Origin of the sequence: Pseudomonas sp. NFACC08-1 (genome assembly GCF_900106735.1) — a bacterium.
Taxonomy (GTDB): Bacteria; Pseudomonadota; Gammaproteobacteria; order Pseudomonadales; family Pseudomonadaceae; genus Aquipseudomonas; species Aquipseudomonas fluorescens_Q.
In genome coordinates, this window is sequence record NZ_FNNL01000007.1 from 1 (window position 1) to 57,403 (window position 57,403).

Consider the following 57,403-nt stretch of genomic DNA (forward strand, 5'->3'; position numbering starts at 1 on the left):
CCCCTCTCAAGCTCACTCAATCAACCTGATCCACCGTGTCGCCGGGTTTTAGGGCCGCTTCGCGCCCCAGCGGGAGCAAGCTCCCTCGCCACGGGGGGGGCCAGCCTTACAACTCGATCTTGACGGCCTGCGAAGCCCGGGTCGCCTTGGCGCGGGCGGCTTCGATGGATTCGTCGCGGGCCAGGGCCACGCCCAGGCGGCGCTGGCCGTTGACTTCCGGCTTGCCGAACAGGCGCACGGCGGTGTCCGGCTCGCTCAGGGCGGCGCCGAGGTTGGCGAAAGCGGTCTGGGTCGACTGGCCTTCCACCAGGATCACCGCCGAAGCCGATGGGCCGAACTGGCGGATCAACGGAATCGGCAGGCCGAGAATGGCGCGGGCGTGCAGGGCGAATTGCGACAAGTCCTGGGAAATCAGCGTCACCAGGCCAGTGTCGTGCGGACGTGGCGAGACTTCGCTGAACCACACCTGATCACCCTTGATGAACAGCTCGACGCCAAACAGGCCGCGACCACCCAGGGCCTCGGTCACTGCCTTGGCGACGCGCTCGGATTCAGCCAGGGCCACCGGGCTCATGGCTTGCGGCTGCCAGGATTCCTGGTAGTCGCCTTTCTCCTGACGGTGACCGACCGGTGCACAGAACGTGGTACCGCCGACATGGCGCACGGTCAGCAAGGTGATTTCGTAGTCGAAGTCGATGAAGCCTTCGATGATTACCCGGCCTTTGCCGGCACGGCCGCCTTCCTGGGCATAGTCCCAGGCTTTCTGCACGTCGTCGGCACTGCGCAGCAGACTCTGCCCCTTGCCCGACGAACTCATCACCGGCTTGACCACACACGGGAAGCCCAGGGTTTCGACGGCCTTGCGATAGTCTTCCACGGTGTCGGCGAAGAAATACGGCGAGGTCGGCAGGCCCAGTTCTTCGGCGGCCAGGCGCCGGATGCCTTCACGGTTCATGGTCAACTGCGCGGCGCGGGCGGTGGGGATCACGGTGAAGCCTTCGGCTTCCAGTTCCACCAGGGTGGCAGTGGCGATGGCTTCGATTTCCGGCACGATGAAATGCGGCTTCTCGGCCTCGATCACCGCACGCAGGGCGGCGCCGTCGAGCATGTTGATCACATGGCTGCGGTGGGCCACTTGCATGGCCGGCGCGTTGGCGTAGCGATCCACGGCGATCACTTCAACGCCCAGGCGCTGCAGCTCGATTACCACTTCCTTGCCCAGCTCACCGCTGCCACACAACAAAACGCGGGTCGCGGTGGGCGACAAGGGAGTTCCGATACGGGTCATCTGAAGGTCCTCAAACAGGAGCGGTCGTCGAGGGTTGCACGCCGGGCGAGCTTCCCGTGGGGAGAAAACGCGGCATTTTACATGAACTGCGGGTTTTGGCTTCAGGTGGCGACGGTTTGCTTGCGCAAACGCCAGGCCATGATCAGCCAGACAGCCGTGACCCCGGCGAATTTCGAGAGCAGGGCGGTGATCACCACGGCAGGCGTCAGAGCGTCGATCAGGCCGAAGAAAATGAACGTGTCCAGCGGAATGCTCAGGGCCGAACTGATCCATAGCCGATCATGCAATGGGCGTTTGGTGATCGTGAACACCAGCCAGTCGATGCACTCGGACACGGCAAACGCCGTGGCACTGGCCAGGGCGATGGTCGGATCCGACGTGACATAGGACAACACCAGAGCCACCAGCATCGCCGCGATAGCACCATGGCCGAAACGGGTCTGCACCATGTCCCGCAGGATAAACACCAGCCCGCCCCAGGCCGACCAGATGATGTCCAGGTGCGGCGCGGCGGAAAACGCGAAGTTGATCAGCACGACGCTGGCGATGTAGGCGATCAGGAAGAGCATGGGGGTACCTGGTGAAATGTCGTGCCAAATATTGAAGGATAGCGATATTCCCCCTGGCGAGGGAGCTTGCTCCCGCTGGGGCGCGAAGCGGCCCCAAACCAGGCAACCCGGTGGATCAGGTTAATTGAGTGGTCTTTGAGAGGGGGGGCTGCTGCGCAGCCCAGCGGGAGCAAGCTCCCTCGCCACGGAGTTCTGTGTCGCTCAATGGGTAGTTTAGCCGCCGCCAATAGCTCATTCCTCTTCACTCCCCTCCGCCTTCCAATACCCTACAGCCTTCACGAAATCCTGATCCAACCCTTTCTCGTCCAGCAACACCTTGCGAATCTGCCGCGACACCTTGCTCTCGGTGGCGACCCAGGCGTAGAGCTTGCCACCGGGCATATCCAACTGCTGCACGGTGGTCAGCAGGTTATCCTGGCGACCTTCGCGCAGCACCCAGATCACATGCACCTGCGCCGGGCTCTGGAGAACCTGCTGCTCGGCGCCGTTTTCCACTTCCACCACCACCAGGGCACGCCGGTTCGGCGCCAGGCCTTCGAGGCGGCGGGCGATGGCGGGGAGGGCGGTTTCGTCGCCGATCAGCAGGTAGCTGTCGAAGATGTCCGGCACGATCATCGAACCCCGTGGCCCACCGATGTCGAGGTACTGCCCCGGCGTTGCCTGGGACGCCCAGGTCGAGGCAGGGCCGTCGCCGTGGAGCACGAAATCGATATCCATCTCCAGGGTGTCCAGGTCATAGCGGCGCGGGGTGTAGTCGCGCATTTGCGGCAGCGCGCCCTGGGCCTTGCCGGCGCTGAGGTTGAGGCTTTCCAGCGCCGCCCGTTCCTCAGCGTTCTGCGGGAAAAACAGCTTGACGTGATCATCCGTGCCCAGGCTGACGAACCCGGCCAGTTCCGGTCCGCCGACGGTGATACGGCGCATGCGCGGGGTCAGGTCCTGCACCCGCAAGACTTCCAGGCGACGGCGTTTGACCTCGTGATTGACACGGTGAATGGTGTTTGGATCGACTGCAGTCATGGCGTTGACTCCGAAACGGGTGGACGGTCGAGGCCGTCGATGATGGCTTTGGCGGTGTCGTTGAGCAAGTCGCTTACCCGCTTGATCTCCTCCGGGGTCCAATGCCCGGGGTGCTTGTGCAGCGCATGCCGCAGGTTATACACCGCTTCATGGATTTGTGCGGGGCGGTCCTGTCCGCGCAGGGCGCGTTTGCTGGCTTCAATACGCATCCTTACCTCATCCAGCGCCACGGCTTGCTCCTCAAGGGATAGACGTCCGGCGTCGGTCACTCTGTAGCATTTTTTCCCGTCCTCGACGCCGCAGGTCACCATTGTGCTCATTTCCAGGAAGGTCAGGGTCGGGTAGATCACCCCGGGGCTGGGGCTGTAGGCGCCGTCGAACATATTTTCGATCCGACGGATCAGGTCATAGCCATGGCAAGGCTGTTCGGCAATCAGCGCCAGCAACAGCAGCTTCAGATCGCCGGAGGCGAAGACCCGTGGACCCCGGCTGCCACGCTCACGGACTGCCGTGGGTTGTTCAAGTCCATCGTTCTTGGGAAGGGAATAAGTGACTGTCATATGCGCGCTCTCCATTCTGCATAAGATAAAACTTAGATATATCTTTATTTAAAGATATATCTTTGATAAGTTTCTGGAACTAAGATGTATTTTTATTCGCAAGGTCTTACTTGGGTTCGGAAAAAACCTTACATGAAAGCTCTAGACCCGGGGTGACAAGCATACGGGCTGCATACATTTGTAATGATTGAGTAGCGTGTAGGCTGGCAATGTGGGTTGTTTCTGACAGCCAAACTTCAACTTTATAAGAAATGGCTTCTTTTTCTTCGTGCTATATGCACGAAGTACTACATGCTTATGGGAAAGTGCCTGCTTATTTTTGATTAAAGAGAGCCGATCATGCCCCGGCGTTGAAGGGGGCAGGCCAAGCGGTTATTGGCCTGCAACTTTCAACCCTTCTCTTTATGTCAAGAACAGGTGTTAACAACATGCTCAAACAATTCGTATCCGGTACTGCTCTGGTCGCTGCTGCCCTGGGTTCTTCGGCGGCGTTCGCCGCTGATGATGCGCGCTCCTCGATCCATATCACCGCGAACATCCCGACCCTGCAGTTCCATGTGCAGCCACGTGACCCGAACTTCGGTAAAGATGAAGTCATGAGCTACAACCTCGTCGCCGGCACATTGACTTCCCTGCGCCAGACCTTCGACGTGAAGAACACCAACGGTTCGGTCCATGCCTACATCGAGGGTGGCCCGGCGGCGCTGTACAACGGCCGTGACGCCATCGCCCTGACCACCAAGTTCAACGGCGTCACCCTGTCCGCCACCCCTCAGGAAGTGGTGGATGATGCAACCTCCACTCCAGGCACCCAGGCTGACATGACCATCGTCGCGGACAAGCCCCTGGATACCCAGAACGGCCTGTACACCGCCGACATGACCGTGATCTTCGACGCCGTGCCACGCCCGTGATGCCGCTCGATGCCCGTTGAGGTTCACCTCATTGCACGGGCATTGCCGCAGGCCGTCCGGCGCTCCCCTGCCGGGCGGCCCGCACCCGAAACGCCCTGATCGTTCGTTGATTATGAGAATCCGTTGATGTTTCCGATGACACCCATCGCGGGTGCCCTCGCGCTGTTTCTGTGCGCGAGTGCATTGGCTGCGCCGACTGCCCCCGGTACCACACCCAAGAGCCTGCTAGCCCAGGCCAAGGGTTTGCCGGCTGAGTTTGAATCGCACTTTTTCGATGTGCCTTTGGCGGTTCGTGTTGAACTCAATCAACAGTACCTCGGTGAAGCCATGGTGGTCTTGACGCGGGATGATCGTATTACCCTGCTCGAATTCACCGACACGCAGGACAGCTCGATAAAAGCTGCCGAGCGCGATCAATGGGAGCAGCATCTCAAGCAGGGACAAAGGCTGGGCGCTTGTGAAAGCCGCTGCCCGTCCGGGCTGCTGGCTGTGCATTACAGTCTGGAAAATTCATTGGTGTCGATCCTGACCAGGGACGTGGAGCGAGCCAACGAAACCAAGCGTTACCACGATCAGCCGGAAGGCGGCAGCCTCGGCCTGATCTTCAACAACCAACTGAATATCAATGGTGGCCAGGAACAGGACACTGGCGGGCGTTATGGCCTCAACGCCAGTTCCAGCGTGGGCAACTGGAGCCAGTCACTGGACCTCCAGCTTTCGCGTCTTGGCGGCCCGGACGACAAGCTGTACCACGCCGTCCACGAGCTTTACACCCAACGAGAGATGGAAGGGAATTTTTTCCGCCTGGGTTATTTCACGCCCAGTTCCGATGGCTTGAACCGTCAGATCCGTTCGTTCGGGGCCAACCCCGACACGGCGCTCGGCGTCATGTACGGCAGCTCCGACAGCCTGGTGGTGGAAAACCCCAAGCCCAGCGTCTACCCCATCTATGTCACCGCCAGCCGCCAGGCGTCGGTGGAGATTTATCGCAACGGGCTGCTGATCAATTCTCAGGCGGTCAGTGCCGGCTTGCAGAGCCTGGACACCCGGCCCTTGCCCGGCGGCATCTATGAAGTGGAAGTGCGCCTGATCGAGGACGGGCAAACCACCGCCACCAGCCAGGAGCTGGTCTACAAACCCAATAACTGGAGCAATTCCGAGGATCGCTGGCGCTACAACCTGTTCGCCGGACGCGAAACCAGGCTCTGGAGCAACTGGGAAGACCAGCCCTCGGGTTTCACCACGGCGGGTGTGGGCCTCAACTACCTGCTGCATCCCCGGGTGATCCTGGGCGCCTCCACGCGTCAGGTGCAGGACAAACTGCAAGTGGGCACCTCGGTGGACTGGACGCTGGCCAGCAACACCAACCTGTACGCCAACGTCTATCAGACCCAGCAGTACGGCACCGGCATGGACGTGCAAGGCCTGTACAGTTATGGCCATGGCAGCGTCGTGGCGAGCCACAACCGCAGCTGGCTGGACACCCGCAACACCTATGAAACCCGGCCGGACGGCACCCGCATCCGCCAACGCAACGTGTTCGTCGGCCAAACCAGCAACTCCTCGCTGTCGGTCAACCATCGCTTGAGCAACAAGACCTCCATCAATGGACGGCTGGCCTACAGCGAAGGCAATGTCCAAGGCACCGGCCTGGACCTGGGCTGGACCCAGCGCGGCAAGCTGGGCGGCAGCGATGCCAACTGGCGGCTGTCGGTGTTCGACCGCCCCGGTACGTCGAGCACCGCCGACCGGCGCAACCGCGGCGTCGACCTGAGCATCAGTGTCGCGTTGGGTGGGCCGGGCGAGTACTGGTCGGGCAGCATCGGCACCCGCACATCGCGGGACGGCGACCGCGACCACAATGCCTCTGTGACCTATCGCCGGGACCTGCAGGACCACGTCTTGCAAAGTGTCTCCGCCACGGCAATGGCCGACACCTATGGCGTGGGGCTGTCCGGCATCGGCAGTTTCATGACCGATTCGCTGTATGGCGACGGTTTCGTCCAGCGTTCGTCCTATAACGACAACCTCACCGGCGGCTTGAACCTGAGCAGCACCGTCGCCGTGGGCAGCCAGAAAGCCGCCTTCACCGGCCTGCCCCAAGGGCGCGGCGCGGGCCTGATCGTCGACGTGGAAACCGACCTGGACGATGTCGCCCTGCGTGCCGACGATTTGACCGGTGGCAGCACGGCGTTACGCCCGGGGCGCAACTTCATCCCCATCACCGCCTACAAGAACAGCATGGTGACCTTCGACTTCGAGGGCGTGCATCCGCCGGCGGCCAATATCGAGCCTGCGCGGACCCGTTATCACCTGAACAAAGGCGGCGTGGACTACCGCAAGGTCCAGGTGATGAAAACCGTGACCGTACTCGGGCGCCTGGTGGACGAACAGGGCGAGCCGCTTCGGGGCCACCACGTGATCAACCACGCCAGCCGCGGCGTCAGCGAGGCGGACGGGTTTTTCTCCATGGAAATGAACGCCAGCTCACCCACCCTGGAAGTGCGCTACGGCAGTGAATTGTTCTGCCGGTTCCGCCTCGACCCGGACAACGCCAACCGCGAAGGCGATGTGTTGATGATCGGTGATTTGCGCTGCACGCCGGACACCCTGGCAGATAACTCGTTGGGCGAGACCGGCAAGGACCGGCAGCGCTCCTGATTCCTGATGTGTCGCGGGGAGCAAGGTGTGCGCCCCGCGTGAAGGTTCTTTCTCCAACTTGCAGGGATTCGCTTTGATGTATGAGGTTGTATAGATGAAACCTTTATCGGTGGCCGTGCGCAGCGTGGCTTCGGTGCTGTTGTTTGCCTCGCTTCTTGCTGGCTCACCAACGGCCAGTGCATTGACGCAGGATATCAGTGCGATTTTCAGGCCTGACCCTGCGAAGCCCCAAGAAAATGTATTTCTCAACACCACTCCGGTCAGTGGTTACTGTGCAAGTCATCCGTCGGAGTGCAAGGCTACAAAGACCTTCAGCATTCGATTACCCATGACTTTCAATTCGGCCGGTCCCATTCAGGCCAATCATGGAAGTGCTCGTCAGGGTGCAATGTTTAAAGTACCTGCCAACTGGCGTACGGCACGGGTGACCCATGCGAGTACCGGTGAAACCGAAACCGTTGAAGTACGCTTTTCCGGTCTCGGCTCGAAATACCGAATCCCTGCTGGCGTGGTCAATGTGGTAGGTGGGGGCGTAGACGTCCTCACCGCTCATCAAAGACTCTGGGGCGGTGTTTCGCATACTTGGGTATATGCTCCTGCGCCCTGTCGATACAGTGGTGTAGGTTTTTACACCGCTACGGATTACGAGTTTTTCTGGAAGACTCCAGTAGAAGATGTGTGCGCCAAAACATCCCGTTACCTGATCCCCAGCATGAGTTATACCCACCTGGATTTTGCCTACGAACTGCGCACACCCAACCCATTGAAGATGTCGTCCGGCCAATACACCGGGTCGCTGACCTATAGCGTTGGTCCGGGACAGGACATTGATATGGGCGATGTGGTGATCCCCAACGATTCGGCTCTCACGCTCAACTTCAAACTTGACGTCGAACACACCCTCAAGGTCGAAATACCCCCCGGCGGCAACCGCGTCGAATTGGTCCCCCAAGGCGGCTGGCAAGCCTGGTTGAACCAGGGGCAAAAACCGACCCGGCTGTTCCGTGACCAGCGCTTCCACATCTCAGCCTCCTCCCGTTTCAAGATGGGGCTCGAATGCCAATACGTCAGCGGCAATACCTGCGCGATCACCGAAACCGGCAGCGGTCATGCCGTGCCGGTGGACGTCAGCGTGACCCTGCCCGATGGCTTGACCGACGCCGCCGGACAACCGGTCAACCGTCGTCAGCTAAGGCTTGATGGCAGTGGTACCGAGCTGTTCCAGCCGGGCTTCTATGTCGATCGCCGCTCGGGAACCCTGCACTTCGAAGTTGGCCGTAGCCAGGTCGAAGCGATGCTGGACACCGGCGCCAAGGCGTATAGCGGCAACGTCACGGTGATTTGGGATTCGGAAGTCTGAACCCTGGGTTCGGTCAACGGCTGTTTTTCTCCGCCACGATTCGCTCTGCTACAGGAGGTTGCATAGATGAAGCTTTCGAGAAAACGGGCAAGCGGTATGGCTGCCGCGCTTGGGTTGGCCTGCGTGCCGGCTGTCCATGCCGCCACGGTGGACATCACCGCGCAATTCAGAGCGGACAGCGCAAAGCCTCACGAGAATAAGTTCGTCAATACCACTCGAAACAGCGGTTATTGCGAGCAATTCGTCGTGCTGTGCCAGTCGGCCGGGATATTCAGCCTGATATTGGGTACGGGCGCTTCAGGGGGGCCGATCCAGGCCAATCATGAAGATAGCCGGCAAGGTGCGATGCTCAAGGCACCGGCCAACTGGCGTACGGTACAGGTGACCCATTCAGGTACAGGCCATACCGAAACCCTCGAGTTTCGCGTTGTCGGCCTGGGCGGGGCGATCGGGCTGAGCCCCAGCCCCGCTGAGATTGTCGGTGGCGGCGTGAGTGACGAAACCGCCTACAACATGATCTTCGGCTCGACCTGGTGGCAAGCCCCGGCGCCCTGTGTGAGGCAGGGGGCGACCCTTTCCCACGCCTGGTTCTTCTGGAAGACACCGGTTGAGGACGCCTGCGCCAAACCGGCGCGCTATCTGATCCCTCAGTTCGAATACCAGGGCCTGAGCTTTGCCTACGAGTTGCGCACGCCCAATCCTTTGCAAATGACAGGCGGCCAGTACCGGGGCTCGCTGACGCTCGGCATCGGACCGGGCCAGGATTTTGACTTCGGTGACGTCGTGCGCCCCAATGATTCGGCGCTCACGCTCAATTTCACCCTGGATGTCGAGCATGTCCTCAAGGTTGAAATTCCACCGGGGGGAAACCGGGTGGAATTGGAGCCTCGAGAGGGCTGGAAGGCGTGGTTGAGCAACGGCAGCAAACCGACGGTGCTGTTTCGCGACCATCAGTTCCACATCTCGACGTCTTCGCCGTTCACGATGAAGCTCGAATGCCGCTACATGGCCGGCACCGAGTGCGGTGTAACGGCGCCGGGTTCCGCTATCTATTACCCGGTGGATGTCTATGTGACGCTGCCCGACGGCTTGACCAATCCTGACGGGACACCGGTCAACCGTCGAACGGTGCCTGTTGGAAGCTTTGGCAATCCCGTTCGATTTCTCCCGGTCAGGTACATCGATCGCAAGCCCGCAACCCTGCATTTCCAGATCCGCAGCGTCAGTGTCGCGGCGATGCTCGATCGCGCGCCTGACACTTATACCGGCGCCGTCACGGTGATCTGGGATTCAGAGGTTTGAAACGACGGCGTGTCGTCCGGCGGTGTTCGGCGAGCCCTATTCAGTCAGCAATGTGCAGTGAGTTGCGTTTAATACATGAGGTTAAGAGAAGTGATGAAGCATCTAGTGGCATGGGTTGGTTTTCTTCTGTTTTGCAGCATGGCCCAGGCCGGGCCGCAGATTGGTGTCGGGGTGGTCTACGACTATCTCGACGGCGACAAAAGCACCTACATGAAGCGGGTGTTCAACGGCGGGACGTCCACGGCGTTCGTCAAGGTCAACATCCTGGAGATCGTCTACAACGAGGACGGCAGCTACCAGGAATTGCCCCTGGAGAACCAGGCCGGCGCCACCTCCAAGGATGGCCTGATGGCCAGCCCGGCGCGGCTGATCGTGCCGGCCAACGGCATGCAGGGCACCCGGTTGCTGTTCATGGGCAACCGCGACAAGGAGCGCTATTTCCGGGTGCGTTTCGTGCCGGTGGTGCCGGAAGCCGAGGATGAATTTGCCGTCAGCGCCGAGGAACGCGAAGCGTACAAGAAGGAGCGCGTGGCGGCGGGAGTCAAGGTCCTGGCGGGCTACGGCACGGTGTTTTTCGTGCGGCCCAAGAACACCCGTTTCGAGACCGTGATCGATGACAGCGCCAATCGCTACCTGATGCGCAACAACGGCAACAGCGTCGTGGTGATCGATGAGTTCAAGGATTGCGACGCGAAGACGGATAGCGACTGCCGCCCGACGACCAAGCACCACGTCATGGCCGGGCGCACGTTTTCCTTCGACAAGGAGGCGGGGCGTGAGTACCGCTTCACGCTGATCGAGGGCAGCAAGAGCCAAGCCGTCGAGATCAAGGGTTGACGGTTGTCGTCGCCGAACCGTCGCAGACGCCACAGGTAATCAATATGTCCAAGACACTGCTAAGCCCTCTTGCGTTGACCGCGCTGATGCTGCCCTGGGTTTCGGCCTGGGGAGCGGTCGAGCGGGAAACCTTCGAACTCCACGTGACCATCCCGACGGTCGATTTTTTTGTGCTGCCCCTCGACCCGCAACTGGTCCAGCGTGAGCAACGCCTGCCTTTCAGCTCCATCACCGGCGAGCTCGGTTCGCTGCGGGCGACGTATGAGGTGAAGAACACCACGGGCGGCATCGGTGCGCGCCTGGCCGAGGAGGCCTATTTATCCAATGGCCGCGAGCGGATCGACTTGCGGGTGAAGTTCAACGAGGTCGAACTGACCCTGGACTCGACCCAGGTCGTGACGGCGCTCGAAGCCAGGCCCGGACGCCAGGTGCCCCTGGAAATCGCCGCGATCAAGCCCGGTGATGGATACAGGTCGGGTGATTACTACGGCACGGTGCATATGGTGTTCGATGCGGTTGCGCCCTGACTGGCTTTTGTGGCGAGGGAGCTTGCTCCCGCTCGGCTGCGCAGCAGCCGCAAAGATGGCAAGTCAGAGGTATCCAGTTGGTTGGAAAAGCGTGGGGCGGCTTCGCCACCCAGCGGGAGCAAGCTCCCTCGCCACAGGGAGTCCGCATGTCGTTTCATTACTCAGAAGAGGTATCAAACAATGTTAAAAAAAATAGTGCCCGTCACGGCCTCGGTTGTTGTAGCCCTGTGTTCTTCATGGGTGTCGGCGGCGGATGATGCCCGCGCATCTATCCACATCACAGCGAAAATCCCGAACAAGCAGTTCCATGTGCAGCCCCGCAACCCGGATTTCGGCAAGGATGAATACATGTACTACAACCCCATGACCTACAGATTTACGCCTTTGCGCCACATATATGATGTGAAGAACACCGACGGTTCCGTCCATGCCTATGTTGAGAATGGTAATAGCACAGGTGCCATCTATCTGAGCAACGGGGTGGATCATGTAAGCCTGAGGGCGGTGTTCAACGGTGTACCTCTGGACAACCTACCTCAGGAAGTCGTGGACGATGCCACGTCCACACCGGGCACCCAGGCGGAGATGCTAATCATGGTTGCGAACTCGCCTACTAGCCCACTCTCTCCCGGTATGTATAACGCTGACTTCACCGTGATCTTCGACGCGGTGCCTCGGGTCACCCGCTGATTTAGTGGCGAGGGGATTTATCTGAGGTGAAGGATTTCTCTCTGATGAAGGAATTTCTCTGTGGCGAGGGGATTTATCCCCGCTGGGCTGCGAAGCAGCCCTAAACCAGACAACTCGGTGGATCAGACAGATTAAGGTGACTGTGGGGCTGCTGCGCAGCCCAACGGGGATAAATCCCCTCGCCACAGGTATGTATTTCGTTTAATTACTCATAAGAAAATTCAGCATGTTTAAGAAAATAGTGTCCTTTACGGCCTTGGTTGTTGCAGCCCTGAGCCCTTCATGGGTGTTGGCGGCGGATGATGCTCGCGCAGCCATTCATATCACGGCGAATATTCCGAACAAGCAGTTTCATGTGATGCCACGGGATCCGGAGTTTGGTAAGAACGAAGTAATGCACCTAAACCTGGTGACCAGAATGTTGTCTCCGGTGCGCCAGATCTTCGATGTGAAGAATACCGACGGTTCGGTTCACGCCTACGTAGAAGGTTCCACCGACCTTATTGGCAAATATCCGATTCCTGCTTTCGTCATGTTCAACGACGTTTTGCTGAACCACTTGCCGAGGGAAGTGGTGGATGACGCCACGTCCACGCCCGGTACAACGGCTGAGATGTACATCTACGCACCGTTCCCGGTTACTCCCATGCAGTCAGGTTTGTACATCGGGCAATACACCGTGGTCTTCGACGCGGTCCCTCGGGTTAGCCTCTGATCTGTATTTTTGTTTCATTACTCATAAGAAAAATTCAGCATGTTTAAGAAGACAGTGTCCTTTACGGCCTTGGTCGTTGCAGCCTTGAACCCTTCATGGGTATTGGCGGCGGATGATGCTCGCGCAGCCATTCATATCACGGCGAATATTCCGAACAAGCAGTTTCATGTGATGCCACGGGATCCGGAGTTTGGTAAGAACGAGGTCATGCACCTCAATACTGTGACCAGAATGTTGTCTCCGGTGCGCCAGATCTTTGATGTAAAGAATACCGACGGTTCGGTCCATGCCTACCTTGAAGGGGATTCCTGGCTGCACGGTGACAAGTATCCGATTGTCACTGTTGTAATGTTCAACAATGTTCACGTGCAAGAAACACCGCAGGAAGTGGTGGATGACGCCACGTCCACGCCCGGTACGACGGCTGAGATGCGCATCTTCGCGCCGTTCCCGATTAGTCCCATGCAGTCAGGTTTGTACACCGGCCAATTCACCGTGGTCTTCGACGCGGTCCCTCGGGTCACCCAGTAACTCACCGTGCCACGGGGAGTCTCCACTTCGTTTCATTAATCAGAAGGAAAAAGTATGTTAAACAAAATCGTGTCCGTAACAGCCCTTGTTGTTGCAGCCCTGAGCCCTTCGTTGGTATTGGCCGCTGATGATGCCCGCGCACCGATCCATATCACCGCAAATATTCCGAACAAGCAATTTCATGTGCAGCCACGCAATCCGGATTTTGGTAAAGATGAGTACATGTATTACAACACTGTAAACTACGACTTGAGCACCATACGCCAGACCTTTGATGTGAAGAATACCGATGGCTCGATTCATGCCTACATTGAGGGGGGCTCTTTTTTGTCTAATGGTCGCTTGCGCATACCTCTGCGCGTCTTTTTCAACGACGTATTCTTGAACGAGGTGCCTCGAGAAGTAGTAGACGACGCCACATCCACGCCTGGGACCCAGGTGGAGATGTTCATCCATGCGAGTCATTCGCCTATCGATCGCATTCCTGGCCTGTATACCGCGAACTTCACTGTCATCTTCGATGCGGTACCCCGTGTAACTCTGTGATTTTTTGTGTGGCGAGGGAGCTTGCTCCCGCTGGGCTGCGAAGCGGCCCCCCTGAAGGGCCTCGTAATCACTCTGATCCACCGCGTCGTCAGGTTTCAGGGCCGCTGCGCGCCCCAGCGGGAGCAAGCTCCCTCGCCACAGGGGTTATGGTTGGCTTGCCACCAACGGCTTGCACTGGGTATGACTGCCCGGCTGCAAGTACGGCGAGAGAAACGGCGCCATACCCTTGAGCACCTGCACCGGCAAGGCCGAGGTGAATTTGAAGTTCTGTGCCGAGGCGCCCGGGACATAGGCGGTGAGTGTGCCGAAATGGCTGTCGCCGATGTAGAAGACGAAGGTGGCGGTGCGGTTGATCGATTTGGAACTGATCACCCGCCCACCCGAGCCGATGGCTTCGATGCGGTTGTCGCCGGTGCCGGTCTTGCCGCCCATGGCCAGCGGTGTGCCGTCGGCCAGTTTGAAACTGCCGGCCACGCGTTTCGCGGTGCCGGCATCCACCACCTGGGACAGCGCGCCGCGCAGGGCCCGGGCCACTTCCACCGGCATCACGCGCTTGCCGTTATCCGGGTTGCTCACCAGCCGTGTCTCGTAGGGCGTGTTGACGGCAAAGTCCAGGCTGTCGACGCGCAGCGCCGGTTGGCGGATGCCGTCGTTGAGAATGGTGCCTACCAGCTCGGCAAGGGCGGCAGGGCGGTCGCCGGAGCTGCCGATGGCGGTGGCCAGCGACGGCACCAGGTGATCGAACGGGTAGCCGACTTTCTGCCAGCGCTGGTGAATATCCAGGAAGGCTTCGATCTCCAGCATGGTGCGGATGCGGCTGTCGCGGGCGCTCTTGTGCCGGCTCTTGAACAGCCAACTGTAGACTTCCTGGCGCTCGAACTCACTGGCCTTGACGATCTGGCTGAACTTGGCGTCGGGGTTATTCAGCAGGTAGCCCATCAACCATAAATCCAGTGGATGGACCTTGGCGATGAAACCCTGGTCCGGCAGGTCATAGGCGCCGGGGCCGTAGCTCTGGTAGAGCCGTTCCAGGCGTTCGTCGGTGAGCTTCTCGGGGTTCTTGACCGACTTGAGGTGCGAGCGCACGAACAGGTTGAAGCTTTCCTGGCTGTCGCCGGGAAAGAAGTAGCGGTGCACCGCCGCCAGGCGGATCGCCGTGGGACGCATTCCGTCGAGGAAGGTTTCCAGGCGTTGGCTGGTGTCCTTTTTCTGATACTTCTTCCAGAACCTGAGCAGGAACGAAGTGCCTTCGCGGTCGGCGAACTGGGCCAGGTATTCCTGGCGGCGCGGGTCCTTGTCGTCCTTGAGCAGCTCGGAACTGTTATTGGGGCCGGCATAGGTGGCGTAGCGCACCAGGTCGCGCATCAGGCGAATGAACGGCAGGTTGATCGACTCGCGCAGGGCGTCGCGCAGGGTCGGGTTGCGGCCGTTGTCCTCGTTGCGGAAGTTGTGGAAGGTGTGCAGGCCGCCACCGGTGAAAAACGCCTCGCCGGGGCTGGCGGAATAGGTGCGGTCCAGGGCCGCCTCCAGCATCTTCGGCAGGCTGCGGTCGGTGTTCTGGATCAAATAGTCGACGGCCCAGCGCGAGAGGCGATCCTGTTCGGCGATATCGGCCTTCTTCAACGCCGCCGGGGTCTGCTCGGCATACCGCTCGTGCAGCTCGGCGATGATCTGCAGGTACGTGGTGAGGACTCGCAACTTGGCGGTGGAGCCCAGTTCCAGTTTGCTGCCTTCATTGATGTCGAAGGGTTGGTCGGTGCTGTCGGTTTGCACCCGTACCCGCGAGCCGTCGGGGGTCAGTTCCAGCAGGGTGAAGCTGTAGCGCACCTGGGTGGTGCTGGTGGGGGTCAGCAAGCGTTCGCCCATCAGGCCGATCTCGGCAGCGAACGCCGGGTCGGCCAAGCGCTTGAGGTACTCGGTGGCCTGGGCCTGCAAGTCGCTTTGCAAGGTGCTGGTGGCGGAGAGGTCCAGGCGATCGAGGTCGTACAGCGGGCGATTGAGCAGCGTGGCGAGGCGACTGCGGGCGGCGCTGATGCCTTTGTTGGTTTCGTTGGGTTGCACGGTCGGGTCCTGGACCCAGTCGCGATAACTGACCTGGCTCGCCAGGGCCGCCTCCGACAGTGCCGCATCGATCACGCCGTTCTGCGCCAACAGCCGGATATGGCTGTCGGTCAGGCGCGCCAGCTCTTCGTGCCCCTTGGACAGGTAATGGGACGGGCGGCGCTGGGCGATCATCAATGACAGCATTTCCCGCAGGGCCAGGCCTTTTTCCGCCAGACTCTTGGGGTCGTTGGCGGCACTGGACAGGCGTTCATTGGCCCGCTTGAAATCGGCGCCGTACCAAACCCGCAAGCCCTCCGCCATGCCGTGGACTTCACCGTGCCCCGGCACGGCCGAGAGCGGTACGCTGTTGAGGTAGTCGCGGATGATCCGCTGCCGCGCCTCAAGGGTTTGCGGGCCGGCCTGATAGGCCCGCACGCTGGCGGAAATCATCTGGCGGATTTTCTCCCCGCCCGACACGGTTAGGCCCTCGGGGGAGTGACGGTATTTTTCCAGCTGCGTCGCCAACGTGCTGCCGCCGGCGGATTGTCCCGGCAAGCTCAACAGCTTGGCCATTTGCGACCAGGCCGCCATGGCGAAACGCGGCCAGTCTACCGCCGGGTTGGCCAAGGGCTGCTTGGGGTCGAGCAGGAAACGGTTCTCGATGAACAACAGACTTTGCACCACTACCGGTGGGATCGCATCGAAATTGGCGTACAACTGCTGCGGATACTTGAACTGATACACCGGCGCGGCGCGGCAGTCAGTGATGGTCAGCCCGGCCTGGATCTTTTCGGCGTAGGGCACGAACAGGCCTTTTTCGACGTAATCCATCAAGGCCGGTGAGAAACGGGCCTGGGCCTGGATAACGTAGTCGCGCTTGAGCAACCGCGGTAAAAACTCCCCCAGCGAGCTGTAGCCCAACCGCCGATCGAACGGGCCGGCACCCGGGTAGATGATGGCATCGCTGGGCCCTGGTTGCACCGAATAGCTCAGCGACGCGGCGTACTTGCTGATTTCCCGGGCCTGGAAGCGCGAGGTGCGCATTTCCTTGGCCACCGCCAGGCCGACCACCACGACGATAATCAGCAACAACAACCAGAACGCCCGCCAGCCATGCCGGGCGCGGCGTTTTTTTTGAGGTAAAGGCGCTTCTTCCATACGTTCAGTCGGGACCACAGGTTCATTCGAATCGGTTTGCCACAAAGCGCCCATAGTCGACTGATCCATTCACGCAGATTGATCGGACTTGCTTGAAGCTTAGACGGTGGTTGGCGTGGGGGGAGGGGAAATTGTGGGTGGCGGTCTGTCATGGCCAGTGGCATTCCTTTGTGGCAACGACTTTGTGACCAGGAGAGATTTATCTGTGGGTGAGGAGGTAATTATCTGTGGGTGAGGAGGTATTTATCTGTGGGTGAGGAGGTATTTATCTGTGGCGAGGGGATTTATCCCCGCTGGGCTGCGAAGCAGCCCCAATGCAGACAACACGATTATCCAGGCATATCGGGGTTGCAGTTGGGGGCTGCTGTGCAGCCCAGCGGGGATAAATCCCCTCGCCACAGATAAATGTCTTGTCACAGATACATTCCTGTCACAGACACATCCCCTGTCACAGATACATTCCTGCCACAGACACATCCCCTGTCACAGATAAATGTCCTAGCCACAAGTACTACGACCACTTCGGAATATTCGCTCGACCTTCTCAGCGTCGATCAACCAACAGCATGGCTACGCTGCATCCAAACCCTCATAAAGGAAGTAAGGAATGCATCCACGCCCCAATTCACATCGCCTGCGTCGAGGACGTTATTCGGAGCAGGGACGCGCCTATCTGGTGACAGCCGTTACTCATCAGCGCCGTCCTGTTTTTTCCAACTGGAAGGTTGGAAGATTGTTGGTTACAGAATTCAAATACGCCCATGATTCTGGCCTGGTGAACTCTTTAGCCTGGGTGGTGATGCCGGATCATTTTCACTGGTTGCTGCAACTCCACGACGGCCATCTGAGTCGTGTCATCGGTGCCACCAAAGCTCGATGCACCCATCGCGTCAATAACATGAGTAAAACCTCTGGCCCGCTTTGGCAAAGCGGCTTCCATGATCGCGCGATTCGTGACAATGAAGAGCTGCGGCCCTTCGCCGACTACATCATTGATAATCCGCTACGGGCTGGGCTGGTGGAATGTATTGGCGATTACCCTCTCTGGGATACTGCATGGCCTTGAAGCGCCTCATGCTCCCTGTCTGGACCGAGGAACACGGATTCCCTGTGGTGAGGAGAATTATCTGATAAAGATTTAATCTGCGATGGGGGAGATTATCTGTGATGGTGAGGTTATCTGTGATGGTGAGGTTATCTGTGATGGTGAGGTTATCTGTGATGGTGAGGTTATCTGTGATGGTGAGGTTATTGTGGCGAGGGGATTTATCCCCGCTGGGCTGCGAAGCAGCCCCAATGCAGACAACTGGATCTTTCAGACATACCTGGATGCCGTAGGGGGCTGCTGCGCAGCCCAGCGGGGATAAATCCCCTCGCCACAGGTGTATCCCTTGCCACAGGTGTATCCCTTGCCACAAGTGAACCCCTTGTCACAGGGGAATCCTCACTACAGGGCTGCGATGCCTGAAAGCCTTGTGCCAGAGCCATCGCCCCGCGCCCAGACATGACGCTGCACCCTCCCTGTGCAATACTCGGCGGCGCTTTCGGAAAGGTCTGTCGTCCAGATAATGCATCTCCATAAACCCGGTTTCTACTGAGGTTTCTCCCTGAATTTCCCCGGTTTTACAGTGAATCTCTCTATCCCTGGCTTTTTATACTGCACGGCCCGCTGATCCTGAGGGCGTTGTTCTACAGGACGGTCTGTCCACGAAACAGACCGGTTTCGGCAAAGTGGCAGGCTTATCGACCTGCGGCTTTGGAGACTCGGTGGTCAATCCAATAACAAGACGAGGTTGTATCCCTATGGCTGTCGGCAATCATCTGCCCCATGGCGAGACCGCTCAGGGTGGTCCGCTCAAACGTGAGCTCGGTGAGCGGCACATCCGCCTGATGGCGCTTGGCGCCTGCATCGGTGTCGGGCTGTTCCTCGGCTCGGCCAAGGCCATTGAAATGGCCGGCCCGGCGATCATGCTGTCCTACATCATTGGCGGCCTGGCGATCCTGGTGATCATGCGCGCCCTCGGCGAGATGGCCGTGCACAACCCGGTCGCCGGCTCGTTCAGCCGCTATGCCCAGGACTACCTCGGCCCGCTAGCCGGCTTCCTGACCGGTTGGAACTACTGGTTCCTGTGGCTGGTGACCTGTGTGGCGGAGATCACCGCGGTGGCGGTGTACATGGGCATCTGGTTCCCCGACGTGCCCCGCTGGATCTGGGCCCTGGCCGCCTTGGTCAGCATGGGCTCGATCAACCTGATCGCGGTCAAGGCCTTCGGTGAGTTCGAATTCTGGTTCGCCCTGATCAAGATCGTCACCATCATCGCCATGGTCATCGGCGGCGTCGGCATCATCGCCTTCGGGTTCGGCAACGACGGCGTGGCCTTGGGCATTTCCAACCTCTGGACCCACGGCGGTTTCATGCCCAACGGCGTGCAGGGTGTGCTGATGTCCCTGCAGATGGTGATGTTCGCCTACCTGGGCGTGGAGATGATCGGCCTGACCGCCGGCGAAGCGAAGAACCCACAGAAAACCATCCCCAACGCCATCGGCTCGGTGTTCTGGCGGATCCTGCTGTTCTACGTCGGCGCGCTGTTCGTGATCCTGTCGATCTACCCGTGGAACGAGATCGGCACCCAGGGCAGCCCGTTCGTGATGACCTTCGAGCGCCTGGGCATCAAGACTGCCGCCGGCATCATCAACTTCGTGGTGATCACCGCCGCGCTGTCGTCCTGTAACGGCGGCATCTTCAGCACCGGGCGGATGCTCTACAGCCTGGCGCAGAATGGCCAGGCCCCGGCCGGTTTTGCCACCACTTCGGCCAACGGCGTGCCGCGCCGCGCCTTGCTGTTGTCCATCGCCGCGTTGCTGCTGGGCGTGCTGCTCAATTACCTGGTGCCAGAGAAAGTCTTTGTCTGGGTGACCTCCATCGCCACCTTCGGCGCGATCTGGACCTGGGTGATGATCCTGCTGGCCCAGCTCAAATTCCGTAAAAGCCTGAGCGCTTCGGAACGTGCGGCGCTGAAATATCGCATGTGGCTGTACCCGGTCAGCTCATACCTGGCGCTGGCGTTCCTGGTGCTGGTGGTGGGCCTGATGGCGTACTTCCCGGACACTCGCGTGGCGCTGTATGTCGGCCCAGCGTTCCTGGTGTTGCTGACGGTGTTGTTTTACGCCTTCAAGTTGCAACCGACCGGTGATGGGCAGGGGGCGGTGCGTTCAGCTTCGTAAGTTGAGGGTGATGTAAAGAGAGCCTCGGTCAGATGACCGGGGCTTTTTTTTGGGGGTGACTGACCGTCCGTCGAAATCAGTGTTTGACCTGTAAGTTCTGACAGTAGATCGGTCCGGTACCATGGCATAGCTTTAAAGCCCGCCACTTGGGATATGGCAAGGCATCACGATGAAAGATTTTCCTGCTTTGCTGGTTATCGCGCTTGTTAATGGATTGATTCATTGGCAGGTGTTTTTTGTGTGCTACGGCGCTGCTGGACTACCCCAAGCGACCAGTAACCTCGCGGCGTTTTGTGTGGCTGCGGCGTTTTCGTTTTATTTGAATGCGCTTTACATCTTCGAGCCTGGGGAGTCATGGCGCGGGTATGTGTTGTTGAATGGCGTGATGGGCGCCTTGAGTTATGGTATCGGCTCGATCGGTGATGCCTGGAATTCTCCTGGGTGGACGACCCTGGTTTCATATTCATTGCTGAGTTTGTCGATGGGGTACGGCTTTTTCCGGTTTAAATGGCTTCATGGTCATCATCGGACATGAGCACGTCTCAGCAAGCCTTGCAGCCAACCGTTAAAAGTCCTGGGTCTGTGATTCCCTTCGTCGTCGATCTGGACGGAACGCTCCTCAAGTCCGATGTGCTTTTTGAATGCATGATGGCTTTCGTTCGTAGTCAACCGTGGCGATGCCTCAGCCTTTTGGGTTGGCTCGCTCAAGGCAAGGCGTACCTGAAGAAACAACTGGCTCAATCGACGTATATCGATGTCAGCCTGCTGCCTTACGACCCCGACGTGCTGGCCATGATTGAGGAGCAGCGCCGCCAGGGGCGCAAAATCGTGCTGGCCACTGCCAGCTATCACTCATTGGCGCGGCGGATCGGCGAGCATTTGCAGATGTTCGACGACATATTCGCGACCCGGCTGGAGTGCAATCTGTCAGGTCATCACAAGCGTGATTTATTGATCGAGCAGTTCGGTGAACGAGGATTCGATTACGTCGGCAATTCACTGGAAGATCTGAAAATCTGGCGTTCTGCCAGATATGCCTATGTTGTCAATGCCTCGGCGTCTGTCTTGCTCGGGGTCAAAAGTCTAGACAACATTGTGCAACCGATCCGTTCTGGTGTGACGGGGTTCGGCGCTTGGCGCAAGGCGTTGCGCATTCATCAGTGGGTAAAGAATGCGCTGATTTTCGTGCCTTTACTGGCCGCGCATCAGATCGCTAATCCGCTGTTGTTCTGGCATGGCCTGCTGGCATTTCTGTTCTTCGGGTTATGTGCATCCGGCGTCTATGTACTTAACGACTTGCTGGATCTGGAAGACGATCGCGGGCATCCAACCAAATGCACCAGGCCCTTTGCCAGCGGGCAGCTTTCGATTAAATCCGGCCTGATGGTTTGTCCTCTGCTGTTGATCGTATCCCTGGGGGGCGCCTGGTGGTGGCTGCCTCCGCAATTTGTCGTGGTGTTGGCGTTCTACTATGTTTTGACCCTGGCCTATTCGCTTAAGTTAAAGCGGGTCATGACACTGGACGTGGTCACGTTGGCGTTGCTCTACACGCTACGAATCATTGCGGGTGGCGCGGTATTCAATCTGGAACTGACGGCCTGGATGCTAGCGTTTTCCATGTTTATTTTCCTGAGCCTTGCGCTGGTCAAACGCTACACCGAACTGCTTGTTGTCTCGCGCAGTGGTCGTACCGATAAAACCAGTGGCCGGGATTACTACCCTGCCGATATGGCAATGCTGTCATCGTTAGGCGCGGCCTCAGGCTATCTCGCGGTGATGGTGCTGGCGCTCTACATCCGCGACGGCGCGACTGTCGCGCTATACGACCACCCTCAAATCATTTGGCTTGCCTGCCCCTTGTTGCTGTTCTGGATTACCCGAGTCTGGATCCTCACTCATCGCGGGTTGATGAAAGATGATCCGCTGGTATTTGCGCTCAAGGACCGATGGAGCTTGATCGTGGGCGCACTGTTTTGTCTTGTTTTCTGGAGTGCGACATGAACGACTGCCGTGATGCCGGAGGCCGGCTCATTGATATCTCGCAATCGTGCCAGCGATGAAACTCCTCTTGAATTCGTGGGGGCGATACCCCGCTGAACCGCAAGCCGCTCATCCTTGTGCCTGGCGAAATGATCTCGATGAACAGTGGCGGCGAGTGACCATTGCACATGGCTCGACATTACCGTTCGGCAATGGCCGCAGCTATGGCGACAGTTGCCTGGCCGGCAGCGATCATGTAGTCCACGTGCGTCCCTTGAACCGGTTCATCGAGGCCAATTGGCAAACGGGAGAAGTTTGCGCCGAGGCAGGTGTCACCCTGGGTGAAGTGCTGCAGCTGGCTGTTCCTCGCGGGTGGTTTTTGCAAGTTACGCCTGGAACCCGCCATGTGACGCTGGGCGGGGCGGTGGCTAACGATGTTCATGGCAAGAATCACCATTGCCGTGGGACGTTTGCCCATTCGGTTTTGCGCTTTGGCCTGCACAGGTCCGAGCAACCGGCGATGGTGTGTTCGCCAACGGAAAATCCCCAATGGTTTGCGGCCACAATCGGTGGATTGGGTCTGACGGGTATTATCAGTTGGGTCAGTATTCGCCTGCGCAGAATCCAGTCCAGTCGGATCGAAACGACTCGGGTGCGATTTGGTCGATTGAGCGAGTTCTTCGCCCTGTCGGCAGAACTCGATTCTTTGCATGAATACAGTGTGGCCTGGATTGATTGCCTGGCCACGGGACCTGCATCGGGACGTGGTGTCATTACCTTCGGTGCTCACTGCGAAAGTGGACCCCTCGAAGTCCCGACCGCTCGCGCCATGCATATGCCCGTCCGGCCGCCGGTATCCCTGGTCAACCCACTCATGGTGAGCGTGTTCAACCGTTGTTATTGGCACATGCAGCCGACGAGCAGGAAAACCCAGACGATTGCCTACAGCCCGTTTTTCTATCCGCTGGATGGTATCGAGCGCTGGAACCGAATCTATGGACGCAAGGGATTTCAACAGTTTCAGTGTGTATTGCCGCAAGCGGTAGCCGAAGACGCCCTGGCAGAGTTGCTCAACGTCATTGCCCGGAGCGGCATGGGTTCTTTCCTGGCAGTACTCAAGCGTTGTGGCGATATCACCTCTCCAGGATTGTTGTCCTTTCCGATGCCTGGAACGTCGCTGGCGTTGGATTTTCCTCAGAACCGCGCCTTGAGCACCACATTGCTGCCGCATCTGGACGCCATTGTTCATGAGGCCGATGGCCGCTTGTATCCGGCCAAGGATGCGCATATGAGCGCCAGCTTTTTTCAGCGAGCCTATCCCGCCTGGGAGCAATTGGAAGCCATGCGCGACCCGGCATTGATGTCCCGTTTCTGGCGGCGAGTCACTCAATGAAAAAAATACTGATTGTGGGAGCGACTTCAACCATCGCCAATGCCTGCGCCCGGCTCTGGGCAGGCGAGGGGAGCGAGTTTTTTCTGGTCGCCAGAGGTGAGCAAAAACTACAACAAACCTGTGCGGACCTGCGCGCACGAGGCGCGAGCGCGGCGGTGCCCTACATCATGGACGCCAATGACGACATTGCCCTGCATCGCGCCATGCTGGAGCGATGCCTGGAAACGCTGCACACGGTGGATATCTGCCTGATCGCCTACGGCACGTTGCCCGATCAATCCGCGTGCGAACGGGATGTCGAGATGGCAATGGCCGAGTTCGCCAATAACGGCAGCACGGTGATCGCATTATTGACGTTGGTGGCAAACCAGTTGGTCGCCCAGCGCAACGGCACGCTGGCGGTCATCTCTTCCGTCGCGGGGGACCGGGGGCGCCCCTCCAACTATGTGTATGGCTCGGCCAAAGCGGCTGTTTCCACGTTTTGCGAAGGGCTGCGGGCACGGCTGTTCAAGGCGGGCGCGCACGTTATCACCATCAAACCCGGTTTTATCGATACGCCGATGACCCAGGGTTTGGCATTGCCGGCATTTCTGGTTGCGCAGCCGGAGGTCGTCGCCCGGCGAATAGTCGCAGGCATCGAGCGCAAGGTGTCGGTCCTTTATGTGCCCGCTTTCTGGGCGCTGATCATGTGTTTGATACGGGCATTGCCGCAGTCACTGTTCAAAAGGCTAAACCTGTGAGCCAGGTCCCGATGCTCTCCGGGTGGCGTTATCGGGTCTTGATCGGTTCGGTGGTCTGTTCGGCCCTGGCGTACCTGGGTATTTCCCTCTGGGGCGGCTGGTCGGCGGTGAGCAGGGCGATCAGTCAGGTCGGGTGGTGGCATGGGACATCTATTGTCGCCTTGGTTCTGCTTGGCTATGGGCTGCGTTTCTGGCGTTGGCAGGTTTACCTCAATGCCCTGGGACATTCACTGCCCTGCTGGCCTAGCCTGAAAATCTACCTGGCGGGATTTGCCCTGACCACGACGCCAGGAAAGGCTGGTGAAGCGTTGCGTGGCGTTCTGCTAAGACGCTGCAATGTGCCTTACGCACACAGTTTTGCCGCGTTGCTCAGTGAGCGGCTTTCGGATCTGCTGGCGATGGTGGTTTTGGCGCTATTGGGCTTGAGTGTTCATCCTCAATGGTTGCCGTTGATCATCACCAGTCTGGTGCTGCTGGCGTGCGGCGTACTGCTGGTGGCCCATCCAGCGCTGGTCGGCAGCATCGAGCGGCGCATCGACCGGGAACGCAGCTGGATCTCCCGATGGTTGCACTATGTCATCCAAGTGTTGCACCAGACCCGCAATTGCCACACCCCACGCCGCCAGGTAGGCGCGACGCTGTTGAGCCTCATGGCCTGGGGGCTCGAAGTGTTGGCGTTCTACTGGATCTTGAAGGCCATGGAAGCGGACGTATCCCTGACCTCTGCCATGTTCATTTATGCCGTTTCCATGCTGGCGGGTGCGCTGAGTTTCATGCCCGGCGGGTTGGGCGGTGCCGAAGCGGTAATGGTGGCTTTGCTGGCGTCTGGCGGCGTTGCCATGCCGAGTGCGATAGCGGCGACGGTTTTGTTGCGGTTGGTGACGTTGTGGCTGGCGGTGGGGTTGGGGGCTGCAATCTTGATCGGTCGAGAAAAATCATGAATTGGACACTGAAATCGAGGTCAGAAATGAGCGTTGGGCAGAGCACCAAAAAATGGCCGGCTTATCTTCCCCTGGCAGGGGCAGTGCTCTTCGGTTGCTATTTGCGGTTGCATAATATTGATGTTAATGGTCTTTGGGTAGATGAAGCATTCAGCGTAGCGACCAGTGATCCGAATAATAGCTTTATAGACGTTTATAAAAGAACATTGATAGATGTACATCCACCTTTCTATCAGGTGCTTTTATGGTTGTTTTATAAGGTTTTTGGCTACACTGAAATGAGTGGGAGATATCTGTCGGTTTTTATTGGTGTTCTATTGATTCCAAGTGTTTTTTGTCTCGGATGGCAGATGATCAATAGGCGCACAGGGCTGATTTGTTCATGGTTAGTGGCTGTAAATTTTTATTTTATCACTTACTCTCAAGAAACCAGGTCGTATGCGTTGCTGGTTCTTTTGGCTGTGCTTTCATTTGTATTTTTTATTTCGCTCTTGCGCAGTCCTACGAGCTTGAATGTTGTGTTATATGCGTTGGTCATGGCAATGCTGGTGAATACTCACTACTTTGGGCTTTTGCCGGTAGGCGCCCAGGTTGGGTTGTTTTTTCTGATTTATGGTCGAAAAGCTTTTCAAGTGAAAATGATGTTGAAATTTTTAACGGTGGGAGCGATTGTTTTCCTGACGCTACTTCCGAGTGCTGGATACATCGAGAATAATCTTGGGCGGCAGGGGTTTTGGATACCTGCACCGCAGGACTCATTTTTTATTCAGTTGTTCACGTTGTATTTTGGAAATGCATCACTTTCCATCATTGCCGCGATTTTAATGGCGTTGGGGCTTGTGAAGCTAGTGAGAGATACAGAGAGGAAAGAAGCTTTATGGGTATTAGTTTTATGGGTGGGTGTTTGCGTGATGGTTCCCTATGTGCGCTCGATTTACATTCAGCCTGTATTGACAATGCGCAATCTTATTGTTGTTTTGCCTGCGCTTTTGATCATGACAGGATATGGTCTCAGTCTTGTCCGCGATAAAGTGTTTTTTTATAGTGTGATCATTGCCTTTTTTTGTTTTTCAATGACACCATTGTATACCGCGGATAAACCTGTTCATAGCTTTGAAAATCAACTGCCCCCAAAAAGCCTGATGCGAGATGTTCTAAGGATGATGGTTGATCGATGCGCAGGTCGTTCAATTTACTCGGGAGTATCTGTGGAGGCTCAAGGGTATGCCAAGATTCTTGATTTGCCATTAAAAATAAATAGTGTTCGTGTGATGGAGAGGGATATTGAGTCTGCTGAAGAACCACTGGGAATTTGTTTTTTTAATACGAGCGGCATATTTGAGGCTGATGTGGAGTATATGAAAAAACATCATTTTAAATTGGTCAGGAAAGAGATAGTCGGTAACTCATCATTAACTGAGTATCAGTTTGATCCAAAATGAATGGCGGTTGCAGCAACACAGCAATTCAGTGTTGCGCAAGATTAGGCCGCAGCGATTTCTCTCGCCTCAAAACTATCCGCCCGCGCCATCTGCCACATCCGCGAATAAAACTCCCCATTCACCTCCCCAGTGAGCAATTCCCCCGGTTTCAAAAACACATGCAACTGCGAAAACAGCTTGATCTCAGTGGCGGACATGCGTCGTACCAAATGCTTGGGCTGCAACTGCGAAGGATGCTCAAGCCCGGCGGCGGCGAGCATTTCGGCCAGGGCCTTGAGGGTGTTGCGGTGGAAGTTGTAGACCCGTTGGGCTTTATCCGGTACGACCAGGGCGCGCTGGCGCAGGGTGTCTTGGGTGGCGACGCCGGTGGGGCATTTGTTGGTGTGGCAGCTTTGGGACTGGATGCAGCCGATGGCGAACATGAAGCCGCGCGCGGCGTTGGCCCAGTCGGCGCCGATGGCCAGGACGCTGGCGATGTCGAAGGCGCTGACGATCTTGCCGCTGGCGCCGAGCTTGATCTTGTCCCGCAGGTTCAGGCCCACCAGGGTGTTGTGCACGAACAGCAGGCCCTCGCGCAGCGGCACGCCGATGTGGTCGGTGAATTCCACTGGCGCCGCGCCCGTACCGCCTTCCTTGCCGTCCACCACGATGAAGTCGGGGAGGATTCCGCTTTCCAGCATGGCCTTGGCGATGCCCATGAATTCCCAGGGATGGCCCAGGCAGAATTTGAAGCCCACCGGTTTGCCGCCGGACAGTTCGCGCAGTTGCTGGACGAACTGCATCAGTTCTATCGGCGTGGAAAACGCGCTGTGACGTGACGGCGAAACACAATCCTCGCCCATGAGGATGCCCCGGGTCTCGGCGATTTCCCGGGTGACCTTGTGCTTGGGCAGGATCCCGCCGTGGCCGGGTTTGGCGCCCTGGCTCATCTTGATTTCAATCATCCGCACCTGCGGGTTCTGCGCCTGGACGGCGAAGCGTTCCGGGTCGAAGCGCCCGTCGCTGGTGCGGCAGCCGAAATAACCGCTGCCCAGTTCCCAGGTCAGGTCGCCGCCGTGTTCGCGATGGTAGGGGCTGATGCTGCCTTCACCGGTGTCGTGGGCGAAGTTGCCCAACTTGGCGCCTTGGTTCAACGCCCGGATCGCATTGGCGCTCAGGGAGCCGAAACTCATCGCCGAGATGTTGAACACCGACGCTGAGTACGGCTGGGTGCACTGCGGGCCGCCGACCGTCACGCGAAAACCGCTGGGATCGCTCAACGGTGCCGGGCGCATGGAATGGCCGATGAATTCGAAGCCGGTCTGGTAGACGTCGATCAGGGTGCCGAAGGGTTTGTCGGCGCTTTCGTTCTTGGCCCGGGAGTACACCAGCGAACGTTGGGCCCGGGAGAAGGGCAGGGCCTCGCTGTCGGATTCGAGCAGGTACTGGCGGATCTCCGGGCGGATGCCTTCGACCAGGTAGCGGATGTTGCCCAGGATCGGATAGTTGCGCCGCACCGCGTGGCGGCTTTGCAGCAGGTCGAACAGCCCCAGCAGGCTTAACAGCCCCGTCACCAGTGCCATCGGCCAGAGCCAGTCGTGTTGCAGGAATGGCAGGCTGGCGAGGGTGAAGATGACACAGCCGGCGAAGAAGGCGTAACGGCTCAGCAGCGACAGGCTCATGCGGTTTCCTTAGGGGGAGCGGTTGATGGGGGGATATGGTACTCAGGAATATTAGGTCTGTGGGGAGGGCACTTATCTGTGGTGAGGGGATCTGTGGCGAGGGGATTTATCCCCGCTGGGCTGCGGAGCAGCCCCCTAAAGCAGCGAACTCAATCTACCTGGCGCACCGAGTTGCCTGGTTTGGGGGCTGCTTCGCAGCCCAGCGGGGATAAATCCCCTCGCCACAGGAAACTCCCTGCCACAGGTAAACTTCCCTGCCATTGATGAATTTCCTTCCACAAGAACGTGGTTGCACCGCGCCTGTCAGCCCGCCTGCTTCATCTGCCGCAACGGTAATTCCACGCGGAAGGTGGTGCCGACGCCGACTTCGCTGCGTACCGTGATTTCGCCGTGGTGTTTTTTCACGATGCCGTAGGACAACGACAGCCCGAGCCCTGTGCCCTGGCCGATGGGTTTGGTGGTGAAGAACGGGTCGAAGATTTTCTGCAGGGTATCGGGGGGGATGCCCGAGCCGTTGTCGGCGACTTCGATCCATACGGTTTCATCACCAACGCCGTTGCGCAGGGTGATGGTGCCGCGCTCGGGGCCGATGGCCTGGGCGGCGTTGACGATCAGGTTCATGATCACCTGGTTGATCTGCGACGGCAGGCATTCCACTTCCGGCAACGGCGTGTACTCCTTGACCACGTCGGCCTTGTATTTGATTTCATTGGCGACGATGTTCAACGTCGAATCCATGCCCTGCTGCAAATTGGCCATCTGCCATTCCTGGCTGGAATCGACGCGAGAGAAGTCCTTCAGGTCCTTGACGATCTGCCCGACCCGGCCAATGCCATCCTTGGACTCCTTGATCAGCAGGGGAATGTCCTCGACGAGAAAGTCCAGCTCCACCTGTTCGCGCAGCTTGCGCAATTGCACCACCAGCTCCGGCGAGGCGATGGCCCCCTCGGCGCTGCCGTAGGCGCTGAGCATTTCCTGGAGTTTGCCGAAGTAGCCGTCCAATGCACCCAGGTTGGAAGAAATGAAACCGATCGGGTTGTTGATTTCATGGGCCACCCCAGCCGCCAACTGTCCCAGCGAGGCGAGCTTTTCCGATTGCACCAGTTGGGTTTCCAGCATCTTGCGTTCGTCGATTTCCATTTGCAGCAGCTCGCTGGCCTGTTTGAACGCCTGGGTCCGTTGTTCCACCAGGTCTTCGAGCTTGTTCATTTTCAGTTCCGCGCGGGAGGTCATTTCCCATTTGGTGGTCAGGGTGTTGGCCATCTGCTGGACTTCGATGTTGTCGAACGGTTTTTTCAAGATCAGCAAACGGTCGTGGCCGTTCAGACGGTCGAGCAGTTCATCCCAGGAATAATCCGAATAGGCGGTGCAGACCACCACTTGCAACTGCGGGTCGCGCTTCCAGAGTTCTTCGATGGTCTTGGCGCCATCCCAGCCTTCGGGCATGCGCATGTCGACAAAGGCCAGGGCATAAGGACGCCCTTTTGCCGATGCCTCCAGCAACTTGTTCAGGCCTTCCATCCCGCCATAGGCCGAGTCGAGTTCGAACACGGTGGCAGCAGGTTTTGGTGCTTCGCCGAACAGCGCGCTTTCCATGTCCAGCAAGTCAGCGTTGCTGTCATCCTCCGGGGTGAGGATCTTGCGGAAATCTTCATGAATGGCGGGTGTATCGTCGATCAACAGGATGCGGCGGTTACTCATGCTATTCATGGCTCACCTTCTGCAAGTTTCAGGGGCAGTTGCAGTTGGAACGTCGCCCCCCTGCCTGGCCCCTCACTGTGGGCGGTGAGGCGGCCTTCCATTTCAATGGCCGCCAATGCGCAACTGTGCAGGCCAAAGCCGTGGCCTTCCTTACGCGTGGTAAAACCGTGGGCGAAGATGCGCGTCATGTTTTCCTCCGGGATACCTTCGCCTTCGTCCTTGACGCTGATTTGCAGGGTCTGGCCATCGACGACGGCAGCCTTCAGGGTCATGTTTCGCGCATGATTGGAAACCCCCGCCATGGCGTATTTGGCGTTGCTGATCAGGTTGATCAGGATCAACAGCAAGCGGTGTTTGTCACCCATGATCCGCGGCACATCGCCGTATTCCTTGATCACCGTAACATGGTGACGGGTCAGGGCGCCCGAATTCATGCGCAAGGCATCTTCGAGCAGTTCGCTGACCACCAAGGGTTCCAGCAGGCTGTTGGCCCCGGCATAGGATTGCTGGGTGGAAACGATGTCCTTGATGTGGTCCACGCTCTTGCTCAACTGGGCCAGTTCGTCGGTCATGCCCTGTTGCTCGAGCGCGATGGCCTCGACCAGTTGGTTGAGGTAACCGGGCAGCAGCTTGCCTTTGGCGTCTTCGGTGAAAAAGTGCCCGAGGTTATCGGCGTGTTCGTTGATCAGTTGCATCGCCTTGCCCAGCCCCTGGGCCTTGCTACTGCGCAGTTTGCGGCTGACCAGGTCGGCGGAGATGTTCACGCTGTTGAGGACGTTGCCGACGTTGTGCAACACGTTGGTGGCGATTTCCGCCATGCCGGCCTGGCGGGCGGTGTCCATCAATTCGCTCTGGGTGTCCTTGAGCTGGCGGGTCCGTTCTTCAACCCGCTGTTCCAGTTCATCGTTGGCGCTTTGCAGAGCGTTGTTGACCCTTTTGATCTCGGCGAAACTGCGTACCAGCCGGATCGCCAGCCAGATCAGTATCAAGACCAGGAACGTGGCGAACACCAGCAGGTAGACATGGTTACGTTCGTACTTGGCCGCGGCTTTGCTCTGGTCTTTCTCCAACAGGTCAGTAATGGTGTCCAGGTGTCCGGACACGGGGATCGCTTCGATGGCCGCTAACAGCTCATTGACCCGCGGTTGTTCGCGCAGGATCAGCGCGATGTGCCTGCTCAGGATGTCAACAGGGCCTTGAAGCCCCTGGGGCATGCGCTCCTTGTTGATGTCCAGCCGGTTCAGGCCCAGCAGCACTTCGGCGGCTACCTCGCTGGTGCTCAACTGGGCGAACTCCATGCTGCTGAGCAACAGGTCGTAGGTGTCGATGGCGACGTTTTGCAGTTGCAGGCGCTCCGTGTCGGCCAGCCGGGCGAACTGGGCCTGGATGTCGTCCTCGGCGGAGGGCAGGAAGGCCATGGAGTTGCGCAGCACCGCGTTGTGGGATTTGAACTGTTCCACCAACCGGGTCTTTTCCTTGACCGCCTTGAGGTACTCGTCGCGCTGGGCTTCCCAGAGTGACGGCTTGTGGCGTCCGGGCTCCGATTCGATGGCGTCGAGACGCTGCCACAGGCGCGCCATTTCATGCAGGGGCGTGACCAGGGGATCGTAGTTTTGGGTCAGGGCGATCCGCGACTTGAGCACTTCGTTGTCCCAGATGGCGTCCTGCTGCTTGAGCAGGCGAATCAGATCCCGGGACTCAATGTACGAGGCGGCCTGCTGGGCCCCTGAATTGATGTACATGAACAGCAGGACCGATGCCAGCAACAGGCCGATGAACGCAAGGCCGAGGCGACGGAGAGTGGTCATAGGGGCTTGCCCTCCGATTCACCGGTCAGCGTCTTGAGGAACTCGACGATCAGGGTCGTATCGTTCTTGAGGGGCTCACGCCCCAGTTGGTACTTGAACATGATCTCCACCGCGCGTTCCAGGGTCGGGGCCGACGCGTCATGGAAATACGGGGCGGTGACGGCCACATTGCGCAGGCTGGGCACCTTGAAGACCTGGCGGTCGGCTTCATCGCCAGTGATGTTGAAGCGTCCTTCGTCGGCTCGGGTAGGGTTGCCCCGATCCTTGATGTAGTCGCCCATCACCCCGAACTTCTGGAACATGTTGCCGCCGATGTTCACGCCTTGGTGGCAGGCGATGCAGCCGTACTCCTTGAAGCGCTGGTAACCGAACTTTTCCCGGGGCGTGAGGATGTCGGTATTGCCCAGCAGGTATTGGTCGAAGCGCGAATTGGGTGTCTGCAAGGTGCGCTCGTAATCCGCCAGTGCGCCCTGGATATTGGGCTTGGTCACGCCGTCGGGATACGCGTCCTTGAAGTCCTTGGCATAACCGGGGTCATTGGCGATGCGCTTGACGACCGATTCCCAGGTGCTGCCCATTTCCGCCGGGCTGGTCACGACTGCGTGGACCTGTTCTTCCAACGTGTCGACGCGACCATCCCAGAACTGGTGGAAGTTCAGGCCGGCATTGAACACGGTCGGCGTATTGACCTCCACCGGCTTGCCGTCGAAGCCCAGGGAGAACGGCTTGTCGTCGGCACCGCCCTTGTCCAGGCGATGGCAACTGGCACAGGACAGGGTGTTGTTGACCGACAGCCGCGGGTCATTGAACAGCCGCAACCCCAGTTGGACGCGCTTGGGGTCCAGGGCCGGAGCCGGTGGCAGGGGTTTGAGGGGTTCGTCCAGTGGCTCGGCGTGAGCGGTCACGCTTGATCCCACGAGTAGGCCGAGAGCCAGAATCAGTCCATGTAACGCCATGGGATGCTTTCCTTGAAACTTTGGTTGATAACACTCAGGTGTTCACGAAAACGGGTTCTGGCGTTTTTCCCACTCGGTCATCCAGTCGGCGAAGGCCTGCGGTTCGACGGCCTTGCTGAAGTAATAACCCTGGACCTCCTCGCAATGGTGCTTCTTGAGAAATTCCAACTGTTCGAGGGTTTCCACACCTTCGGCAATGATGTGCAGGTTCAGGCTCTTGCCCAGGCTGATGATGGTGCTCACCAGCTTGGCGTCGTTGCTGTCGATGCTCAGGTCACCGACGAACGACTGGTCGATCTTCAACACATCCACCGGAAATTTCTGCAGGTAGCTCAGGCTCGAATAGCCGGTGCCGAAGTCGTCGATGGCCAGGCGAATGCCTAGCTGCTTGATGGCCTTGAGGATGGCTACCGTGGTATCGACGTTCTGCATCAGTACACTTTCGGTGATCTCCAGTTCTAACTGTGTCGGAGCCAAGCCGGTTTCCTTGAGGGTGCGGGCGATGCCTTCGACGAAGCCGCGCTGGCGAAAATCGATGGCCGAGACGTTCACCGACAGGTACAGCGGGCGCATGCCCTGGGCTTGCCAGCGACACGCCTGCTGGCAGGCTTCCTGAAGCACCCATTGGCTCAGCGGAACGATCAGGCCGCTGTCCTCGGCCACCGGAATGAAATCCGACGGATAGACCAGGCCATGATCCGGCCTGTTCCAGCGCACCAGCGCCTCGACACCGACCACCTTGCCGCTCTTGAGGTCGAGCTTGGGTTGGTAATGCAGCACGAACTCCTTGCGTTGCAGGCCCAGGCGCAGGCCGGATTCGATAGTCTGTTGCTGTCGCGCCCGGCGGTTCATGTCTTCGGTGAAAAACCGGTAGTCGTTGGGGCCGGTTTCCTTGACGTTGCGCATCGCTGTCTCGGCTTTCTTGATCAGCGCCACGGCGTCGAAACCGTCGGAGGGGTACACGCTGATGCCCAGGCTCGCGGTGACGGTCAGGTCATGGCCGTCGATGGGTTGCGGGGAACTGATGGCCGCCAGCAGTTTGTCGGCCACGCCTTTGGTCTGCTGCGGGTCGACGATGTCTCCCAGCACCACCACGAATTCATCGGAACCGTAGCGAAACACCGAATCGGATTCACGCACCACGGTCGCCAGTGCCCGGGCCACTCGCTTGAGCATTTCATCGCCCACGGGATGGCCCAGCGCGTTATTGATGCGCTTGAAGCGGTCCAGGCCGATGAACATCACCGCCAGCTGCCGGTCGTGCCGGCGGCACTGGGCCATGGCCTGGGTCAGGCGATCGCCGAGCAACATGCTGTTGGGCAACTCGGTGAGCACGTCGTATTGCAGCAGGTGGGATACCTTGAGCAATTCCTGGACGCGTTCTTCGATCGTGCGCTCCAGGCTGCGCATTTTCCTCGCCGCATCCTGGGCCAGCTGCCACTTCCAAGTCATGGCGCTGGCCATCTGGCGGATTTCCAGGGTGTCGAAGGGTTTCTTGAGGATCAGCAACTGATCGTCGAACTCGATCCGTTCGGACATGGTTTCCCAGGAGTAATCCGAGAACGCCGTGCACAGGGCGATTTGCAGGCGCGGGTCGGCTTCCCACAGCCGCTCGATGGTTTGCAGGCCGTCCCAGCCCGGTGGCATGCGCATGTCAGCGAACACCATCGCATAGGGCTGGCCTTCGGCCTGGGCGCGCTTGACCAGTTCCAGCGCCTCTTCGCCCTGGTAGGCCGAGTCGATCTGAAATTGCAGCCGGCTGACCTGTGGGGTGCCGAACAGCAGGCTCTCGGTGTCGTCCAGTGAGTCATCGCTGCCGGCGCTGGGGCTGAGGATCTTGCGAAAGTCCTGGTGGATCGCCGGTGTGTCGTCCACCACCAGGATTCGCCGGTTGGCAGGTACCGACATCGGGTTCATGGATTGCTCTCCGATAGCTCGCTCGCTGGTCGGGTCCAGTGGTCTGTCGCCGGAACGATGGTGCCGGCCTTGAGCAGTTCGGCGGCCTGGCCGCTGTCGACCACGGTGCTGAAGTAATGCCCCTGGGCCTGCATCGCGCCGCCGCTGGACATCAGCGTGGTGCGTTGCTCCTGGGTTTCGACGCCCTCGGCAATGATCCCGATGCCCACGTCCCGGGCGAAGTTGATGATCGCCCGCAACGTCGTGGCATTCTCGGGATCGGCGTTGGCGCTGTCGAGGAAACGCTGGGCGAGCTTGAGGTGATTGACCCGGTAAGTCTTGAGGTAATCGAACGAAGAGTACTCGGTGCCGAAGTCATCGATGGCGATCTGCACGCCCAACTCGCAGAGGCGCGGCAGCACGTCGTTGTGGGTCCACTTGGTCTGGGCCAGGGTGGCTTCGGTGACGTCGAAGCGCAGGTCCCAGGGCGCCAGTTCCCAGCGCGCGGTGGTGCGCAGCACGTCGTAGATCAGTTCCGGGCCGGTCTTGAGCTGGGTCAGGGACAGGTCGATGGCGATTACCGGGGGCGCCATGCCCTGGTCGCGCCACTGGCGCATTTGTTGGCAAGCCTGGTCCAGCACCCAATGCCCCAGGCCAATGATGATCCCGGTTTTCTCGGCGGCGGGCATGAAGACCGCCGGCTCCAGCCAGCCACGTTGGGGGTGGTTCCAGCGCACTTGCACGCCCATGCCGAGGATCTTGCCGGTGCCGAGGTCGACTTCCGGCAGGTAGTGCAGGTGCAGTTCCTGGTTTTCGATGGCTTGGCGCAGATCGTTGGCCAGGGCGACCCGGTCGGTGACTTCCTGGTTAATTTCCTCGTTATGGAAATGGTACTGGTTGCGGCCCTTTTCCTTGGAGCGGTACAGGGCCATGTCGGACTGCGCCATCAGGCTGTCGGCACTCAGGCTCTGCGGGGTGTACAGGGCGATGCCGATGCTCACCGAGATCCGCACGTCGTTGCCGTCCAGGGAGTACGGTGCCACGAGGGCATCGCGGATCTTGCCCGCCAGCGCGGCGCAATGGGTCGCTTCATGGACGTCCAGTTGCAGGAGGGCGAACTCGTCGCCGCCCAGGCGCGCCACCACGTCGTTTTCCCGGGTGCAGGCCTTGATCCGTGTGGCGACTTCCTGCAACAGCAGGTCGCCGATGGGGTGACCCAGGGTGTCGTTGATCCGTTTGAAGTGGTCCAGGTCCAGGTAGAACATCGCAAACGGCGCCGCACCCCGACGAGCGGCGGCGAAGGCCTGGTGCAGGCGCTCGATCATGGTGGCGCGGTTGGCCAGCCCGGTCAGGCCGTCGGTGCGGGCCAGCAGGGCGATTTTCTCTTCGGCCAGCTTGCGCTCGGTAATGTCGAGGATGATGCCTTCTATTTCCAGCAACAGGCCTTGCTCGTTGCGCACCGGGATGTAGCGGTTCTCTACCCAGCGGTACGTGTCGTCGCCGGTGTGCATGCGGAACTCGATGGATGCCCCTGCGGTGTCGCGGTCCAGAACGCGGACCATGGCCTCATGGACCTTCTCCTGGTCGTCGGGGTGGATCAGGGTTTGCGCCCAGTCCGGCGAGTTGGTCAGTTGCGCTGCGGAATGGCCGAACTTGGTGATGTTGTGGGAGATGTACATCAATGCGAACGGCGGCTCGCCCCGCAGGCGATAGAGAATGGTCGGGCTGTTCTGCACGATGATGTTGGCGTCGGCCAGTTCGCGGGTGCGTTCCTCGACTGCGCGCTCGAGCATGTCCATTTTCAGCGCCGCGTCTTCGGTCATTTGCCATTTGACGGTCAAGGTACTGGCCATCTGGCGGATCTCGATGGCGTCGAAGGGTTTTTTCAGGATGAGCAGGCGGTCGCCCAGTTCAAGGCGATCGGCAATGTCTTCCCAGGAATAGTCCGAGTAAGCGGTGCACAGGGCGACTTGCAGCTTGGGGTCGGCGCGCCACAGCCGCTCGATGGTTTCCAGGCCGTCCCAGCCCGGCGGCATGCGCATGTCGATGAACGCCATGGCGAAGGGTTGCCCCTGGGCCAGCGCCGTTTCGACCTTGTTCAGGGCCTCCATGCCCTGGAATGCCGAATCGAGCACGAAACTCGCACCAGAAACCGCCACGGGCGAGCCGAACAAGGCCTCTTCGGCGCTGCTCAGGCTGTCCTGGGTGTTCGCCTCGGGGCTGAGGATCTTGCGGAAATCCTCATGGATAGTCGGCGTGTCGTCGACAATCAGGATTCGCCGATTAGTTTTATCCAACGGCAGGCTCATGGCCGTGCACCGTTTTGATGCTGACTATAGAACCCTGGAAACATCTGATATCCCTTTCGCTGGCATGAGTATTCGGCCTGTACATGGCCCTTCATGGGATACAGCATAGTCGTCTCATCGGGATACGCTCGGTCAGTGATGGCAAATGTGTCTAAATGTTCGCAATCTACTAGCCTGTATTTCGGGGGTAAGGTAGAACGGTTGTCGTGAATAGGAGGGGGGTTTCAAATGGAAGATCAATCGCCGGATGTTCCGGTAAGGAAGCCATCGGTGCTGTTGGTCGATGACGAAGAGTCGATCCTCAATAGCCTGCGTCGGCTATTGCGCAGCCAGCCGTACGAGATCCTGCTGGCCGACAGTGGCGCCAGGGCCCTGGAAATTCTCAAGGAGCGGCCGGTCGACCTGGTGATGACCGATGCGCGCATGCCGAACATGGATGGCGCCACGCTGCTGGCCGAGATCCGCAAGCTGTACCCATCGACCTTGCGCATCCTGCTCACCGGTTATGCCGATGTGGACATGATGACCAAGGCCATCAACGAGGGGCAACTCTATCGCTACCTCAGCAAGCCCTGGAACGATGAGGAACTGGTGCAGGCCTTGCGCCAGGCCCTGTCCCACCAGCATTCCGAAAGCGAGCGCCAGCGCCTCGAAGCGCTGAATCGCGAGCAGAACCAGCAACTCAAGACCCTTAACGCCACCCTGGAAAAACGCGTGGCGTCGCGCACCTCCGAGCTGCAGCAGACCGCCGACATGCTCGATTTGGCCTATGACGAGCTCAAGCGCAGTTATGTGACCAGCACCGAAGTGTTTTCGCTGATCGCCAACCTGCGCCTGCCCAAGGCCAAGCAGACCAACCGGCAGATCATCGAGTTGATCAGGGTCTATAGCCGGCTGCATTTCCTCGATGAGTCCACCGACCGCGACCTGACCATGGCCGCGGCGCTCTACAACATCGGCAAGCTGAGCTGGACCGACAACATGATGGTCACGCCTGCCGACTTGCTGCACCACAACGAACTTGAGCTCTATCGGGCCTATCCGAAGCAGAGCGAATCGCTGCTGATGACCCTGGACCCGATGAAGGATGCGGCGCGGATCATTCGCCATCACCAGGAGCGTTGGGACGGCAGCGGCTTCCCCGAGCACCTCAGGGGCGAGGCCATTCCGTTCGGTTCGAGGCTGTTGAAACTGGCGGTGGACTTCATCGAGCTGCAGCGCGGGTTGATCCTGGAGCGGCAGATGAACAGCGACGAAGCGCTGGTCTACATCCGCAAGTACGCCGGCAAGCTGTACGACCCGGACATGGTCGAGGATTTCATCAAGGCCTGTGGGGAATACTTGGAGGACGTGACCCTGTCCGACCCGACGGTAGAGGTCAAGACCACCCGCGAACTGATGCCCGGCATGATCCTGGCCCGCAACCTCAACGCTGACAACGGCATGCTGCTGCTCAACGCCGGCAAGGTCCTGAGCGGCCCGCTGGTGGAAAAGCTCATCGCCTTCGAAGCGATGGAAGGGGCCCGGTACAGCGTGTTCGTCAAGATCCCCGAAGAGCAGGCCGACCCTACGGCGCCGAAGCCGATTTTGGGGTGACGCGGATCGGACGACGCCATCGCTCCCACAAGGCAATGCTGTTCACTTAAGGATGGTTGAATCATTGTGGCGAGGGGATTTATCCCCGCTGGGCTGCGAAGCAGCCCCCAAACCTGAACACTCGGTGTGTCAGGCAAAAGTCATGTCTGAAGCTTTTTTGGGGCTGCTTCGCAGACCAGCGGGGATAAATCCCCTCGCCACAGATTCATCTACTGCCTTAAGTGAACAGCATTGCGCTCCCACAAGGGGAAGCGTGGGTCCTGAAACTGGGGCCAGGCTTTGCTCCCTGCCACCGTGGTCTGTAATCTCCCTGGCATTTTTCTGCCCAAGGCTTTGACTCATCATGACCACTTCCCTCATCCGCATCGCCGCCGCCCTGTTGCTCGGGCCGGACGGGCGAACCCTGCTGGTGCGCAAGCGCGGCACCCGGGCCTTCATGCAGCCGGGCGGCAAGATCGAGGCCCATGAACAGCCGGTGCAGGCGCTGGCCCGGGAGCTGGAAGAGGAGCTTGGGTTGCAGATCGACCCGGCACAGGCCCGTTACCTGGGCGTGTTCAGCGCTCCGGCGGCCAACGAGCCGGGGTTTATCGTGCAGGCCGAGGTATTTTTGCTGAGCATCGATGCCCCGGTTTCGCCGGCAGCCGAAATTGAAGAGGTGTGCTGGATCGACCCGGCCGGCGCCAGCAATCTTTTGCTGGCACCGTTGACAGGCGAGGTGATCCTGCCGTTTTATCGAACGACACTTCTAGCTACCTGCTGATTCACGCCTCAAGGACTGATGCCCATGATTCCATTGCCGGACCTGTTGATTTTCGCCGCTGCCGCGTTGCTGATGGTACTGACGCCCGGCCCGAACATGATCTACCTGATCTCCCGTTCGATCTGCCAGGGTCGCAAGGCCGGCGTCACCTCCCTGCTGGGGGTGGTGGCGGGGTTCTTCGTGCATATGTTCGCCGCGGCCGCCGGATTGACGGCGGTGTTCCTGGCGGTGCCCATGGCCTATGAAGTATTGAAATGGGCCGGTGCGCTGTACCTGTTGTGGCTGGCCTGGCAGGCGGTCAAGCCGGGCGCGCGTTCGCCCTTCGAGGCACAGCAGTTGCCAGCGGACTCGACACGCAAGTTGATCACCATGGGTTTTTTCACCAGCGCCCTGAACCCCAAGATCGCGGTGTTCTACCTGTCGGTGTTCCCGCAGTTCATCAGCCCGGAACACGGTTCGCTGTTCACCCAGAGCATTATCCTGGGCCTGACCCAGATCAGCGTCAGTTTCAGCGTCAACCTGCTGATTGCCCTGTTCGCTGCCGGCATTGCCTCATGGTTCGTCCACAACCCGACCTGGCTGGCGGCGCAGCGCTACTTCATGGGGTTTGTCCTCGGTGCGCTGGCGTTGCGCCTGATGTTTGAGCAACGGCGTTCGGCGTGAGCATCCGACGGTTGAGGGCCGGCGATGCCCAGGCGTATCGCCAACTGATGCTGCAGGCATACGCACTGCATCACCAGGCCTTCACCTCCAGCGTCACCGAGCGGGCCAAGTTGCCTATCAACTGGTGGGAGTCACGCCTGGGCAGTCGGCTCGATGTGCTGCTGGGGGCGTTTGTCGAGCAAGAGCTGGTCGGCATCGTCGGCCTGGCCCTGGAGCCCCGGGAAAAAGCCCGGCACAAGGCGCTGCTGTTCGGCATGTACGTCGCCGATGAACATCGCCATCGTGGGCTCGGCTACCAACTGGTCCAAGCCGCCCTCGCCGAAGCCCGGCGTCATCCCTTCCTGCGCCTGGTGCAACTGACCGTCACCGCCGGCAACGGCCCGGCGGTCAAGCTCTACCAGCGCTGCGGCTTCGTCCTGTACGGCCTCGAACCGATGGCGATCCGCGTGGAGGATGAGTTCCTCGACAAAATCCACATGTGGCTCGAGCTGTAAACCAACCGGCCATGACTGTTGAGCTTTTTTGTGGCGAGGGAGCTTGCTCCCGCTGGGCTGCGCAGCAGCCCCTTTTCAGGTGGGCGCTGCGCAGCCCAGCGGGAGCAAGCTCCCTCGCCACAAAAGCTCAAAAGCTCAAAAGCATCCCGGTCGACCAACCGATTGGCTCTTGAGACTGACACTGATTCGAGGCATTCCTTTAACCCACGCCGTGCCCAATTCCCTGTGGCGAGGGAGCTTGCTCCCGCTGGGGCGCGCAGCGGCCCTAGAACCCGGCGACACGGTGGATCAGGTTGATTGAGTGAGCTTCAGAGGGGGCTGCTGCGCAGCCCAGCGGGAGCAAGCTCCCTCGCCACAAAAAGCAGTCAGCGCACGGCACTGACCCCGTCCAACGTGGAAAACGACGTGTCCTTGGCCGTCAGCAAAAAGTCGCGCATGTACGGCGCGTCGAGCATGTCGGTGCGCACCGCCGCGTAGAGCGTGGCAAACAAGCCTTTCTCCCCCAGCCGCTTGGCCTTCACGTAACCCCGCGAGCTGTATTCATGCAGGGCCCAGTGCGGCATGCCGCAGACACCGCGACCGCTGGCCACCAGTTGCATCATCATCACCGTCAGTTCAGAGGTACGCACCTGGGCCGGTTCGATATCGGCCGGTTCCAGGAAACGGGTGAAGATGTCCAGCCGGTCGCGCTCCACCGGGTAGGTGATCAGGGTTTCGCTAATCAGGTCCTCGGGCACGATGTAGGGCTTGCCCGCCAGTCGATGCTGGTTGGCCACGGCGAGCATCGCTTCGTAGGTGAACAATGGCACGTAGGTGATGCCGGCCAGCTCCAGCGGGTCGGAGGTCACCACCAGGTCGAGGTCGCCCCGGGCCAGGGCTGGCAACGGCGCGAAAGCGAAGCCCGAGGCCAGGTCCAGCTCGACTTCCGGCCAGGCATCGCGGAATTGGTCGATGGTCGGCATCAACCACTGGAAGCAGCTATGGCACTCGATGGCCATGTGCAGCCGTCCGGCGGTGCCGCCAGCCAGGCGGGCGATGTCCCGTTCGGCGCCACGCAGCAAGGGCAGGGCGGCATCGGCCAGTTGCAACAGGCGCAGGCCGGCGCTGGTGAACCGTACCGGCTTGGTCTTGCGCACGAACAACGGCATGCCCAGGCGCTCTTCCAGTTCCTTGAACTGGTGGGAGAGGGCGGACTGGGTCAGGTGCAGGCGTTCGGCGGCTTCGACCAGGCTGTCGGCTTCGCGCAGGGCGTGCAGGGTCTTGAGGTGACGGAGTTCAAGCACCGGAATTGCTCCATGAGTAAAACTTGTGATCAACACGAAAAGGTTGAGTTTGTCTCATGTAGGGTCGGCTGTCGACAATGGCGCCATCTTTTACAGGAGGACGCACACCATGGCCCTGGCCCACACTCTCGGTTTCCCTCGCATCGGCGCCGACCGCGAACTGAAAAAAGCCCTCGAAGCCTACTGGAAAGGTGACCTGGCCCCGGCCGCGTTGCAGGCGGTGGGTCGCGAACTGCGGGCCCGGCACTGGCAATTGCAGAAAGACGCCGGCATCGACCTGCTGTCCGTCGGGGACTTTGCCTGGTACGACCAAGTGCTCAGCCACTCCCTGACTCTGGGCGTCGTGCCACAGCGTTTCCACAGCACCTTGAATGCCCAGGGCCGGCCGACCCTCGACACCCTGTTCGCCATGGCTCGTGGCGCCACGGCCAGTTGCTGCGGGGCCGACCACGGCCAGGCGCAATACGCCCAGGAGCTGACCAAGTGGTTCGACACCAACTACCACTACCTGGTCCCGGAGTTTTCCGCCGACCAGACCTTCGCCCTGAGCTGGGAACAGTTGTTCGATGAAGTGGACGAGGCCCATGCCTTGGGTCATCAGGTCAAACCGGTAATCATTGGCCCGTTGACCTACTTGTGGCTGGGCAAGGCCAAGGGCGAGGCGTTCGACAAGCTCGGCCTGCTGGAGCGCCTGCTGCCCATCTATGGGGAAATTCTCAACCGTCTCAAGGCCCAGGGCGTGGAGTGGGTGCAGATCGACGAACCGATCCTCACCCTCGACCTGCCTCAAGCCTGGAAGAGCGCTTTCGAGCGGGCTTATCACATCCTCCAGTACTCGCCGCTGAAAAAACTCGTGGCCACCTATTTCAGTGGCCTGCAAGACAACCTCGGCCTGGCGGTGAGCCTGCCGGTGGATGGCTTGCACATCGACGCGGTGCGCGCCCCGGAACAACTGGGCCAGGTGCTGGACCGCCTGCCGACCTACAAGATTCTGTCGGTGGGCCTGGTCAATGGCCGCAACGTCTGGCGCTGTGAACTGGAACAGGCGCTGGCGCAGCTGCAACCGGCCCAGGAGCGCTTTGGCGACAACCTCTGGGTCAGCACCTCATGCTCGCTGTTGCACAGCCCGGTGGACCTGGAGCGTGAAGACCGCCTCGATCCGGAACTCAAGAGCTGGCTGGCCTTTGCCGTGCAGAAGTGTGGTGAAGTCGCGGTGCTGCGCGATGCCCTGAACGATCCACACGCGCCCGCTGTGCAACAGGCCTTGGCCGACAGCCGCGAGGTGCAGGCCAGTCGCGCCCGTTCGGCGCGCATTCACAAACCCGCGGTCCAGGCGCGCCTGGCGGCAATCGGGCCACAGGACAGTCAGCGGCGCTCGCCGTTTGCCAAGCGCATCGAACGCCAGCGCGCCCGTCTGAAACTGCCTGCCTTTCCCACCACCACCATCGGCTCCTTCCCGCAGACCCCGGCGATTCGCCTGGCGCGTCAGGCCTACAAGCAAGGCAAGCTGTCGGCCAATGACTATCAGGACGCCATGCACACCGAGATCCGCCATGCCGTGCAGATCCAGGAACGCCTGGGCCTGGACGTGCTGGTGCACGGTGAAGCCGAGCGCAACGACATGGTGGAATACTTCGCCGAGCACCTGGACGGCTACGTCTTCACCCGTTTCGGTTGGGTGCAGAGCTACGGTTCGCGCTGCGTGAAACCGGCGATCATCTATGGCGACATCAGTCGGCCGAGCGCCATGACCGTCGACTGGATCCGCTACGCGCAAAGCCTGACCGACAAGATCATGAAAGGCATGCTCACCGGCCCCGTGACCATGCTGATGTGGTCGTTCCCCCGTGAAGACGTGTCGCGCCAGGTCCAGGCCCGACAACTGGCCCTGGCCCTGCGGGACGAAGTGCTGGACCTGGAAAAGGCCGGGATCAAGATTGTGCAGATCGACGAGGCGGCGTTCCGCGAAGGGTTGCCGCTGCGTCGCGGGCAATGGCAGGAGTACCTGGACTGGGCGGTTGACGCGTTCCGTTTGTGCGCGTCGGGGGTGGCTGATGAAACCCAGATCCATACCCACATGTGCTACAGCGAATTCAACGACGTGATCAAGGCCATCGCCGACATGGACGCCGATGTCATCACCATCGAGACCTCGCGTTCGGACATGGAATTGCTGGAGGCTTTCGAGGCGTTCGACTACCCGAACGACATCGGCCCGGGCGTCTACGACATCCACTCGCCACGGGTGCCGGACACGGCCGAGATGGTTGCGCTGATGAGCAAGGCGGTAAAACGGATCGCCGCCGAGCGGTTGTGGATCAACCCCGACTGTGGGTTGAAAACCCGGGGCTGGCCGGAAACGGAAGCGGCGCTGGTGAACATGGTGGCGGCGGCGCGGCAGTTGCGCAGTCAGTTGGCCTGAGGTCCTACGAGATTTGCACCCCCTGTGACATGCACTGTTTGGTCCGGGGACATGGTTAACCTGTGGCGAGGGGATTTATCCCCGTTGGGCTGCGAAGCAGCCCTGAAGCCAGGCGCCTTGTTGTATCAGGTGGATTGCGTCCAGCTTTTTCTGGGGCTGCTTCGCAGCCCAGCGGGGATAAATCCCCTCGCCACAAGGGATAGTATTCGGTTTTATTGCTCCCCTTGACCGGGCAACCATCACCACTCGGCAATCTTCATCAAACTGTCACGCAACTGTGGCAGCGCGCTTGAACAAACTTCATCAGACTCGCGCTCTACTGGGGTTCTGCGTTTCGGTGTTTCTTCATGCGTGTATTCATTTTCCTGGCCGCGTTGTTTTTCGGCCTGCCGTCGATGGCGGCTTCTCGGTGTGACATCAATGTTGCGACCCAACGGGTCGATCTGGATCAGGTGAGCCTGGCCTACCAGAGTGTTGGCCGTGCCTCGGATCCGGTGCTGTTGCTGGTGATGGGCCTGGGTGGGCAGTTGATCCATTGGCCGGACGAAGTGGTGGTCGCCCTGTGCGAGCAAGGTTTCCGGGTGATTCGCTACGACAACCGCGACGTCGGCCTGTCCACCTGGCGCCAAGCGCCCGGCAGCGCCAACCTGACCTTTGAAGCCCTGCGCTACAAACTCGGCTTGCCCGTGGCCGCGCCCTATACCTTGACCGACATGGCTGACGACGGACTGGGGCTGATGGACGCCTTGCACGTGCAAAGCTTCCACGTACTGGGGGTAAGCATGGGCGGGATGATCGCCCAGCACATGGCGGCCATGGCCCCCGAGCGGGTTGAAAGCCTGACCCTGATCATGACCAGTTCCAGCGCCGCAGGCCTGCCGGCGCCCAGCGAAAGGCTGGTGCAACTGTTGTCCCGGCGCGGTGCGCCGAATCGCGAAATGGCCCTGGAACAGCAGGCCGATCTGCTGGCCGCCCTCGGCAGCCCGATGGTGGTCGACGACCGCGAGGCGCTGCTGCATCAGGCCGCAGTGGCCTATGACCGGGCCTTCAACCCCGAGGGCGTAAAGCGTCAGATCATGGCGATCATGGCCGAGCCAAGCCGGGTGACGCTGCTCGATCAACTGCGCGTGCCGACCCTGGTTATCCACGGCACCGCCGACCCGTTGCTGCCGGTGATGCACGGCGTGCACTTGGCGGCGCACATCCAGGGCAGCCAGTTGAAGCTGATCCCGGGCCTGGCCCATCGTTTCCAGGAGGCATTCAAGGCGCCGTTGCTGGGTGCCGTGTTGCCGTATCTGCAGCAGCATCGCGAAGACACATCGCATTGGGCGCAGATCGAGCCGGTGCAGGCGCCTAATCTGCTCTGACAAGCCCGTACTGATCTCTTGAGCCTGGTGTGATCATGTGGCGAGGGAGCTTGCTCCCGCTGGGCTGCGCAGCAGCCCCATCATCTACCTGTCGCCGCAGTGCCCCAGGCAGACCCCAGGGGTTGCTGCGCAACCCAGCGGGAGCAAGCTCCCTCGCCACGGTCCTGTTCATCCTTGAATGATCTGGGTGGCTGACGCTTACCGCGCCTGTGCCTGCTCTACCAACTACCCCAATCAATAGCACCGCGAGGACACCTCGCATTGGGCGCAGATCGAGCCGGTGCAGGCGCCTAATCTGCTCTGACAAGCCCGTACTGATCATTTGAGCCTGGTGGGATCATGTGGCGAGGGAGCTTGCTCCCGCTGGGCTGCGCAGCAGCCCCATCATCTACCTGTCACTGCGGTGTCCCAGGCAGACCCCAGGGGTTGCTGCGCAACCCAGCGGGAGCAAGCTCCCTCGCCACGGTCCTGTTCATCCTTGAATGATCTGGGTGGCTGACGCTTACCGCGCCTTGGCCTGCTCCACCAACCACCCCATCAAGGCCTGCAACGGCCCTGACACTTCGGGTTTGTGCGGATGCACCAAGTGATAACCCAGCCCGGTCTTGACCTTCAGTTCAAACGGCATCACCAGTCGGCCGGCGCTCAAGTCATCGCCGATCAGCGACCAGTCGCCAATTGCCACGCCCGTGCCTTGGGAAGCCATGGACATCGCCAGGTCCAGGGTTTCGAAATGCTGGCCCTTGCTGACATTGCTCAAGTGCACATCGGCTGCCTTCAGCCAGGCGTTCCAGTCGCGCTCGTCACGGGTGGGGTGCAGCAGCACGTGTTGTTGCAGGTCGGCGGGTTCATGCAGCGGCACCGGCCCTTCCAGGATCGGACGGGAGCAGACGGGCGTCAGTTGTTCATCGAACAGATGTACGCACGCCAGCGAGGCGTCGGGTGCTGGGCCATAGACCACCGCGGCGTCGAAGGCTTCGCGCTGGAAATCCACGCCGTGCCTGACCGTGGTGGTCAGTTCCACCGGCACGTCCGGTCGTTCCTTCTGCCATTGCAACAGGCGCGGCAGCAGCCAGCGCATCACGCAGGTCGGGGCCTTGAGTTGCAGGGTCTGGCGTTTTTCGCCGACCTGCTCAACCGCTTCGCCGATCAGGCTGAACACCTGCTGCACCCGGGGTAGCCACGCCTGGCCTTCGGCAGTCAGGGTCAGGCCGCGTGCCTGGCGCTGGAACAGTGCATAACCCAGATGATCTTCCAGCCCGGCGATCTGCCGGCTCACCGCGCCTTGGGTGATATGCAGTTGTTCGGCGGCCCGGGTGAAATTGCAGCATTGGGCCGTGATCAGAAATGTGTGCAGCGCCGGCAGCGGGGGAAGTCGTTTCATTTCGGATCCAAGCCATGACGTGAGGACATGGCTAGTATGACTTTTTATCCATTGTTGCCGCTATGGTCGGACCGTTCCAATAACGCCATTCCCAAGACAGAAAAAGGGTCCCGCCGCATGCCGTGCGAGGCCCTTTACACGACACGAAAAGGCAATGGCAATGGCGACGTGCGGCGAAGTATTGGTCAAGTTACTCCACGCGTATGGCGTGGAGCAGGTGTTCGGCATTCCTGGCGTGCACACCGTCGAGTTGTACCGCGGGCTGGCCCGTTCCAACATCCGCCATGTGACCCCGCGTCATGAACAGGGCGCAGGTTTCATGGCCGACGGTTACGCCCGGGTCAGCGGCAAGCCCGGCGTGTGTTTCATCATCACCGGCCCCGGCATGACCAACATCACCACCGCCATGGGCCAGGCCTACGCCGATTCGATCCCGATGCTGGTGATCTCCAGCGTGCAGTCGCGCAACCAGTTGGGCGGCGGGCGCGGCAAGTTGCATGAACTGCCGAACCAGGCTGCATTGGTGGGCGGTGTCGCGGCGTTTTCCCACACGCTGATGTCCGCCGCTGAATTGCCCGGTGTGCTGGCCCGGGCGTTCGCCGTGTTCCAGGCTGGGCGCCCGCGGCCGGTGCACATTGAAATTCCGTTGGACGTGCTGGTCGAAGACGCCGATGCCTTGCTCGCCAGTGTGCCGGTGAACATCAACCGTGCCGGTGCTGCGCCGAGTGCCGTGGCGCAAATGGCTGCAAAGTTGGCATCGGCTCAACGGCCGTTGATCCTGGCCGGCGGCGGTGCCATCGACGCGGCGGCCGAATTGACTGAACTGGCCGAACGTCTCGGCGCACCCGTGGCGTTGACCATCAATGCCAAGGGCCTGTTACCGTCCCGGCATCCGTTGCTGATCGGCTCCACGCAGAGCCTGGTCGCCACCCGCGCGTTGGTGGCCGAAGCGGATGTGGTGCTGGCCATCGGCACCGAGCTGGCCGAGACCGACTACGACATCACCTTCGCCGGCGGCTTCGAGATTCCCGGTGCGTTGCTGCGCATCGACATCGACCCGGACCAGACCGTGCGCAACTACCCGCCGCACCTGGCGCTGGTGGCCGACGCTCGCGTCGCCACCCGGGCCGTGCTCGATGCGCTGAGCCAGCACCCCTTGGCCGAGCGCCGTGACGATTGGGGCACGACGCGTGCCGCCCGGTTGCGCGCAGAGCTTCAAGGCAGTTGGGACGCCACGACCCGCGCCCAGACCTTGTTTCTCGACACCGTCTTGCAAGCGCTGCCGGAGGCGGTGTTCGTCGGCGATTCGACCCAACCGGTGTACACCGGCAACCTGACCTTCAACCCGGAGCAGCCACGCCGCTGGTTCAATTCATCCACCGGCTACGGCACCCTCGGCTACGCCTTGCCGGCGGCCATTGGCGCCTGGCTTGGTGGCAAGGACCGCGGCCATGGTCGCCCGGCGGTGGTGTGTTTGATTGGCGATGGCGGGTTGCAGTTCACCCTGCCGGAACTGGCCAGCGCGGTGGAGGCGCGCACGCCGGTGATCGTGCTGCTGTGGAATAACCAGGGCTACGAAGAGATCAAGAAATACATGGTCAACCGCGCCATCGAGCCGGTGGGCGTGGACATCTACACCCCGGATTTCATCGGTGTCGCTAGGGCTTTGGGCTGCGCTGCGCAAGCCATCGACGGCGTGGCGCAACTGCACGCCGCGTTGCTCGCCGCTTGCGACCGGCAGGGCCCGACGCTGATCGAAATCGACCAGGCAACCTGGATGGCGCAGGTGTCGAAATGAATGTCCCTACGACGCAAGACGGGCTGTACATCAACGGTGAGTGGTTGGCCGGCGATCAACCGCTGCGGGTGATCAACCCGGCGACCGAAGCGCTGCTGACCACCGTTCATGGCGGTGGTGAACGCGCCGTCGATCAGGCGTTGAACGCTGCGACCCAGGCTTTCACGCACTGGTCGACCACCACCGGCGCCGAGCGTGGCGCGATCCTGCGCCGGATTGCCGCTGGCGTGCAGGCAGGCCGCGAGCGGTTGATGCAATTGCAATCGAGCAACAACGGCAAACCGTTGTTCGAAGCGGCCATCGATGTCGACGATGTGGTCGCCACCTTCGAGTATTACGCCGAGTTGGCCGAAGGCCTGGACGCTCGGCAAGACAGTCCGCTGGCATTGCCCAGTGCTGATTTCAGCGCACGCCTGCGCCGCGAACCGTGCGGCGTGGTCGGCTTGATCGTGCCGTGGAATTTCCCGATGGTTACCACGGCCTGGAAACTCGCCCCGGCGTTTGCTGCCGGCTGCTGCGTGGTGCTCAAGCCCTCGGAAGTCACACCGTTGCCGGAGCTTGCGCTGGCGTCGATCATCGCCGAATCCGGCTTGCCCCACGGGGTGTTCAACCTGGTCTGCGGCACCGGCCTGGCAGTTGGCGCGCCGCTGGCGGCGGACCCGCGCGTGGCGAAGATCTCCTTCACCGGCAGCAACGCGGTGGGCGTGCAAGTGATGCAACGGGCGGCGGAAACGGTGAAGGGCGTGAGCCTGGAACTGGGCGGTAAATCGTCCCTGCTGGTACTGGCGGACGCCGACCTGGACCTGGCGGTGGAGCTGGCCTGTGGCGGCGCTTTCTTCAATGCCGGACAGATGTGTTCGGCCACCAGCCGCGTGCTGGTGGCCGATGAGCTGGCCGATGAATTCCTGCGCCGGCTCAAGGCCCGTGCCGAAGCGATCCGCGTGGCCGATCCGTTCGATCCGGACGTGGAGATGGGGACACTGGTCAACCAGGCGCAATACCAGCGGGTGCTGGGGCACATCGACCGAGGCCTGAGCGCCGGAGCGACCCTGGTGTGCGGCGGCCAGCGACCGACGCACCTGCCGCGCGGCTTTTTTCTACAGCCGACAATCTTCACTGACGTGCCCCTCGACAGTGCGCTGTGGTGCGAAGAGATCTTCGGGCCAGTGGTGTGCGTACGCCGTTTCAGCAGCCAGGCGCAGGCCATCGCCCTGGCCAACGACAGCCGTTTCGGTCTGGTGGCCAGCGTGGTCAGCCGCGATGCCGAAGCCGCCGGGCAGGTGGCCGACGCGTTGCAGGCTGGGCTGGTGTGGATCAACGCGCCCCAGGTGATTTTTCCCCAGGCGGCGTGGGGAGGGTACAAGCAGAGCAGCCTGGGCCGCGAGTTGGGACCTTGGGGGTTGGCCGCGTTCCAGGAAATCAAGCATGTGGTCCGGGCGATCTGACGGCACGTTTTCAGGTCATGCATGCCTCGAAAAAAGGCATGCGCCAAGGACATGGCTCCAATGAGTTTTTTTCGATAGTCAGGGATTTTGCACAACCTCAGGATGGCCGCAGGCGGCGGCAAAGCCCAGGCAATACGGGGCTTTCGTCGACGCCGAACGGTGCGGGCACAACGGTTTTCACCCACCTCATACTTAAAAGAATAAAGGGAGTCCTCATGGGCGAGCATGATCTGAACAGACGTCAATTCATCAAGACTGCAAGTGTGGTTTCGGTTGCAGCGGCGGCCATGAGCATGCCGTTCATCAGTGCGCGGGCCAGTGACACGCGGTTCGTCGGCAAGACCCTGCGCCTGCTGACCTGGTCCGATGACACCGGGCTGGCGGCGCTGCGCAACATCGCCGCCACCTTCGAGGCCAAGACCGGGGCCAAGGTCATCGCCGACCGCACCGGCAGTACCTCGGAGATGGTGGCCAAGCTCAAGGCCGGTGGCGACCGGCCGCAGTACGACATCATCACCCTGGCAGGCGTCGGCGCCGAGGGCCTGGCCGTCGCCGGGCTGCTGGAAAAACCCGACCTCAACCGCATCCCCAACCTGGCGGACGTGCCGGCGCAATACCGCACCGGCGCTGGCGGCCATGGCATCGGTTACCTGCTGTGGTGCAACAGCCTGGTCTACAGCACCCGTACCTTGCAGCAGGCACCGGACAGTTACGCTGCGCTGTGGGACGCGGAGCTGGCGCCGAACATTTTCCTGCCGCCGCCGAACTGGACCGAGGCCATGGACCTGATCATCATCGCCGCCAAGCTGGCCGGTGGTGATGAACACAACATCGAACCCGGCTTCAAGAAACTCGCCGAACTCAAGGATCGGGTGGTGACCCTGGGGGAAAACCCGAACCAGATCGCCGAGCTGTTCCGCACCGGTTCCCTGGACATGGGCGGCTTGTATGCGCCGGCGTTTTTCCCCAAGCAGATCCGCGACCCGGCCTACGGCCTGGGGGCGACGTTCGGCATGAAGGAAGGTTTCTACACCGACCTGATGCTCTCGGTCATGCCAAAAAACCGCCCGGGCGACACCGACCTGGCCTACGCCTTCATCGACCACTCCCTCGACCCGCTGGTGCAGGGCAAGATGGCCGAAGACATCTTCAACGGCCCGGTCAACGCCAAGGCCATCATCTCCAGCGAAGCGCGCAAGAGCCCCTACATCCTCACCCCGGAGCAAATCGCCGACAAAGCGATCATGCATGACAACGCCTTCCTGGCGACGGTGCATGACCAGTGGATTCGTCGGTACACGGAAATCTTCTCTTCCTGAAACAAGCGCTGCACACCGCCTGCCCAGCATAGGGAATTGAGGAGTACGCGGCCTCTGTGACCACCCGAGATCCAGTGTGGGAGCGAGCTTGCTCGCGATAGCGGTAGGTCAGTTGAAGGAGATGTTGACGGTGCTGCCGCCTTCGCGAGCAAGCTCGCTCCACAGGGAAGTGGGTTGTTTTGAAATTGTGTTTGTCCTGTCGTGTTCCTCTGACGAGATCTTGCCATGGAACCCCAACCGTTAACCCATCCCCAGCGCGTCGCATCCATGCGTCCACCCCGGGAGATTTCACCCACCGGCCGAGCCTGGCTGTTCCTGTCGCCGTCCATGCTGTTTCTCGGCGTGCTGATCGCCGCCAGCCTGCTGGTGCTGCGCATGAGCGTCGGCACCAAGGGCGCGGAGTGGAGTGGGTTCAGCCTCGCCAGCTACGAGCAGTTGCTGGAGCCTTATTACCTCAAGTCCCTGCTGCTGACCTTGCGCCTTGCATTGATCAGCGCGGTGATTGCTGTGCTGCTGGCGATCCCCGTGGCCTACACCATGTCGCGCCTGGCCTCGCCGTTGTTGCGGCGGGTGTTCCTGGCGGCGGTGCTGTTGCCACTGTTGGTCAACCTGCTGCTGCAAAGCTATGGCTGGCTGGTGATCCTCGGCCCTGCCGGCATGCTCAATCAGGCGCTCATGGGCCTGGGTTTGATCAAGCGACCGGTCATGCTGCTGTACAACCAGAATGGTGTGTTGATGGGCCTGGTCCAGACGGCCTTCCCCCTGGCCGTGTTGCCCATCGCCAGCGCCATGCGTGGGGTCGCCCGCAGCTATGAAGAGGCCGCCGCGACCCTCGGCGCCAGCCGCTTCCAGGTGTTTCGCCAAGTGGTGCTGCCCATGAGCCTGCCGGGCATCATCACCGGCGCGACGCTGGTGTTTGCCTACAACGCCAGCAGCTTTGTCGTGCCGCTGCTGTTGGGCGGCCGGCGGGTGCCGATGCTGGCGGTGATGGTCCACGATCAGATTGCCCCGTTGATGAACTGGCCCGCCGCGTCCGCCGCTGGGGTGGTGCTGATTGTCACCACGTTGATGATCATGACCCTGTCCGAATATTTCACCGGCCGTCGTCGGCGGATGCTGGAGGCTTCTCAATGACCGCGTTGAGCAAAAAACGCCAGTCGCTGTTGCCCGGTGAAACCGGGCGCGCAGTGGGGCTGCTGTCGGGTTTCATCCTGCTGCTGGCGGTGCTGCCGATCCTGACCATGATCGTCATGTCTTTCAGCGGCGCCGCGAACCTGGACTTTCCGCCGAGCAGCTACAGCCTGCAATGGTACCGGGCGGCCTGGCACACCTTCGTATCGCCGGATGCCAGCGATGTGCTGAGCCTGGGCCAGGCCATGGGCACCAGTTTGTTGGTGGCCTGCCTGACCATGATTTTCGCCACGCTGATCGCCGTGCCGGCGGCCTACGCGCTGACCCGTTGCGAGTTCCGTGGCAAGGCTGTGGCGCTGCAACTGATGTCGCTGCCGTTGGTGTTTCCCATGGTGGTGCTGGGGTTGGCGCTGCTGTTGGTGTTCGACAGCCTGCCGTTCCAGATGACCACCTCGCGGCTGGTCATTGCCCACGTGATCCTCGCCTTGCCGTTCGTGGTGAAGAACTGCACCGCCGCCATGCTTGGTATCGGCAGCGAAGTCGAAGAAGCCGCGCGAATGCTCGGGGCGACACCGCGGCGGGCCATCGTCGATGTGGTGGTGCCATTGATGAAGTCGGGGATTCTCGCCGGGATGCTGCTGGCGTTCATTGTCTCGTTCAACGAATTCACCGTGACCTATTTCCTCTACACCATCGATGTCATGACCGTGCCGATCTGGATGTACAGCCGCACCGTGTCGTCGCTGGACCCCACCGTTTTCTCGTTTGCCGTGCTCATCGTGCTGATCGACTTCGTGCTGATCTGGGCGTTGGAGAAGCTGGTGGGCGAGGGCGGCGTTTCCTTTTGATTTCAAGGTGAAGACATGACTGGACTGATACTGGAAAACGTCGAGAAACATTACGGCTCGGCCTGTGCGGTGAAGGACGTGAACCTGCATTTGCCCGAAGGAAAACTGGTGTGCTTTCTCGGGCCTTCAGGCTGTGGCAAGACCACTTTGCTGCGCATGATCGCCGGCCTGGAGAGCCTCAGCGGCGGGGAAATCCGCCTGGATGGCGAAGACATCGGCCATACCCCGGCGCACCTGCGTAACTTCGGCATGGTGTTTCAATCGCTGGCGCTGTTTCCCCATATGACCGTCGGCGAGAACATCGCCTATCCGCTGAAGCTGCGGGGCGTGGGCAAGGCCGAGCAACAAGCGCGGGTGGTGGAGTTGCTGGAACTGATCCAGCTCCAGGCGATGATCGACCGGCCCGTGGCCAAACTGTCCGGCGGTCAACGCCAGCGCGTGGCGATTGCCCGGGCCATTGCTGCCCGGCCGAAGATCCTCTTGCTGGACGAACCGCTGTCGGCCCTGGACGCCAAGCTGCGCGAGTCGATGCAAGTGGAAATCCGCCAACTGCAGCAGCGGTTGAACATCACCACGATCCTGGTGACCCATGATCAGCGCGAAGCCATGACCATGGCCGACATCGTCGTGGTGCTGGGGGAACATCGGGTGCAACAGGTCGGTACGCCGATCGAGATCTACCGGCACCCGGCCAATGAGTTCGTCGCCGACTTCATCGGCTCTGGCAACATTTTTCCGGCGACCACCCTGGGCAACGGGCGAGTGGGGCTGCCGGGTGGCGATGCGCTGGAGGTGCCGGCCAGCGATAGCCTCAAGGTCGGCGAAAAGATCAAGCTGCTGGTGCGCCCCGAAGACCTGCAACTGTCCGCGCCCCAGGCCACGGTGGGCAACCGGTTGCTGGGCAAGGTCACGTTCGTGCGTGACATCGGTGCGACGATCGAGACTACGGTGGAGTGTTCCGGCATTTCGTTCACGGCATTGAGCACGCCGTGCCAGGGCATGGACCTGGGCATCGGGCATGCGGTGTCGGTGACCATACCGGCGCAGGCATGTCGGGTGCTCGCTGCCTGATTTCAAAAGGCAATGCAAACCCAGATCAAACCGTCATCCGCAACCGCGCCAAGTCCCGCAACGGCGGCGCGCCGAACAATCGGCTGTACTCGCGGCTGAACTGCGAAGGGCTTTCATAACCCACCCGATAGCCCGCCGCCGAAGCTTCCAGCCCTTCGGCGAGCATCAGGCGCCGGGCTTCCTGCAAGCGCAGTTGCTTCTGGTATTGCAGCGGGCTCATGGCGGTCATGGCCTTGAAGCGGTGATGCAGGGTCGAGACGCTGAGGTTCACTTCCCGGGCCAGGTCATCGATGCGCAGCGGCTGTTCGAAATGGCCGTTGAGCCATTTGATCGCCTGGCTGATGCGATGGCTCTGACTGTTGGCGATAGCGATTTCGTACAGCCGATAACCCTGGGGACTGCGCAGCAGACGATAGAGGATTTCCCGGCGCACCAGGGGCGCGAGCATGGCAATGTCTTTCGGCGTATCGAGCAACCGCGCCAGGCGCAGTACGGCGTCGAGCATTGGCGTGTCCAGGCGTTCGACATACAGCCCGCGCCCGGCGGGGCGGGTCGGTACGCCCAGGGGGCCGGCGTCGGCGATCAACGCGGTGATTTCCGCCGGGTCGATGTCCAGGCGCAGGGCCAGGATGGGTTGCTCGGGCGAAACGTCGGCAACGCAACCACTCAACGGCATCGAGACCGAGACCACCAGGTAATGGAGTGGGTCGTAGTTGAACAACTCATCCGCCAGGCGCACCTGTTTGCTGCCCTGGGCCATGATGCACAGCGCCGGTTGCGCCAACACCGGGGCGAACTTATGCGGCTGGCTGTGCCGTGACAGATTCAGTGAGCCGATGGCCGTGGCGTAGCTTCCGTCTTCGCTGGTGTTGCGGTCGATGATCGATGCCAGTTCGGCGCGCTGTTGTTCCAGATACGTGTCCAGTGGGACGTGGGCGTGGTCGAGTGGCGACATGCCGGGATCCTCAAGCGATAGGGAGCGATGAACAAAAGCTTATGTTTGTGCAAGGCACAGCGATAGCAACATCCTGTTGAAAGCTTGCCTGATCCTGCACGGCGCAAAGGGCCATGACGCTGCAATGCTGTGGAAACTTGCTTGAAACCTTTTGTTTCAACTTCCCGGGTTTCGACCGGATCGATAGCAAATTTTATGATACCGACGCGCAGGATCGTGCAATGGCTCGGCAGGAATCGACTAACGAAACTGGCAGGGCGGCGCTTAACCTTTGATCCTGTCGCGGCCTGTCCCCGGCTGCACAACGGATGACCTGGGAGGGTTGAACATGTCTACACAGATCCCCGTCAGTCACATGGCTTTTGTCCGGGCCCGCGTCGGTTGCTCCAAGCAACTGGGCGCACGCCTGAGTACGCTGATCGCGCCTTCGCGCCAGGCCCCCGGTTGCCTGTACTTTGCCTTGCAGCATTCGCAGTGCGATGCCGATTTGTGGCTGGTGTCCGGGCTTTGGGTCAATCAGGCGGCCATGGATGCCTACTTCAATTCCCCGGCCATGGCGATATTTGCCGAGCTGGTGCAAGACCTGGTGGTGAGCAGCCTGGATTTCCATACGTTCCGCGACGTGTCCGCCGCCCAGGCGACCGAAGGGTGCCTGGCGCAGGTACACAAACTGGCTGGTTGAAGGTTTAATGAGCGTCATTTTCCACCGCCAGGATGCACAAGACATGGCACGTAAAGCCTTTGAAACCTTTGAAGCTGTTTCCGCTGTAATCCCCAAAGAAGGCGGCGGCTACCATGCCGCCATCGCCACCAAGGCCATCGGTGGTTCCGGTGCGCCGCGTTTCAACAAGATCCTTGAAGAGCAAACCTTCGAGACCGCGGTCAAAGCCGATGAAGCGGCAGCCCTGCAGCTGACCCACCTCAAAGGTGTCGACGACGAGGGCGGGTTGGTCTGGTAGCGGCACGATCACCCGGTAGGGCTTTTGTGGCGAGGGAGCTTGCTCCCGCTGGGCTGCGAAGCGGCCCCCCGGTTTGTCTGACACACCGCAAGGGGACGCTGCGCGTCCAGCGGGAGCAAGCTCCCTCGCCACAGGTTGCTGTTTCTTCTTGAGAGCCGTGTCGCTTACTTCGGGCGATGCATCTTGAACAACGCCTCAGGCCCCAGCTGGAAATAATCCGCCGGCCCGCCACCGCGCAAGATCGGCTCGGCGGCGGCGGTGTCGTACACCCCGTCTTTCAACAACCACTTGGCGATATGCACGGCGACCACTTCGCCGAGAATCAGCCAGCTTGGCACCAGCCCTTTGTCCGCTCGCTGCAGTTGAATAATCTGCGTGACCTTGCATTCGAAGGACACCGGGCTTTCGGCGACGCGTGGAACCTGGATTACCCGTGATGGGGCGGCCGTCAAACCCGCCAGTTCGAACTCATTGACCTCTGGGGCGACCATCGCGCAGCTCTGGTTCATCTGCTCGGCCAGCGGGCGCGTGGCCAGGTTCCAGGCGAACTCGCCGGTCTGTTCGATGTTGTTCAGGCTGTCTTTGCGCCCAACGCTGGAGAACCCGATGATCGGTGGAATGTAGTTGAAGGCGTTGAAAAAACTGTAGGGCGCAAGGTTCAGGCGGCCTTCGGCATCCTGGGACGAAATCCAGCCAATGGGGCGCGGGCCAACGATGGCATTGAATGGGTCGTGGGGTAGGCCGTGGCCGTTGGCGGGTTCGTAGAAGTGGATGTCATCGGGCATGGTTGAAGAAGGTCCTGCGGTGGGCTTTCAAAGGGATTGGAAGATAGTGCAGGGCCGCGCTGTTTTTGTCAGCACCCTGGGACACTGTGGGAGCGGGCTGCTCGCGAATGCGCAGGTTCAGATACATAGATGTCGACTGACATACTGTCTTCGCGAGCAAGCCCGCTTCCACAATTTGATGAGTGGCGATAACAAAACCACTGGCGGTCTTCCTTTTTCCATAGCCCATGAATAACTAAGCCCGGCCGAAGCCGGGCTGTGAGGGTGTCGTTCTCGAGTTAGCTGATGGCAGCAGTGTTAGTGCGGTCGAAGCCGTCTTCAGCAACGGTGGCGCCGTTAGTGCGGTCGAAGCC

General features: G+C 60.3%; 47 protein-coding genes. 32 read left to right on the forward strand and 15 right to left on the reverse strand.

Translation table 11 applies throughout. From position 1 onward, the window contains the following. Window positions 1–106: 106 nt before the first annotated feature. From purT to BLU76_RS15635, 4 genes are all read right to left on the reverse strand, one after another. Complete coding sequence (purT, locus tag BLU76_RS15620) at window positions 107–1,288, reverse strand: formate-dependent phosphoribosylglycinamide formyltransferase (protein WP_092223377.1); 1,182 nt, start codon at window positions 1,286–1,288, stop codon at window positions 107–109. A gap of 101 nt (window positions 1,289–1,389) precedes the next feature. Further along, a complete protein-coding gene (locus tag BLU76_RS15625) occupies window positions 1,390–1,857 on the reverse strand; it encodes a preQ0 transporter (protein WP_092223379.1) in 468 nt (155 codons plus the stop codon). 231 nt (window positions 1,858–2,088) lie between these two features. After that, window positions 2,089–2,874 carry a siderophore-interacting protein gene (locus tag BLU76_RS15630; protein WP_072345587.1) on the reverse strand — a complete coding sequence of 262 codons (786 nt, stop codon included), beginning with the start codon at window positions 2,872–2,874 and terminating at the stop codon, window positions 2,089–2,091. Next, window positions 2,871–3,434, reverse strand: a complete 564-nt coding sequence (locus BLU76_RS15635; RefSeq protein ID WP_072345585.1) for a PadR family transcriptional regulator — start codon at window positions 3,432–3,434, stop codon at window positions 2,871–2,873. The genes BLU76_RS15630 and BLU76_RS15635 overlap by 4 nt, the downstream gene beginning before the upstream one ends. Before the next feature lie 428 nt (window positions 3,435–3,862). Between BLU76_RS15635 and BLU76_RS15640 the strand changes: the two genes are divergently transcribed. The 10 genes from BLU76_RS15640 (at window position 3,863) to BLU76_RS15685 (ending at window position 13,517) form a co-directional block, all read left to right on the forward strand. Continuing rightward, window positions 3,863–4,348: a CS1 type fimbrial major subunit gene (locus BLU76_RS15640; protein WP_092223381.1), complete on the forward strand. Its 486-nt coding sequence runs from the start codon at window positions 3,863–3,865 to the stop codon at window positions 4,346–4,348. A 126-nt stretch (window positions 4,349–4,474) separates the two neighbouring features. Further along, the gene (locus BLU76_RS15645; RefSeq protein WP_092223383.1) at window positions 4,475–7,009 is read left to right on the forward strand and encodes a CS1-pili formation C-terminal domain-containing protein; all 2,535 of its coding nucleotides are present in this window, start codon (window positions 4,475–4,477) and stop codon (window positions 7,007–7,009) included. Window positions 7,010–7,103: 94 nt separating this feature from the next. After that, window positions 7,104–8,369: a hypothetical protein gene (locus BLU76_RS15650; RefSeq protein ID WP_092223385.1), complete on the forward strand. Its 1,266-nt coding sequence runs from the start codon at window positions 7,104–7,106 to the stop codon at window positions 8,367–8,369. A gap of 66 nt (window positions 8,370–8,435) precedes the next feature. Next, window positions 8,436–9,671, forward strand: a complete 1,236-nt coding sequence (locus BLU76_RS15655; RefSeq protein ID WP_092223387.1) for a hypothetical protein — start codon at window positions 8,436–8,438, stop codon at window positions 9,669–9,671. A 93-nt stretch (window positions 9,672–9,764) separates the two neighbouring features. Continuing rightward, entirely contained in the window at window positions 9,765–10,508 is a 744-nt protein-coding gene (locus BLU76_RS15660) for a pilus assembly protein (RefSeq protein WP_092223389.1), read from the forward strand. A 44-nt stretch (window positions 10,509–10,552) separates the two neighbouring features. Then, window positions 10,553–11,035 carry a CS1 type fimbrial major subunit gene (locus BLU76_RS15665; protein WP_092223391.1) on the forward strand — a complete coding sequence of 161 codons (483 nt, stop codon included), beginning with the start codon at window positions 10,553–10,555 and terminating at the stop codon, window positions 11,033–11,035. Between the two features lie 180 nt (window positions 11,036–11,215). Beyond that, window positions 11,216–11,725: an adhesin gene (locus BLU76_RS15670; protein ID WP_092223393.1), complete on the forward strand. Its 510-nt coding sequence runs from the start codon at window positions 11,216–11,218 to the stop codon at window positions 11,723–11,725. 226 nt (window positions 11,726–11,951) lie between these two features. Continuing rightward, window positions 11,952–12,440 carry an adhesin gene (locus BLU76_RS15675; RefSeq protein ID WP_092223395.1) on the forward strand — a complete coding sequence of 163 codons (489 nt, stop codon included), beginning with the start codon at window positions 11,952–11,954 and terminating at the stop codon, window positions 12,438–12,440. Between the two features lie 39 nt (window positions 12,441–12,479). Next, window positions 12,480–12,971 carry an adhesin gene (locus tag BLU76_RS15680; protein WP_092223397.1) on the forward strand — a complete coding sequence of 164 codons (492 nt, stop codon included), beginning with the start codon at window positions 12,480–12,482 and terminating at the stop codon, window positions 12,969–12,971. 54 nt (window positions 12,972–13,025) lie between these two features. Then, window positions 13,026–13,517, forward strand: coding sequence for an adhesin (locus tag BLU76_RS15685; protein ID WP_092223399.1), 492 nt, complete (start codon window positions 13,026–13,028; stop codon window positions 13,515–13,517). 144 nt (window positions 13,518–13,661) lie between these two features. On the opposite strand, the gene BLU76_RS15690 is transcribed toward BLU76_RS15685, so the two are convergent. Continuing rightward, window positions 13,662–16,772, reverse strand: coding sequence for a transglycosylase domain-containing protein (locus tag BLU76_RS15690; protein ID WP_092223401.1), 3,111 nt, complete (start codon window positions 16,770–16,772; stop codon window positions 13,662–13,664). 553 nt (window positions 16,773–17,325) lie between these two features. Here BLU76_RS15690 and BLU76_RS15695 point away from each other — a divergent pair. The 8 genes from BLU76_RS15695 (at window position 17,326) to BLU76_RS15735 (ending at window position 26,439) form a co-directional block, all read left to right on the forward strand. Then, a complete protein-coding gene (locus tag BLU76_RS15695) occupies window positions 17,326–17,784 on the forward strand; it encodes an REP-associated tyrosine transposase (RefSeq protein ID WP_092223403.1) in 459 nt (152 codons plus the stop codon). A gap of 737 nt (window positions 17,785–18,521) precedes the next feature. Beyond that, window positions 18,522–19,943, forward strand: coding sequence for an amino acid permease (locus BLU76_RS15705; protein WP_092223407.1), 1,422 nt, complete (start codon window positions 18,522–18,524; stop codon window positions 19,941–19,943). A 169-nt stretch (window positions 19,944–20,112) separates the two neighbouring features. Beyond that, a complete protein-coding gene (locus BLU76_RS15710) occupies window positions 20,113–20,478 on the forward strand; it encodes a GtrA family protein (RefSeq protein WP_092223409.1) in 366 nt (121 codons plus the stop codon). Beyond that, window positions 20,475–21,944, forward strand: a complete 1,470-nt coding sequence (locus BLU76_RS15715) for a UbiA family prenyltransferase (protein ID WP_092223412.1) — start codon at window positions 20,475–20,477, stop codon at window positions 21,942–21,944. The genes BLU76_RS15710 and BLU76_RS15715 overlap by 4 nt, the downstream gene beginning before the upstream one ends. A gap of 55 nt (window positions 21,945–21,999) precedes the next feature. Next, window positions 22,000–23,316 (forward strand): FAD-binding oxidoreductase, encoded by a 1,317-nt coding sequence (locus tag BLU76_RS15720; protein ID WP_092223414.1) that lies wholly within the window; start codon window positions 22,000–22,002, stop codon window positions 23,314–23,316. Further along, window positions 23,313–24,056, forward strand: a complete 744-nt coding sequence (locus BLU76_RS15725) for an SDR family oxidoreductase (RefSeq protein WP_092223416.1) — start codon at window positions 23,313–23,315, stop codon at window positions 24,054–24,056. The genes BLU76_RS15720 and BLU76_RS15725 overlap by 4 nt, the downstream gene beginning before the upstream one ends. Continuing rightward, window positions 24,053–24,997 (forward strand): lysylphosphatidylglycerol synthase transmembrane domain-containing protein, encoded by a 945-nt coding sequence (locus BLU76_RS15730; protein ID WP_092223418.1) that lies wholly within the window; start codon window positions 24,053–24,055, stop codon window positions 24,995–24,997. Before BLU76_RS15725 ends, BLU76_RS15730 begins: the two co-directional genes overlap by 4 nt. Then, on the forward strand, window positions 24,994–26,439 hold the full coding sequence (locus BLU76_RS15735) for a glycosyltransferase family 39 protein (RefSeq protein WP_092223420.1): 1,446 nt from the start codon (window positions 24,994–24,996) through the stop codon (window positions 26,437–26,439). Before BLU76_RS15730 ends, BLU76_RS15735 begins: the two co-directional genes overlap by 4 nt. A 41-nt stretch (window positions 26,440–26,480) precedes the next feature. Here BLU76_RS15735 and BLU76_RS15740 read toward each other — a convergent pair whose 3' ends face one another. The 6 genes from BLU76_RS15740 to BLU76_RS15765 all read right to left on the reverse strand — a co-directional run bounded on the left by BLU76_RS15740 (window position 26,481) and on the right by BLU76_RS15765 (window position 36,770). Continuing rightward, complete coding sequence (locus BLU76_RS15740; protein ID WP_092223422.1) at window positions 26,481–28,100, reverse strand: FMN-binding glutamate synthase family protein; 1,620 nt, start codon at window positions 28,098–28,100, stop codon at window positions 26,481–26,483. Window positions 28,101–28,403: 303 nt separating this feature from the next. Then, a complete protein-coding gene (locus BLU76_RS15745; RefSeq protein ID WP_092146938.1) occupies window positions 28,404–29,810 on the reverse strand; it encodes an ATP-binding protein in 1,407 nt (468 codons plus the stop codon). Beyond that, the gene (locus BLU76_RS15750; RefSeq protein ID WP_092223424.1) at window positions 29,807–31,609 is read right to left on the reverse strand and encodes a DAHL domain-containing protein; all 1,803 of its coding nucleotides are present in this window, start codon (window positions 31,607–31,609) and stop codon (window positions 29,807–29,809) included. Before BLU76_RS15750 ends, BLU76_RS15745 begins: the two co-directional genes overlap by 4 nt. Next, on the reverse strand, window positions 31,606–32,565 hold the full coding sequence (locus tag BLU76_RS15755; RefSeq protein ID WP_092223426.1) for a cytochrome-c peroxidase: 960 nt from the start codon (window positions 32,563–32,565) through the stop codon (window positions 31,606–31,608). Before BLU76_RS15755 ends, BLU76_RS15750 begins: the two co-directional genes overlap by 4 nt. 42 nt (window positions 32,566–32,607) lie before the next feature. Then, complete coding sequence (locus BLU76_RS15760) at window positions 32,608–34,482, reverse strand: putative bifunctional diguanylate cyclase/phosphodiesterase (protein ID WP_092146944.1); 1,875 nt, start codon at window positions 34,480–34,482, stop codon at window positions 32,608–32,610. Further along, complete coding sequence (locus BLU76_RS15765) at window positions 34,479–36,770, reverse strand: GGDEF/EAL domain-containing response regulator (RefSeq protein ID WP_092146946.1); 2,292 nt, start codon at window positions 36,768–36,770, stop codon at window positions 34,479–34,481. The genes BLU76_RS15760 and BLU76_RS15765 overlap by 4 nt, the downstream gene beginning before the upstream one ends. Before the next feature lie 228 nt (window positions 36,771–36,998). On the opposite strand from BLU76_RS15765, the gene BLU76_RS15770 reads away from it, so the two are divergent. The 4 genes from BLU76_RS15770 (at window position 36,999) to BLU76_RS15785 (ending at window position 40,283) form a co-directional block, all read left to right on the forward strand. Next, window positions 36,999–38,366: a response regulator c-di-GMP phosphodiesterase, NosR family gene (locus BLU76_RS15770; RefSeq protein ID WP_092146948.1), complete on the forward strand. Its 1,368-nt coding sequence runs from the start codon at window positions 36,999–37,001 to the stop codon at window positions 38,364–38,366. A 343-nt stretch (window positions 38,367–38,709) separates the two neighbouring features. Next, entirely contained in the window at window positions 38,710–39,126 is a 417-nt protein-coding gene (locus tag BLU76_RS15775; protein WP_092223428.1) for an NUDIX hydrolase, read from the forward strand. Between the two features lie 24 nt (window positions 39,127–39,150). Then, window positions 39,151–39,789, forward strand: coding sequence for a LysE family translocator (locus BLU76_RS15780; protein ID WP_063324566.1), 639 nt, complete (start codon window positions 39,151–39,153; stop codon window positions 39,787–39,789). Further along, window positions 39,786–40,283 carry a GNAT family N-acetyltransferase gene (locus tag BLU76_RS15785; protein WP_092223430.1) on the forward strand — a complete coding sequence of 166 codons (498 nt, stop codon included), beginning with the start codon at window positions 39,786–39,788 and terminating at the stop codon, window positions 40,281–40,283. Before BLU76_RS15780 ends, BLU76_RS15785 begins: the two co-directional genes overlap by 4 nt. Before the next feature lie 365 nt (window positions 40,284–40,648). Here BLU76_RS15785 and metR read toward each other — a convergent pair whose 3' ends face one another. Then, complete coding sequence (gene metR / locus BLU76_RS15795) at window positions 40,649–41,566, reverse strand: transcriptional regulator MetR (protein WP_063324568.1); 918 nt, start codon at window positions 41,564–41,566, stop codon at window positions 40,649–40,651. 109 nt (window positions 41,567–41,675) lie between these two features. Here metR and metE point away from each other — a divergent pair, with 109 nt between their 5' ends. Together metE and BLU76_RS15805 are read left to right on the forward strand one after the other, a co-directional pair. Next, window positions 41,676–43,988 (forward strand): 5-methyltetrahydropteroyltriglutamate--homocysteine S-methyltransferase, encoded by a 2,313-nt coding sequence (gene metE, locus BLU76_RS15800; protein WP_092223434.1) that lies wholly within the window; start codon window positions 41,676–41,678, stop codon window positions 43,986–43,988. Window positions 43,989–44,335: 347 nt separating this feature from the next. Then, window positions 44,336–45,355 carry an alpha/beta fold hydrolase gene (locus BLU76_RS15805; protein WP_092223436.1) on the forward strand — a complete coding sequence of 340 codons (1,020 nt, stop codon included), beginning with the start codon at window positions 44,336–44,338 and terminating at the stop codon, window positions 45,353–45,355. Between the two features lie 502 nt (window positions 45,356–45,857). On the opposite strand, the gene BLU76_RS15810 is transcribed toward BLU76_RS15805, so the two are convergent. Continuing rightward, window positions 45,858–46,739, reverse strand: coding sequence for a LysR substrate-binding domain-containing protein (locus BLU76_RS15810; RefSeq protein ID WP_092223437.1), 882 nt, complete (start codon window positions 46,737–46,739; stop codon window positions 45,858–45,860). A gap of 160 nt (window positions 46,740–46,899) precedes the next feature. Between BLU76_RS15810 and BLU76_RS15815 the strand changes: the two genes are divergently transcribed. The 6 genes from BLU76_RS15815 (at window position 46,900) to BLU76_RS15840 (ending at window position 54,351) form a co-directional block, all read left to right on the forward strand. Beyond that, window positions 46,900–48,537 (forward strand): 5-guanidino-2-oxopentanoate decarboxylase, encoded by a 1,638-nt coding sequence (locus BLU76_RS15815; protein WP_092223439.1) that lies wholly within the window; start codon window positions 46,900–46,902, stop codon window positions 48,535–48,537. Continuing rightward, window positions 48,534–49,982 carry an aldehyde dehydrogenase family protein gene (locus tag BLU76_RS15820; RefSeq protein ID WP_092223441.1) on the forward strand — a complete coding sequence of 483 codons (1,449 nt, stop codon included), beginning with the start codon at window positions 48,534–48,536 and terminating at the stop codon, window positions 49,980–49,982. Before BLU76_RS15815 ends, BLU76_RS15820 begins: the two co-directional genes overlap by 4 nt. 215 nt (window positions 49,983–50,197) lie before the next feature. Continuing rightward, window positions 50,198–51,301: an extracellular solute-binding protein gene (locus BLU76_RS15825; protein ID WP_092145053.1), complete on the forward strand. Its 1,104-nt coding sequence runs from the start codon at window positions 50,198–50,200 to the stop codon at window positions 51,299–51,301. 225 nt (window positions 51,302–51,526) lie between these two features. After that, window positions 51,527–52,435: an ABC transporter permease gene (locus tag BLU76_RS15830; RefSeq protein ID WP_092145055.1), complete on the forward strand. Its 909-nt coding sequence runs from the start codon at window positions 51,527–51,529 to the stop codon at window positions 52,433–52,435. Next, a complete protein-coding gene (locus tag BLU76_RS15835; RefSeq protein ID WP_003205149.1) occupies window positions 52,432–53,280 on the forward strand; it encodes an ABC transporter permease in 849 nt (282 codons plus the stop codon). Before BLU76_RS15830 ends, BLU76_RS15835 begins: the two co-directional genes overlap by 4 nt. A gap of 15 nt (window positions 53,281–53,295) precedes the next feature. Beyond that, window positions 53,296–54,351: an ABC transporter ATP-binding protein gene (locus BLU76_RS15840; protein WP_092223443.1), complete on the forward strand. Its 1,056-nt coding sequence runs from the start codon at window positions 53,296–53,298 to the stop codon at window positions 54,349–54,351. 25 nt (window positions 54,352–54,376) lie between these two features. Here BLU76_RS15840 and BLU76_RS15845 read toward each other — a convergent pair whose 3' ends face one another. Further along, window positions 54,377–55,306, reverse strand: coding sequence for an AraC family transcriptional regulator (locus BLU76_RS15845; RefSeq protein WP_092145061.1), 930 nt, complete (start codon window positions 55,304–55,306; stop codon window positions 54,377–54,379). A gap of 328 nt (window positions 55,307–55,634) precedes the next feature. On the opposite strand from BLU76_RS15845, the gene BLU76_RS15850 reads away from it, so the two are divergent. Both BLU76_RS15850 and BLU76_RS15855 read left to right on the forward strand, forming a co-directional pair. After that, on the forward strand, window positions 55,635–55,988 hold the full coding sequence (locus BLU76_RS15850) for a putative quinol monooxygenase (RefSeq protein ID WP_092145063.1): 354 nt from the start codon (window positions 55,635–55,637) through the stop codon (window positions 55,986–55,988). 43 nt (window positions 55,989–56,031) lie between these two features. Beyond that, entirely contained in the window at window positions 56,032–56,265 is a 234-nt protein-coding gene (locus tag BLU76_RS15855) for a hypothetical protein (protein ID WP_063325233.1), read from the forward strand. Window positions 56,266–56,429: 164 nt separating this feature from the next. Here the strand turns inward: BLU76_RS15855 and BLU76_RS15860 are convergent, their stop codons facing one another. Further along, window positions 56,430–57,050, reverse strand: coding sequence for a flavin reductase family protein (locus BLU76_RS15860; protein ID WP_063324578.1), 621 nt, complete (start codon window positions 57,048–57,050; stop codon window positions 56,430–56,432). Window positions 57,051–57,403 lie beyond the last annotated feature (353 nt).

Excerpts from the sequence above, each read along its gene's own strand:
- BLU76_RS15715 (WP_092223412.1), top strand. The coding sequence starts at position 20,475 with ATGAGCACGTCTCAGCAAGCCTTGCAGCCAACCGTTAAAAGTCCTGGG.
- BLU76_RS15670 (WP_092223393.1), top strand. The coding sequence starts at position 11,216 with ATGTTAAAAAAAATAGTGCCCGTCACGGCCTCGGTTGTTGTAGCCCTG.
- BLU76_RS15660 (WP_092223389.1), top strand. The coding sequence starts at position 9,765 with ATGAAGCATCTAGTGGCATGGGTTGGTTTTCTTCTGTTTTGCAGCATG.
- BLU76_RS15855 (WP_063325233.1), top strand. The coding sequence starts at position 56,032 with ATGGCACGTAAAGCCTTTGAAACCTTTGAAGCTGTTTCCGCTGTAATC.
- purT (WP_092223377.1), bottom strand. The coding sequence starts at position 1,288 with ATGACCCGTATCGGAACTCCCTTGTCGCCCACCGCGACCCGCGTTTTG.
- BLU76_RS15780 (WP_063324566.1), top strand. The coding sequence starts at position 39,151 with ATGATTCCATTGCCGGACCTGTTGATTTTCGCCGCTGCCGCGTTGCTG.
- BLU76_RS15760 (WP_092146944.1), bottom strand. The coding sequence starts at position 34,482 with ATGAACCCGATGTCGGTACCTGCCAACCGGCGAATCCTGGTGGTGGAC.
- BLU76_RS15640 (WP_092223381.1), top strand. The coding sequence starts at position 3,863 with ATGCTCAAACAATTCGTATCCGGTACTGCTCTGGTCGCTGCTGCCCTG.
- BLU76_RS15750 (WP_092223424.1), bottom strand. The coding sequence starts at position 31,609 with ATGACCACTCTCCGTCGCCTCGGCCTTGCGTTCATCGGCCTGTTGCTG.
- BLU76_RS15725 (WP_092223416.1), top strand. The coding sequence starts at position 23,313 with ATGAAAAAAATACTGATTGTGGGAGCGACTTCAACCATCGCCAATGCC.
- BLU76_RS15655 (WP_092223387.1), top strand. The coding sequence starts at position 8,436 with ATGAAGCTTTCGAGAAAACGGGCAAGCGGTATGGCTGCCGCGCTTGGG.
- BLU76_RS15845 (WP_092145061.1), bottom strand. The coding sequence starts at position 55,306 with ATGTCGCCACTCGACCACGCCCACGTCCCACTGGACACGTATCTGGAA.
- BLU76_RS15685 (WP_092223399.1), top strand. The coding sequence starts at position 13,026 with ATGTTAAACAAAATCGTGTCCGTAACAGCCCTTGTTGTTGCAGCCCTG.
- BLU76_RS15835 (WP_003205149.1), top strand. The coding sequence starts at position 52,432 with ATGACCGCGTTGAGCAAAAAACGCCAGTCGCTGTTGCCCGGTGAAACC.
- BLU76_RS15710 (WP_092223409.1), top strand. The coding sequence starts at position 20,113 with ATGAAAGATTTTCCTGCTTTGCTGGTTATCGCGCTTGTTAATGGATTG.
- metE (WP_092223434.1), top strand. The coding sequence starts at position 41,676 with ATGGCCCTGGCCCACACTCTCGGTTTCCCTCGCATCGGCGCCGACCGC.
- BLU76_RS15745 (WP_092146938.1), bottom strand. The coding sequence starts at position 29,810 with ATGAATAGCATGAGTAACCGCCGCATCCTGTTGATCGACGATACACCC.
- BLU76_RS15680 (WP_092223397.1), top strand. The coding sequence starts at position 12,480 with ATGTTTAAGAAGACAGTGTCCTTTACGGCCTTGGTCGTTGCAGCCTTG.
- BLU76_RS15665 (WP_092223391.1), top strand. The coding sequence starts at position 10,553 with ATGTCCAAGACACTGCTAAGCCCTCTTGCGTTGACCGCGCTGATGCTG.
- BLU76_RS15830 (WP_092145055.1), top strand. The coding sequence starts at position 51,527 with ATGGAACCCCAACCGTTAACCCATCCCCAGCGCGTCGCATCCATGCGT.
- BLU76_RS15765 (WP_092146946.1), bottom strand. The coding sequence starts at position 36,770 with ATGAGCCTGCCGTTGGATAAAACTAATCGGCGAATCCTGATTGTCGAC.
- BLU76_RS15740 (WP_092223422.1), bottom strand. The coding sequence starts at position 28,100 with ATGAGCCTGTCGCTGCTGAGCCGTTACGCCTTCTTCGCCGGCTGTGTC.
- BLU76_RS15840 (WP_092223443.1), top strand. The coding sequence starts at position 53,296 with ATGACTGGACTGATACTGGAAAACGTCGAGAAACATTACGGCTCGGCC.
- BLU76_RS15860 (WP_063324578.1), bottom strand. The coding sequence starts at position 57,050 with ATGCCCGATGACATCCACTTCTACGAACCCGCCAACGGCCACGGCCTA.
- BLU76_RS15820 (WP_092223441.1), top strand. The coding sequence starts at position 48,534 with ATGAATGTCCCTACGACGCAAGACGGGCTGTACATCAACGGTGAGTGG.
- BLU76_RS15810 (WP_092223437.1), bottom strand. The coding sequence starts at position 46,739 with ATGAAACGACTTCCCCCGCTGCCGGCGCTGCACACATTTCTGATCACG.
- BLU76_RS15805 (WP_092223436.1), top strand. The coding sequence starts at position 44,336 with ATGCGTGTATTCATTTTCCTGGCCGCGTTGTTTTTCGGCCTGCCGTCG.
- BLU76_RS15770 (WP_092146948.1), top strand. The coding sequence starts at position 36,999 with ATGGAAGATCAATCGCCGGATGTTCCGGTAAGGAAGCCATCGGTGCTG.
- BLU76_RS15630 (WP_072345587.1), bottom strand. The coding sequence starts at position 2,874 with ATGACTGCAGTCGATCCAAACACCATTCACCGTGTCAATCACGAGGTC.
- BLU76_RS15650 (WP_092223385.1), top strand. The coding sequence starts at position 7,104 with ATGAAACCTTTATCGGTGGCCGTGCGCAGCGTGGCTTCGGTGCTGTTG.
- BLU76_RS15815 (WP_092223439.1), top strand. The coding sequence starts at position 46,900 with ATGGCGACGTGCGGCGAAGTATTGGTCAAGTTACTCCACGCGTATGGC.
- BLU76_RS15755 (WP_092223426.1), bottom strand. The coding sequence starts at position 32,565 with ATGGCGTTACATGGACTGATTCTGGCTCTCGGCCTACTCGTGGGATCA.
- BLU76_RS15635 (WP_072345585.1), bottom strand. The coding sequence starts at position 3,434 with ATGACAGTCACTTATTCCCTTCCCAAGAACGATGGACTTGAACAACCC.
- BLU76_RS15695 (WP_092223403.1), top strand. The coding sequence starts at position 17,326 with ATGCATCCACGCCCCAATTCACATCGCCTGCGTCGAGGACGTTATTCG.
- BLU76_RS15825 (WP_092145053.1), top strand. The coding sequence starts at position 50,198 with ATGGGCGAGCATGATCTGAACAGACGTCAATTCATCAAGACTGCAAGT.
- BLU76_RS15720 (WP_092223414.1), top strand. The coding sequence starts at position 22,000 with ATGAAACTCCTCTTGAATTCGTGGGGGCGATACCCCGCTGAACCGCAA.
- BLU76_RS15690 (WP_092223401.1), bottom strand. The coding sequence starts at position 16,772 with ATGGGCGCTTTGTGGCAAACCGATTCGAATGAACCTGTGGTCCCGACT.
- BLU76_RS15735 (WP_092223420.1), top strand. The coding sequence starts at position 24,994 with ATGAATTGGACACTGAAATCGAGGTCAGAAATGAGCGTTGGGCAGAGC.
- BLU76_RS15625 (WP_092223379.1), bottom strand. The coding sequence starts at position 1,857 with ATGCTCTTCCTGATCGCCTACATCGCCAGCGTCGTGCTGATCAACTTC.
- BLU76_RS15705 (WP_092223407.1), top strand. The coding sequence starts at position 18,522 with ATGGCTGTCGGCAATCATCTGCCCCATGGCGAGACCGCTCAGGGTGGT.
- BLU76_RS15850 (WP_092145063.1), top strand. The coding sequence starts at position 55,635 with ATGTCTACACAGATCCCCGTCAGTCACATGGCTTTTGTCCGGGCCCGC.
- BLU76_RS15645 (WP_092223383.1), top strand. The coding sequence starts at position 4,475 with ATGTTTCCGATGACACCCATCGCGGGTGCCCTCGCGCTGTTTCTGTGC.
- BLU76_RS15775 (WP_092223428.1), top strand. The coding sequence starts at position 38,710 with ATGACCACTTCCCTCATCCGCATCGCCGCCGCCCTGTTGCTCGGGCCG.
- BLU76_RS15675 (WP_092223395.1), top strand. The coding sequence starts at position 11,952 with ATGTTTAAGAAAATAGTGTCCTTTACGGCCTTGGTTGTTGCAGCCCTG.